The organism is Algoriphagus sp. AGSA1 (assembly GCF_021390545.1).
Taxonomy (GTDB): domain Bacteria; phylum Bacteroidota; class Bacteroidia; order Cytophagales; family Cyclobacteriaceae; genus Algoriphagus.
Map to the genome: position 1 here is coordinate 1 of NZ_JAJUWR010000004.1, position 57671 is coordinate 57671.

Genomic DNA, 57671 nt, shown 5'->3' on the forward strand with positions numbered 1-57671 from the left:
ATTCAATGCAAAAATCAAGGCATTCAGGGCTCAGTTCAGAGGTGTCACCAACATTGAATTCTTCCTGTTCAGACTATCAAATATCTATGCTTAAAATAACCAGCTCCCCAGCTATTCCGGCTGATCCACCAAACCTGCCAGGTTTTCCTGTTGGGAGCAAGAAATACACAGCTGTTTCAACAATACCCGAAGATGCAAACCTGGCAGGTTTTTCTGTTCCAAAAGAAAACCGTGTGTGTACCAAACCTGCCAGGTTTTCCTGTTGGGAGCAAGAAATACACAGCTGTTTTACAAAACCCAAAGACGCAAACCTGGCAGGTTTTTCTGTTCCAAATGAAAACCGTGGGTGCGCTAAACCTGCCAGGTTTTCCTGTTGAGAGCAAGAAATACACAGCTGTTTCAACAATACCCAAAGATGCAAACCTGGCAGGTTTTTCTGTTCCAAATGAAAACCGTGTGTGCGCTAAACCTGCCAGGTTTTCCTGTTGGGAGCAAGAAATATACAACTATTTCAACAATACCCGAAGATGCAAACCTGGCAGGTTTTTCTGTTCCAAATGAAAACCGTGTGTGCGCTAAACCTGCCAGGTTTTCCTGTTGGGAGCGGGAAATAAAGAGCTGTTTTACAGTACCCGAAGACGCAAACCTGGCAGGTTTTTCTGTTCCAAATGAAAACCGTGGGTGCGCTAAACCTGCCAGGTTTTCCTGTTGGGAGCAAGAAATATACAACTATTTCAATAATACCCGAAGACGCAAACCTGGCAGGTTTTTCTGTTCCAAATGAAAACCGTGTGTGCGCTAAACCTGCCAGGTTTTCCTGTTGGGAGCAAGAAATACACAGCTGTTTCAACAATACCCAAAGATGCAAACCTGGCAGGTTTTTCTGTTCCAAAAGAAAACCGTGTGTGTACCAAACCTGCCAGGTTTTCCTGTTGGGAGCAAGAAACACACAGCTGTTTCAACAATACCCGAAGATGCAAACCTGGCAGGTTTTTCTATTACGATTTACAAAGCACATTGATTGATGCAGCTTCTGAAGAAGCAGCATAACGGAAAATCTGAAATCCAAAGTCAAAATTCTGAAATCTGAGATTTAAAAACCTAAGCCCAGACCTACTGAAGACTATTCTGATATCTTCCAGCTACTGGTTGTTAACAAGAAAAACCCTAAACCGCAAAAACACAGCCCATCTAGTTGAGATTCACATCCGAGTTTTGGAACTCGCTTTTATCCAGTTTAATTTTTGAGTTTCTGTAGGCTCTCAATCTTCGGATCTCCAACACCTTAGGCTGAAGAAGTACTCTTTTCTTCAAATATCGAACAGTGACGGCATCAAGCCTGTAGCCCAGAACCATAGAGATCCCCACTATAATAGGCAGGACCAGATTATCTGAGAAATCCTTCAACAAAAACACAAGAATGATAACAGCAAACTGCAATGTCCCCAGTAGTAAGGCCACCTGATTGTGTTTTAGTCCTATTCTCATCAAAAAGTGATGGACATGGGATTTGTCCGGGGTCATAGGCCCCTTTCCTTGGGAAATCCGTCGGGCAAATACCCTCCCCATATCGTAGAGGGGATACATCATCAGTGCCACTCCCGCAGCAAAGGAGGGCTCAAACTTCCAGACATGGCCGGTAGGCAGGGCTAGATTGTATTCCATAAAGGCAAGGATCAATGATCCCAGTGTGAAGCCTAGTGTCAGGGAGCCCGTATCACCCATAAATATTTTAGCCGGATGCCAATTAAAGATCAAAAACGCCATCACAGCACCCAAAAAAGTAAAGCTCAGGATAGAAAAACTATAATACCCCTGATAATAGAACCAAACGCCAAGAAGTGTAAACACCATGGAGGCAATAGTCCCTGCCAGACCATCCAGCCCGTCTATTAAATTAAATGAATTGGTAAGTGCCAGTAGTGTAAAAGCGGAGAATACGTAACTGAAATACAGGTTAAACTCCCCTATTCCCAAAAAGCCATGAAAACCCCTGATCCTGATATCGGCAACCACTACCACAAGGATCACTGCGATGAGTTGGCCGAGGATTTTTCTGGATGCGCTGAGTTCTACCATATCATCCCGAAGACCAACGAAAAACATGATAGTAATCGCTCCCAATAGGTATGGTGTCTGCACACTGGGGAACTCCCATCCCCAGATTGCTGTGGAAATGGCCACAGCTACAAAGAAACCTATGCCGCCCATGGAGGGGATTCTATCCCGGTGGATTTTTCTTCCACCGGGAATATCTGATATCTGATAGCGCTGAAAAACGCTGATCAATACAGGGAAAAACATGATTCCTATCACAAGGGAGGACAAAAGAGCAAAAAAGAATGTCATAAGGGTTGGCATAGTGTTATAGTGTTCAAATGCAATACGAAGCATTAACTAATAACGCTACAACTATAACAGTATTTATTCAATATATGGCAAGATTTATGCCCTGAATTATGAAAATATTTCTAAAAACTTTCAATCCACTGTAAAATGCGAAATTAGATATTTACAAATAAACAGCATTTCTTTTTGAAGAATCATCAAATAATCCGACCTTTACTTATCCCAAAATAGTCTAGTGCGATTTTTATTTAGACAAACCAACCACCACATGACCAACTATTTACGAAGCAAAATTGGGAATTTTGACCTTTATGTCAACCATAGGCAATTTATAGGAGATGGAAATGAATCAATTGTATCCCCAAAAATGAATTGGCTTAACCTTACTATCAAACGATGTATGGATCTTTTTTTCGCAATAGGATTTATGCTGGTAATTGGATGGTGGCTATTTCCTATCATTGCAATTTTAATTAAGATGGATTCTCCCGGACCTGTCTTTTTTAAGCAGGTAAGGGAGGGTGTAAACAACCGCACGTTCAACTGTTACAAGTTCAGATCCATGGTGGTAAACAAAGACGCGGATCTGAAAATGGCAACTAAAGATGATCCCAGAATCACGAGAGTTGGCCGTTTTTTGAGAAAATCCAGTTTAGATGAACTTCCACAGATTTTGAATGTAATTTATGGAAATATGTCTATCGTGGGGCCTAGACCTCATATTCTTGTTCAAAACGAACAACATTCCTTGGAAATAGATGGTTATAGGAATAGACATCTAGTCAAACCGGGAATTACCGGACTAGCACAAGCTCGGGGGTACAGAGGAGAAATCCATGAATTTAACTCAATGTATTTCCGTTATAAGCTTGACATGTATTATATCAAAACTTGGAGTCCTAAGTTAGATTTGAAAATCATATGGATGACCGCCAAGTCCATCACCGGCCACGAAAATGCATATTGATCAGGATATAATTTCTTTTCTGTGATTATCCGCAATGATGCCAGTAACCCTATTCTCTTTGCTTTACTGGACGGAAGACCGAAGTGGCCTTGACGCTGGTGTTTTCCGAATCCTATGATGCTTTTATTGTTTTACTGGCAGAAAAGCGGATATACATATTCTTTTTAAAACCAACGGGGAGGGCAAAAGCTTTCCCCTTCTTTTTTCAATTAAAAAAAATAGCTATTCCGTAGAGATAGGTTATCCCTAGGTTGCACCGGGGGTTAATGAAAACGTGCACTAAACCTGCCAGGTTTTTCTGTTGGGAGCAAGAAATACACAACTGTTTCAACAAGACCCGAAGACGCAAACCTGGCAGGTTTTTCTGTTCCAAATGAAAACCGTGGGTGTACCAAACCTGCCAGGTTTTCCTGTTGGGAGCAAGAAATACACAGCTGTTTCAACAATACCCAAAGGCGCAAACCTGGCAGGTTTTTATGTTCCAAATGAAAACCGTGTATGCGCTAAACCTACCAGGTTTTCCTGTTGGGAGCAAGAAATACACAGCTGTTTCAACAATACCCGAAGACGCAAACCTGGCAGGTTTTTCTGTTCCAAATGAAAACCGTGTGTGCGCTAAACCTGCCAGGTTTTTCTGTTGGGAGCAAGAAATACACAGCTGTTTCAACAAGACCCGAAGACGCAAACCTGGCAGGTTTTTCTGTTCCAAAAGAAAACCGTGTGTGTACCAAACCTGCCAGGTTTTTCTGTTGGGAGCGGGAAATAAAGAGCTGTTTTACAGTACCCGAAGACGCAAACCTGGCAGGTTTTTCTGTTCCAAATGAAAACCGTGTGTGCGCTAAACCTACCAGGTTTTCCTGTTGGGGCAAGAAATACACAGCTGTTTCAACAAGACCCGAAGACGCAAACCTGGCAGGTTTTTCTGTTCCAAATGAAAACCGTGTGTGCGCTAAACCTGCCAGGTTTTCCTGTTGGGAGCAAGAAATACACAGCTGTTTCAACAAAACCCAAGGACACAAACCTGACAGGTTTTTCACAAAAACACACCTTTCATTTACATTTAGGTTAATTATATCTTAAGAGTAGATGTATTTTATTGCAAATTTCACAAAAAATAAAGATTTTTATTAAACCCAAGATAATCGGAACCCACTACGATATTTTTCACTTCTTGAGATTCCAAAACTTATGAGAACAAATTATTTACTCGAAAAATTCACATCCGCTGAACTGTACCTAGAATCCAGTGACCTTTTCAGTGAAAAAAATGAATCAATTGTGTCAGAGGGCTTAAACTGGATCAATTTAACCATCAAGCGTTCTATTGATCTAATTTGCTCAATCCTGTTTATGCTCGTTGTAGGCTGGTGGTTATTTCCAATCATCGCACTGTTGATTAAGCTGGATTCACCCGGTCCTGTGTTCTTTATACAGGAAAGAGAAGGGCTTTACAATTCACGGTTTAAATGCTACAAGTTTAGATCCATGGTAGTCAACGATGAAGCCCATCTAAAGATGGCAACAAGGAATGATCCCAGGGTAACACGGGTTGGCCGCATTCTGAGAAAGACCAGTCTGGATGAACTGCCGCAGATCCTCAATGTAATCTATGGAGATATGTCAATCGTTGGCCCTAGACCTCATATTATAGTTCAAAACGATGCCCATTCCCGGGAAATCGAAGGCTTTAAAAACCGTCATCTAGTAAAACCTGGAATTACAGGTTTAGCCCAGGCAAGGGGCTACAGAGGGGAAACCAGTGCTTCCAATTCCATTTATTTCAGGTATAAGCTTGATATGTATTATATCAAAACCTGGAACCCTCTCTTGGACATAAAAATCATTTGGATGACTGCAAAATCACTCCTGAGCCACGAAAATGCATTTTAAAATCATAGCATCATCTGGAGCCATGCCAGTAGCAATATTTCTTTGTTTCTGGTTAGATGACCAATGATGCCTTCCCTGTAGATAGGGGTGAACTCTAAGCTGCCTGCGTGATAAAACCCGCCAAAGCCATTGACACTGTAGTCTTTTTACCGGTAAAATTCTGACATATATTTAAACCTAAAATAACCAATAAGGGGAAGCACCTGCTTCCCCTTGTTTTTATGATTAAAGTACGCTGAGCCCATTACGGGGCTTTGTTTATTAAATCAGCCCATTTTATCAGTGTCTGGAATAATCATCCTCTACCCGTACAATGTCCTCTTCATTGGAAGGGTTTTCCGGATCTGCGTGTATCCATATTTCAGCTACAATCCCCCAATTATCAAGGCCTACCAAGCGATGACGTTCGCCCTGCTGTAAGGAAACAGACCGACCTATCTCCATTTCCAGTACTTCGCCCTGCTCATCATTTTCACTTCGTACAATTCCAGCTTCCCCTTCTATCAGTTTCCAAAGTTCAGCTCTTCGAAAATGATATTGCCAGGAAAGCCGTGATCCAGGCGCTACCAATAAGAACTTGGGGCTCAATTTCTGGTTCAATTGACTTTCTGAAAGCTCAATCTCCCCGAAAAAACTATGTCTGAAATCCAAAATCTGGTTTTCATCAATGACAAAAAAACCACCCCAGGGCCTATTTTCATCAACTTTGGAAACACGAAACCCTCTTTCGTACAAAAAGTCCCTGACTTTCTGAAATATTTCCTTTTTGCTTAATTCAGATCCAGTATCTATCAATTGCATGGTTGTTAAGATTGTTTGGGTCAAGATACTTTTTTTTACAGAAAACTACATAATTCAGTATATATAAGTCCTTATTATGTAAATAATAAGCAGTTTGAAGACTGCATTATGAGGGGGCCAAGTCAGGAGAACCAGGTAAGTATAAGATACCTGCCAACTACCCACAAAAAAAGGGAAGCATTTGCCTCCCTTTAAAGGGTTTTGCTAATTGATTGTTAAGGTTACTGTCAGCTACATGACCAACTTGCGCTGGCTCAAGCCTGTCAAAAGCTTCTCTTCAAAACTTCCCAGCACTGCATCCTTGGCAAGAAAACGCAATGCGTATTCCCTTGCATTCGCTTTGATCTGTTCCGAATCCGTGCTATGCAGGCACTCGACAATCCCTTCATATAATGCCTCTACAGATCCTGGTTCAATGAGCACTCCCATATGATGTTCATGGACTACATCATAGAGGCTGGTACCTTCCACGGCCGTAATTAAAGCCAGTCCCCCGGCCGACAAAATACCCGTCAACTTGGAAGGCATGACCAAATCTGAGGCCTCTTTCTTTTGCAAGACCAAATGAACATCCGCGACAGCTAATAACCTGGAAAGATCCTCATAGGGCTGTAGCGGAAAAAACCGTACATTATCCAATCCCATCTTCACAGCGGCTTCTTCCAGTCGTTTCTTTGCCCCTCCATTTCCCACGATCACAAATTGAATGTCGGGCTGCTGTCTAAACTTTAACGCAACATCCAGTATTTGTTCCAGTCCCTGCTTTTCCCCCATGTTCCCAGAATACAGGATCACCTTATCCGTCAGGTCCAAGCCAAACCGTGATCTTAGGGATTCCTCCTTGGACAGCGGCGTGATGAAATTTATATCCACCCAGTTTGGAAACAACCATTGTTTTTCTTTGGCTATACCCTTCGAAGCTATCTTCCTTTCCATACCCAAGCTGATGGTACTGACCACGTCACTTTGGTCGAAATAGAATTTCTCAAAGGTAAACATCAAATTAATCAGCGCATTGCTCTTGAGTAGTTCCAGATCGTTTACCACATCCACCTGAAGATCCTGCACATGGCTGATCATCTTGCTCCCACGGAACCATTTTACCAAAAGAGGGTAGATAGTCAGGTGAAAAGGGGGATTCAAACAAATGACGTAATCAAATTTCTTTTTAAACAACAACTTTAACCAAACCGGAAAAATAGTCCCAAAGAATGAAATCTCATGCAGGACTTTTCTCAGCGCACTGGGATCTTGGGGAATGTACAGGGGACAGCGCTCCACGGTGACCCCGTCGATTATTTCCGTTTTCCAAGAATATCTGGGATAACCGTCAGCCAACTCCCATTGGGGATAGTAGGGATGTGCGGTGACCATGGTGACCTGATGGCCTTGACCTGCCAGGTAAGAACACATCTCACCGGTGTATTTCCCTATACCTGTAAGATCGGGAGCGTAATTAATTCCAAAGACTAGTATGCGCATTGGGAGGATTTAGCCACAGAGTTCACTGAGATAGCACAGAGATACACTGAGGAGGGGTTAAAATGTTAAGGGTTAAGGGTTAAGGGTTAAAGGTTAAAGGTTAAAGGTTAAGGGTTAAGGGCTTGTACTGAGTGACGGTTTAACATTTAACGGATTAACTTTTAACAGTATGTGGATAAAAAGTTAAAGGTTAAGGGTTAAAGGTTAAGGGTTTCTACTGAGCAGTGGATTAACGTTTAACACATTAACTTTTAACAGTACATGGGTTAAGGGCTTGTACTGAGCGACGGTTTAACATTTAACGGATTAACTTTTAACAGTAGATGGATTGATGGTTAAGGGTTAAAGGTTAAGGGTTTATACTAAGCGACGGTTTAACATTTAACGGATTAACTTTTAACAGTAGGTGGATTGATGGTTAAAGGTTAAAGGTTAAGGGTTTATACTGAGTGACGGTTTAACATTTAACGGATTAACTTTTAACAGTAGGTGGATAAAGGTTAAAGGTTAAAGGTTAAGGGTTTATACTGAGCAGTGTATTAACGTTTAACACATTAACTTTTAACAGTACATGGGTTAAGGGTTAAAGGTTAAGGGCTTGTACTGAGCGACGGTTTAACATTTAACGGATTAACTTTTAACAGTAGGTGGATAAAGGTTAAAGGTTAAAGGTTAAAGGTTAAAGGTTAAAGGTTAAGGGTTAAGGGTTAATGGTTAATGGTTTATACTGAGCGACGGTTTAACATATAACATACTCTTGAGTTCTCCGTGCCCCTCTGTGTAACTCTGTGAGCCAAACTCCGTGTTCCCAACTCACTTAAATAGGTAGATCAAATTCACCTGGGTGCTGGTGGAGAACACACTTCTATGACTTTGAAAGTCCATTTCCAGTTGGTTCCCAAGATTTTGGGACCAGTAATAGTTTGTAGCGTAAGTAAAGAGCATTCTTCCGGAAAAAACCAAATTTCCCCATTGATGGTCAACTACCGGCCCTGCGGTAAAGTCAATCCAGGGATCATAGCCGTTTTTCGCAAGATCAGCTGTATCATAGAAATCGGCAAATGGCGCACGCCTTTCGAGGTATATACCCAGTTTATTCAGCTTCTCCACTAGGGATACTTCGATCATCTGCACATTGGCGCCCATCCCTGCCCCTACTCCCATGGCCTGATCCCAGTTGGTAAAGCCACCGATGGTTCCGTTGGTATGCCATGGAGTGGTGCTATTTGCCCTGGTGATCCAGTTCACAGACTGAGCCTGCTGGGTCATTTCAGAGCGGATCTGTATCATCTTTTCACCATATACCGGAAATACCTTGTTCAAGCCTAGCAAGTAAGCCCTGGAATGTGCCGGGCTGATAATGAGATCCCGCATATTAAGCGCATGATCCCGTCGCCCAAATTCCCCATAAAACTCCAGTCCGGCTTTAGGGATTACCTGTCTGAAAAAGACCGTAATCTGCTGATCCCTGCCCCTGTCGGATTCACCTATCAAGTCAGATCCTACGGACTGCTTGGTAACCCCCCAGAATACTGGGAACACATCAATAAAATTTTTAGTATCAACCGAATCCCTAAAGGTTTGCACCGTACGGGTGGCCCCTATATGAAGGCCTTTAATCCATTTGGGTTGAATAGAAAAAGTCAATGCATTTAAATAACGATACCTATTCCTATGCTGTCCTCCAACAAGACTATTTAAATTGTCTTGCTGCAGAGGTGCATACTTCTTTGATTTTGGAAAACCAGAAATTAGTTGAAATTCAAAACTGCCAAAGAAGGTCTTCGCAGGTCTATGGGTACCGATAGTAGCATGCAAAAATCCCGGGGCATTATTAGAGAAAGTCAGCGCATTCCATTGCCCGGGACCCCACCAGAGATTCCGGGTGGAGATCCCGGCTTCAAAGGCACCTACTTTCCCTGCGATTTTTGATTGTCCGATCCCAATTCTTGAATAAGAACCGTCACCATAGGTTTCGGGCTGATCCCCACGTCTTAAGCCTTGGTAAAAAACAAAATTAACATTTTCTCCAATTAGCGGTTTATACCCCTCATAAGAGGAATTTTGGGCAATATTGATTTCAGGCTGGAAATCAATCTCAAAGAATTTATGGGTTACATAGGCGCCTGCTGATGCATACACTTGTCCTCCTTTGCCCGGTATCATTCCTTGAGGACTGAACCAGTACGGTCTTTCGGAATTATAAAATGTACTTAAGCGAACTGGGACCAAACCGATTTCTACTTTATTTTCATCAAGAGGCCTACTGAATTTAAGTCCATTACGCTGAACAAAACCGGACTGTATGGTACTGGAATCCGAAAAAGATGGAATAAGCTGCGTTCTTCGCTGATTCTCTTCTATTACAGGATAGCCTGTAGGCAGGCTTTGGGCATTTAGACCTCCTACTGCAGCTATAAGAGAAATAATAAGTATAATACGGCTAAGAGAATTTGGCATTGCTAAAGATAATTTCACTTCCACCTTAATCCAACATTTTTTGCAGGATTACCTCTAATAATTGAGTTATGGGGCACAGACTTAGTCACTACAGAACCAGCAGCCAACACAGTATCAATACCAATAGTGACACCTGGTCCTACAAATACTGAAGCTCCCACCCAAGACCCATCCATTAAATTAATTGGTCCATTTCTATAAGGCATAGCTGGATCACGGAAATCGTGATTTCCACCACATAGAAAAGCCCGTTGGCTCACACAAACATTATTGCCTATGATTAATGGCTCAAAGTTAAGCAGAAAAACTTCCTCCCCTATCCATACATGATTTCCAATTGATAACTTCCAAGGAAAATGAATATTTATTCGTGGTTTAAGAACCACTCCTGCGCCTACCTTAGCACCAAATACTTTCAATAAAAATACTTTAACATTACTGGGAAAAGGAAGCGCACTCAAAAAAAACACCATTTTTGTAAAATACCAGAGGATTTCTATGAGTTTACTTCTGCCCCGGTCTAATCCCGTTGGCCTAAAATCTGTGAGTTTTACTTTTGATTGCATTATAGTTCTTTGAATTATAAGCAAAGTCCTTCCTTGCTAATAAAAATTACGGTAAAAATGTATGCCATTAACATTTTATTGCCTCTTTAACTTTCTGCTATAGCATAATATCTATACCTATTTTCATCGCTAAACATCTTTTACTAAGTATATCACCAAATACTATTTTCGTAAAAAATTCTCAATTGTATATTATATTGAAAGCTAAATATAAAACGATTAATATTCTAGAGGAACAATGCAATCGCTAAACTGCATTACATAATCCATATTAGCACTATTATTAGTGATAAAACTGAAGAAATACCAAGCTAAACGGTTCATTAATAACTCTTTATACTTTCTTGAAAACGGAAACAAGCCACAAAAAATATACTGTTACAATACCTCAAAAAAATCTTTTACTTTGCTTACACCTCTGTCTAATCTAATTGAAGCTAACAAATCGGAAAGTTTTAGTTTTAATCACCTTTTAGTTATTAATCTCCAAACTTTTAAATCATCAAAATAAACTTGAAGTGATTTCTTATTTTTAAACATAAAATCACTTATCTCATCTGAGGTGTATAGCTTCATTGGACTCCAAAAATTATAACTTTGTTGGTTTTTATAATTTAAACTCTGAGTTGCACCTTTTAAATTAAAAATCACTTGCTTTTTCCCACCATCGGGTGTAACTGCCATATAAAACAAGCCATTTCTATTATCGCCTGCCTTAATATGATATTCAAACGTGAGCCACTTGCCATAAGGAATAATAAATTTTTTGTTAGACTTTTCCCACTCGGTTTTAAATATAGCGCCTGTACCTACGCTAGGGCGTTGTTTAGAATAAGTTACCGATTGGGCATCAACCTTAAAGTGAAGTGATTTGTTATCACCTTCAGCCTTTACAGCCCGAAGTGAAACTCTGTAAACGTTTGGGGTATTCCAGTCTTTGGGCGCACTGTTCCACCATTCTGCAAGAATTAGCCACGTAAAAGCATTTTGATATTGTGTTAAATATTCCATATCAGGACTGAAAAAAACACGAACTGTCTGCCTCATTTCTTTGAGGTTTGGAACAGATGAAAAACTTGCCTGCACCCGTTGACGCGCCTCTAAACCTTTAGAAGAAATGTTCATATCCAAAACATTGTTATTCTCATCCAATGGGTCACGAACTACTCTTGCGTAGCGATTTTCTTCATTTCCCTTTGAATACTGAAAACTTAAATATTGAGAGTTGGATAGACCATTACTTTTAATTCTGTTTAGGATCGTACTATTTTCCACACCTTCTTCAAAATCATTCTCATAGATAAGAGTCTTTACCTGAGTCAACGAAGCACAAGCACACAAAATAAAAATCAAGAAAATACTAAAATATTTCATTTTTAAAATTTCACTTTCTTTATTGAAGTTTACTACTCACATTTTCCAGCATAGCATTCTAATAAGTTTTCCTACGTCTTCGAATGCTGCAAATATCTTTCTAATGAATTTTATAGGAACTCCTACTACAACCACAGACGGCTCTACATTTATTATAACAAAAGAACCTGCCGCTACTACACTATCCGAACCAATCGCTAAATTTGAATCTATAAAAATTGCATTACTGCCCCACTACCATCCTCATATTTGTTTCAAACAAATCCAAAATTCCCAAATTTAATGGAGAAGGATAAGGAATAGGATTAAAAAAAAATCATCATAATCATTTAACAAGCTAATTCCTTTACTCCCTAGAATTACAACTTAAACTAATTAAAGGGTTAAAATATGAAAAACAGACACTATATAGATATTATTCTGAGGCATGTTTATCAATACGAATAGGTTTATTTCTAACATTTTTCAAAACAGGTCCATCAAGCATCAATAGATGAACTCTTTCATCTTCTTCTGTAGAAAATCTTTTTCGGATAAATTTAGCTGGCACACCACCGACAATAGAAAATGGCGGTATGTCTTTAGTGACAATAGAACCTGCAGCTATAATACTTCCATCTCCAATTGTAACACTTGCCATAATAATAGAATTAGCTCCAATCCAAACATCTCTTCCTATTGTTGTCCTACGCATCTTGGGTCTTCCAGAAAAAGTTGAAGGAATACCTACGAGATTAAAATTATGATCATCCCCAATTATTTGCACATTCTGCGCCAACATTGTGTACCGTCCGATGGACACGCCAGGGTAAATGAGTCCACCAGGACCTACGTAAGAGTATTCACCAGCTACTAAATCCTTACTTATCTTTGATTTCCCTCCTATGTTAAAAGTTGGATGAACATATTTCAGTCCGTACAAATAGCGTATTTTTAATCGTTTATAAAATCGATAAATATTAGCTAAAGTATCAATATTTTTAAAAACTGTTAGTATTCCCATAGAAATTTAGTCTTTTAAAAGAACAGATTCTATAACACTTTTTTGATAATATGGATTATAATGTGTATCGATAACTGAGAAACAAGCATTCATTATCTCTTTTGTTTTTACAGGATATTTTGTGAGCCAACAACAAACCGTTTCCGAGAGATTTTCTACACTACCATATTCAAATAAATTTCCAGTGACCCCTTTATGTATTGCTTCTACCTCCGGCATTTGAACATCCAAATTATTATGGGAAATTACAGGTACTCCATAGGACATTGCGTGCATAGCGGTAAGTCCCACTTCACCAGGAGTAACACATAAATCAGCATAAAGAAGCGCATTTGCAATTATTTCTTCATCATATATTGCACCTAAAAACTTAACATTTTCATCTAATCCTAATTCTTTAGCTTGTTCAACTAAATTTGACTTTTCCTCTCCTTCTCCAATCAGTAATATATTAAAAGGTAATTTTCCATCTTTCTGCTTTAAAAAATATTGAGCATCAATTAACATATCAATTCGTTTGACGAAATTTAACCTTCCAATAAATACAATAATAGGTATATCAGCAGAAGAGAAATAAGATAATCGATAATCCTTTAATTCCTTTTCATCGACCAGCTTTCGCAGTTTTAAACTTTTCTCATAGTCTAAAGAATTATAAATAACGTGCATTCGAAAGTCTGGCTTAACCTTATATCTTCTTAAAATTGATAAAGCCCTATTACCATAAAGAAAAAAACCAGTAGCCATTTTATAAAAAATATTTAATTTTAACCAGTCCACTTTTGTGGGTTTATCCTTATAAACTCCATGCATCCATAAATAAGCTTTTTTACCCCGCAACCGTACAACTGCGACTGCAAGCCAAGTTGTTATAAAATATGGAGATCCTAAAAAAATATACGAATCAAAATCCGATTTTAATGCTACGGAAATTAAACCAGACTGCCACAGGAATTTTTTATTCACTAACCAATGATTCTTTAAAAATTTCCATCGCAATCCTCCCTTTTCAATGGGTAAACTGGACAAATTACTATCAATTCTTTTTATGGGAATTTCACTCTCAACCCCTGAATACAACGTAAACTCAATTTTTTTGGAATGCATAAGTTCCAAAAAAATTGGCAATCGATACGAAGCAAAATAGTGATATATGATAGCAGTTTGATGCATTTAGTGAATATTTAAAAAACGTTTAAATCAAATTCATAAGGATTAATCCCTCCACGGTTTGTCATCAGATTATATGCAAAATAAAAGGATGCATAAACAAACACACTAAATCTCACCAAAATACGTCTTTTTCCATTAAATTGGTAAACATAGTACACTAATAATAATATTTCTAGCTGAAAACCATATAACACAAAACGACTAATAAGAGGTATCGATGTGTAAAGCAAGTTTGCAATTACTAAATTGAAAAACAAAATATTCTTAAAAAGGGAATATATTGTATCTTTCAAGTGATAAAAAATTAAAATGCAAAAAATATTCTTAGGAAGAATATATAAATATGCATTAAATTGATTAACAACGACATCTGCTTTATAGTCAGAATAATGAGCATATTTTTCAAAAGGCAACAAACTAATTAAATTTGTTATTGCAGAAGTTTGTGAGCTAAACAAACCAAAAAGAAAAGTACTAGCTAATACTGGAATTACAAATTTACGACTTATTCTTACCTTGGCCGCAATGAAAACAATGGGTAAGAGAAATAATGTAGAATAATGCACCACGCAAGCTACAATTCCACAAAATAATGCCTTGATATTTTTTTTACCATAATTAAAAAAACATAGTGCCAATACAATCCAAGCTATTGCAACACTTTGCTTAATGAGACTAAATGACAAAATATAACTGTATAACAAAAAATATATCAACATTGCAAATAATGGATCCGGAGTGTAATTTTTAAACACATAATACATCGGAAATACTGTTAATATGGCAATTACAAGCAACATGCCAGACCAACTATCATATAGCAGCATCATAGCGTAATTCAACACTAACCATCCCACGTCCCACTTAAATAAGTGCCCTATAAAAGTATCAAACCGAAGATCATATTCAAAACCTCTTTTATAACCAATATGATCAATGCCTACACTTTCTGCACGTAAAGCACTTATCAAAATAAGGATAGCAGCGACAATGAAAAGAAAAATTAAAGAGTTGCTTTTACCCTTTAAAAGATAAAACAGTAAAAGTAGAAATAACAAAAATAAATAAATACCCATTACTTACTTTTCAAAAATACTTACTAATCGTCTATTAAAAATAACTTTTTGGTCATGATTTACCTGCCGAAATTTAAATCTGCTTTTATCAATATCGTCATAAAGTATATCTAAATGTTCTTTTGAAATTTCATCATAAATTTGCTCTTGCATTCCAATACTATAAAATATATTTCTGATTTTAAGCGTTTTCAATTGATTAAATTCGAGAGCAATAGGTATGCATTCAAAAGCTTGCCCCAATAATAAAACATGCAAACGATTACTCAACAAAAAAATTTTGTCTTGATAATAGCTTCGATCTTCCCATTTCAAAACATTTTCCCTAAAATGTGTAAAAGGTGTTTTAAATTCGAAAAACAATTGTTGATTGAAATCTTTATCGCGCTCAACTTGATAAAAATAATCTATATCGATTTGCTTCTCAGTAAAATATTGCACGAATCTTTTTACTGATTCCTTAATTTTTTGGTTTGGCCCATCTCCCATATCCCGAAACGAAATTCCCACTCTGTTTCTTTCAACATCTTTTATTTCAACATCCATCATAAAGCACATATCAGGTGAATAATCCACATTTGATACACCAAGTTCTTTAAGTATATTAACATTTTTCTTGCTTCTCACATAAATACCCTGTAATACTCCACTATATAATTTAGCAATCGATTCATCGAATTTTGAAGCTAAAATAAAATCGTTCCCAATAAGAACCGATTTTGCGCCCTTTAGCTTCATTATAAAAAAGATAATATAAAACAGAAAAGCTCTTACTTTCTCATTTAGTGTTACTGAACCACCAAACGGCCCTGGACTCTTAAACACATAATCGAATTTGAATCTACTTGAAAATAGTGACAGGAAAAGTCCTTTTCCTTTTAGACTAATGTTGCTAACTTCTGACAATTCAGTTGAATTAGGATGTTCCAGAAGAACTGATTTAAATGTCTGAGGTACATTCTTAGTATCCAGATACACCTTGCCATATTTAGCCAATTCATCTACAAGACACTTGTTTATCAACAAGTCACCCATATTTTCGTATTGCGTAGCAACTATGTAGAGTATTTTTTTCATTTCTATATTAACTTAGATATAGCATTACTAAATTCAGAATAATTTCTTTCTGCATCAAAATTATCCTTCCAATGTTCCTTTACTTTCATATTATTTATTGATTTCTCTATCAAAACACTGTTCAAAGCATTAACCACATCTTCAATAATAGGGTTTTCCGATAACAGTATGCCAGTCTGCGTTACAACTATTTCACAGCTTCCTCCCACGTTTGTAGCAATTACAGGTATGCCGAACGACTGGGCCTCCATAATAGAAACAGGAATTCCCTCGGAAATACTCAAGTTTATAAATAAATCGGTTGGTTCCGTTGCATAATGCTCATAAATTTGACTATTAGCAACATTCCCTTTAAAATTGACAACCAGGTTTTCAGGCTTTATCGCTTGTGCTTTTTTCTTTATAGTTAGAAGTTCATCTCCATCACCAAAGTGTGTCCATACGATTTTTCTATAAGGAACAGTCTTAGCGAAAGCCACTACCGAATCTAAAATAAAACCAATTCGCTTCATTGGGTGAACACGGGAGACCGAAACAATGGTATGATTATTACCAATCGAATTTTTAGCTATCAATCCCCTATCATACACACCCAATTTGGAAACCTTTATATTGGATTTTTGTGAAGAGTACTTTCTTTCTAAATACTCCTTTCCATTCAATGATATCGAATAAATACAATCAGTTTGTTCTATAGTTTTTTGACGATATACCCAAAAAGGCAGGGTAGATTCCAACCCCTCATATATATCGTAACGATGTGCTCTAGAAATCACTTTAAAGCTCTTTCTCCTTTGTTTTTTAATTTCTGAAAATGCCAATGGTGCCTCATTGAACCAATAAGTATAAACTATACCCGCACTATCTATTTCCTCTAGATTTGAGAAAAAATCGTAATACGCTAAATAGGAAGAGATGTACTTAATTATCAATTTTAAATCACTAACAGTTTTTATTAATTTTAAATGGGAGAATATTGCTTTATATAAGGTAATAGAAAAAACAGTAACTACAGATCTTTTTATTTTATTCTTAAATACATATGCAAAATCATCAACAACTTTCACATTATTAGGCACGTGACGCTTGTAATCGGAAATTTCAGTTGGAAAAATAATTACTTCATCAAATTTCTGTGCAATATAATCTATTTCTGATTCTATAAAAGCTTCTGTCGTATAATAAGGATATCGCCTGGTAATAAAAATGATTTTTTTAGTCATTTCACTTGAGTTTGTAGAAATTAAGTTTACTTTTTAACGACCGTATGGATATAATAAAAGATTGTGCTTCCTTTTCACTTAATTTAAAAAAATGTAAAATATTAGCTAATGTTAGCCAAGAATAAAACCTCAACTTTAACTTCAAGTTTAACTCTTTTGGATTATAATTATTTTTAACAAAGTGTAAAAACTTTTTATAATATCCACTTCTCACCAAAATGATAAAGTTTGTAACCACCGTTCGTTGAAAATCATAATTAGAATTCAATATAACCGATTCAATACCTTCTCTATTTACTCTTTCTAAAATTTGTTCCCTTTGCTCATGTTTCCGGGATAATAACATTCGTAGTACAGAAATTCTACTATTTTTTTCGAAACTTTCCGGTTTAGCAGCCACACCATCTCCACGTTTAAACTGTTTATAATGAAGTGTATGTAAGATTTTACCTTTACCAATTCTCAAAAATCTAAGAAACAAATCCCAGTCCTGTGTATTTGTGAAAATTTTTTCATATCCACCCACTTGTTCATAGGTCGATTTTCTAAACATAGAGGCTCCATGCATTATCCTACAGTTTAATAAAAAATCCTCAATATCCAAATCTCCAGAAAATTCACTTTCTTCAATTTTAGCTAATGTATCCTCATCATACCTTTCAAATCTGGATGCAACAACAACATAATCAGGATTTTCGTCTAAAAACTTGCTCTGCTCTTGTATACGTTCAGGTGAAGAAATATCACCTGAACCGTGAATAGCAATATATTCACCTTGTGCTAAATCTACTGCCTTTCTTATAGTATTTGTAAAACCCATGTTTGCATGGGTTATTACACGTACCCTTGGATCAGTATAACTATTAAATTTCTCTACAGTATTATCGGAAGAGCCATCGTCTACGAGCAACAACTCGAAGTCCTTAAAAGTCTGGTTAAGAAGACTTTCAATAGATTGATCGACACAATATGATCTGTTGTAGTAAACTGTTATAATTGATACTTTTGGCTTCATCGCTTATATCACTCTTTGTTCAACTTCTAATTCTACCTGATGCAAATTGTAAACCCTCTTTTTTACTTCCTCAATAATTTCAAGTATATCGGATCCTGATGCATTATTAAAGTTAATAATAAAGCCACCGTGTTTTTCTGATATTTTTGCTCCGCCTATGGTAAACCCTTTCATCTGTAACTCATCTATCAATGCGCCTACGTAATAACCTGATGGTCGTTTGAAAACGCTTCCAGCATTTGGGAAATCCTTGGGTTGTTTTGCCCAGCGTTGCGCCTTTACTAATTCCATTTTTTCCCTAATCTCTGTTTTTCCCTTTCTCTGCAATTTGAGCCAGGCTTTTAGTACAATTTTATCAGTATTACGTTGAAAAAAACTGTTGCGATATTCAAAAGACATCTCTTCTTTAAATATTTCTTTTATTTGTAGGTCAGCCAAATCCAAATAGCGAACCTTTACCAACACATCTTTGATTTCCTCACCAGAAGCACCTGCATTCATCACTATTGCGCCACCAAGCGAACTTGGGATATCATAAAATATTTCAACCCCACTCAGCCCAACTTCAAGAGCCAATTGTGCCACATCCCACATCATTGCTCCTGCCTCAATTCCTAAAACATCGTCTTCAACTTCAACTTGATTAAAATTCCCATTAAAAAGCAACATGGGTTTCTCGTAATAGTCCTTTGAAAAAATAATATTGTGCCCGCTTCCTAATAATATAAAATCTTTATTCATTGTGAAAAAAGAAACTATATCCTCCTCGCATTCTGGGAAATAAGCAACTTTACAATTCGCTTTTATTTTATATGAGTTATAAGATGTAAGATCTAAATTTTCTGTTATTTTCATTATTTCTTTTTTGGAATAAGCTTATCTAACTTCGAAAAAATAACATTAAAATCACTTTTTCGAATGCCGAACAATTCCTTGGCAGGTACTTTCGTTTCTTTACAATAAAAATAAGCAAACAGAATAGCTGCCACACTGTAGCTTATAGAGGAGGCAAATGAAGCACCATTAGCCCCATAATCTTGGATCCACAGTAAATTAAGTACCACATTTAGAATTAATGCAGGAACCATTGCTTTCATAGAAATCCAAGGTTTTCCTTTTCCTGCTAAATCCATATTCATTACCTTAAAAACAGTCAATAATAAAACACCTGGTAATAAAATTTTTAAAACAGAAATACTATCGCGAAACGCTTCACCATACATAGTAAGTATTACAAAATTAGACAGGAAAAACAAAACCAAAGATGCCCCCCCAACTATAACCAAAGAAATCCGTAATAATTGTGCCACCTTAAGCGAGAACACATAGTCATCTTTTGCAGACGCACTTCGTGAAAAAATGATAGTACTTAATACCATGGGAATTTGCCAAAGATACTGAATTATTCCTGCTCCTTTTGAATAAATACCAAGCTCGTAAGAAGTACTCAACTTATCCAACAAAATAACATCTACCTTATAGTTTAGATTAATTATCAACAATGCTATGGCATAAACAATCCCCAAAGACAACATTGACTTTATGACTTTAAAATCATATTGTAAACTAAATGCTTTCAAAAATTCATTTTTAAAAAGCATAAACATTGCCATAAATAATTGTCCGCCTACTGCAGCAATCAATGCTCCCTGTACTCCTTGGTTGAATAATCCGACCAATATTAAAGAAACAACTAATACTATAAATGGCGGAACCCAATTTACTTTGTTGAATGATTGTAAGTCATTTCTGCCCAAGAAAATCCCAGAATTATAAGTAATAAACAAACTAAACGGTATAGGTAAAAGTGCCAAAATTACCCAAAGGAAATTTTCTCCCGACTTACTAAAATAGGTCATTAGAACAAAACAAACTATTAGCGAAACAATTGTCGTTAAACTCCAAATTTGAGTAATAGCTGTTTTTATTCTATCCTCGGAATAAATCTTTTTTCCTAAAAAATACGCTGTAGATTGCCGAATTCCTAAGGACCCAAACGACATAAACAATGAGGGATAAACAATAAGCCCTGCTATAATACCATTTCCCTCCGGCCCAATAAAGCGAGCAGTCACAATAGAAGTGGCAACACCAAAAAATATAATGGCTACATTTGAGGTGGCAACCCGGGCTAAATCCTTTATAAAAGAACTCATTGACCTTTTATTTTAAATGGGATGCCATATGCCACAGAGTTTGCGGGAACATCTTTGTTAATCAGAGAACTTGCTCCTATAACACTGTATTCTCCTATGGTTAATCCTCCTATAATTTTTGCACCCGCATAAATTTTCACATTGTCTTTAACAATAGGATATTCTAATTTTTCTCCTAGCTTTCCATGGCTTCCAAAAGTTACTTGCTGCCAAATCTTAACATTGTTTCCAATTATCACTCCATCACCAATAACAATACCAATAGCATGCGGAAAACGAACACATTTACCAATCTGCGCTTTATAAGAAATATCACATCCTCTTTTAGAAACAAGTTTATATTTATAATAAAGCGCAATCTGGCGAGAAAGAACAAATCTATTATAAAATAAATACTTACCAATTCTATGGTTTAGTAAAACCCGAAATCCTGCACTATAAAAATAGCAGCGTAGAAAAGTTTTAAACGACTTTTTCGGCAAATCGTCCTTTATAGCTTCTATGGTTTGTTTAAGTGTTATCATTAGTTTATAAGTGCGCCCAGTTGACAGCACGTAGCCAAAGTTGATAGATTGTAACAATTAGTTAGGAACTGATTTGAAGTAGTGTTTTTTTGGTTAAAAATGGCCAAGACCATTAGAATAACTTCTATTTTACTGATCTCACTTTCCTGATTAAGAAAGTATTGTGGCAGTTCATCCAAACGTGTAATAGAGAGGATACATACGTTGGTTTAAATAGAAATCCCTAATTTTTTCAGTTTTTCAAACAAATTTTCATAACCCCGGTGTATTTGCCAAGAATTTTCTATTAAAGTTTCGCCTTCAGCTGTAAGCCCAGCAAGAAGCAATGCTATACCAGCTCTCAAATCTAGCGCATTAACCTCTGCTCCAATCAGAGGATTTCCTCCATTAATTACAAGCAGATCACCTTCTACCGAATAATTCATTCCCATCTTAGCAAGCTCTTCTGCATAGCCATATCTACCAGGAAATCTCAAATCAACTATTTTGGACTCACCTTTGGACATAGCACCATAAACTGCTAAAATCGGTTGCATATCTGAATTGATTCCAGGATAAGGACCTGTGCTTATTTCTAACGGATATGGAGATCCTCCTTTAACTATAACTGAATCAACACCCTTATACCACCTAAAACCACTTTCTTTTAAAAATATTAAAGGAACTTCCAAATGATCTACAGGGAAATTCTCAATTTCAACGTCTCCATTTGTTATTACTGACCCTATTGCCCATGTTAAAGCTTCCATATTGTCAGGTATAACGCTGTGAACAACTCCAGACAACTTTCTTACCCCATCAATCTCAATTCTTTGTTGGCCAAAAACCTTGATTATTGCGCCCATTTTGGATAACATATCTATTAAATCCATTATTTCAGGGCGAATATGTGGATTCCATAGAACAGTACTTCCCTCTGCAAGAGAGGCGGCTATAATGCTATTTTCGGTAGCACCTGTAGATCTCATAGGTAAATGGATACTATTCCCCTTCAATCTACCATCTTTGGCCTTAGCACATAAAAAGTCATCTTCTTCCCAGACTTCAGCCCCTAACCTTTCTAAAAGCATTACGTGCAAATCATACTTACGCTCACCAAGCTTACATCCACCAGGAAGCGGAACCTTTCCTTCACCAAATCTTGCTGTAAGAGCTCCAAGAATAAGCAGTGTATTACGGATAGATCTTTCTTTCCAATCGAGGACTGTTGTAGTATTAGCTTCTGATTCCGAAATTTTCACATAGTCTTCATTCGAATAGTATTCTTTACCTAACACCTTTAGCATCTCCAAATGAACTTGTACATCCAATAAGCCATTCGGAAAATTATACAATTCTACATTCTCATCTGTGAGTATAGATGCTGCTAGAAGTCGCAGTGAGCTGTTTTTTGCCCCACTCACTTTCACTTTGCCTTGCAAAGTTCCTTTTGTAACTTTTAAAATATTATTCATAATTTTTTTTTAAATATTAAAGATCCCATTGTTAATCTATTGTAAAAAGATTGAAGCTAACAGAGAAGATTTACTCAAATCACCTAAACTATCAATTTATAAATTATAAGCTTAACAATTAACTATAAAAAGCGAGATTTAGTTAAAATGAGAGAGAGAGACTACACCTCATTTTGAGAAGAATAACTAAATATAAATTCAAAAAAATTAAGTAAATACTTATGAGTATAATAAGACTATACTCATTTAACTGTCTTTTACTTTATAGTACTCGACATACCATTTTACAAAATTCTCTATACCTTCCTTTAAATGAATTTTTGGTAAGTATGAAAACTTTTCTCTCAAATTATGAGTATCTGCATAAGTAACTTGCACATCTCCTGGTTGAGCCTCAATATACTTCTTAGAAAGTATCTTTCCTGTACTATCTTCAATCTGATGGATAAAATCTCCTAAACCAAGAGGCCTACCCTGACCTATATTACATACTTCCGCACCATCTATTTTTTCACTCTGCCCAAATATTTGAATAATCCCAGCAATAATATCGTCGATATAGGTAAAATCCCTCTTTTGATTTCCCTGATTAAAAACCCTTATTTCTGATCCCTCAAAGGCCGCCTTAGTGAAGATAAATGGAGCCATATCCGGTCTTCCCCATGGCCCATATACAGTGAAAAACCTTAAACCTATTGAGTTAATATTAAATAAATGGTGGTAGGTATAGGCCATTAATTCATTTGATCTCTTCGTAGCGGCATACAGACTGACAGGTTTATTACAATTTTCTTCTTCCGAAAATGGCTGTTTTGATTCCATGCCATACACCGAGGAGCTTGATGCATAGATAAGGTTATCGATAGCTTTATTTCTACAAAATTCTAATACATTCAAAAACCCTTCAATATTGGATTTAATATAGGCCTTGGGGTTTTCCAGACTATACCTTACCCCTGCCTGAGCCGCTAGATGAATAATAGAAGTGATCCCAAAATCATCAGCAAGAAAGCTCCATAAGCTATCATCCTCAATATCTGCCTTAATAAAAGTAAAATCGCCAGCAACTAGTGTCGGAAATGAAGAGTCATTTTGATTTATACCGATTATTCCTAATTCTGCTAATCTTGCTAATTTTAAATTAGGGTCATAATAAGAATTTAAGTTATCAACTCCTACAACGTTATGTCCCTCCTTAATCAGTCTGTTGCAGAGATGAAATCCAATAAATCCTGCAGCTCCGGTAACTAGTATTTGCATGGCTTGTTTAAGAGAAATTAGATTTGACTTTTGGAATACGAGTAATTACTCCGACTGTCTATAGACTTCGTGACCACCCTCAACCAAATGCATATCCTTTTGCATCAATTTGATATCGGAGACCATCATATCCTCCACTAGTCCTGCCAAATCGTATTCCGGCTCCCAGCCCAATTGGTTTTTTGATTTGGTAGGGTCGCCAAGGAGAAGATCAACTTCTGTGGGGCGGAAGTAGGTGGGATCCACGCGGATGATTTCCGAGTTAATAGTTAAATTGTTAAAGGTTATCCCGTTAACTGTTAACTCTGAACCATTAACAGTTATCCCTTTCCCCGTTGCCTCATAGTATTTCTGCTCATCCACAGCGTCTAGTATCCCCACCTCATTGACCCCTTCTCCTTCCCAGCGGATGCTGAAGCCCACATGGGCAAAGGACATCTGGACGAAGTCCCGCACTTTGGTGGTTTTCCCGGTAGCTATGACAAAATCCTCCGCTTTGTCCTGCTGCAAGATCAACCACATGGCTTTTACATAATCCTTGGCATGCCCCCAGTCCCTTAGGGCTTCCAAGTTGCCTAAATACAAGCAGTCTTGCATGCCCAAAGCAATGGCTGCGGTGGCCATGGTAATCTTACGTGTCACAAAGGTCTCGCCTCTTCTTGGAGATTCGTGGTTGAACAAAATCCCGTTGCAAGCAAACATATCATAGGCTTCCCGGTAGTTTTTGGTGATCCAGAAACCGTAGATCTTTGCCGCTCCATAGGGGGACCTAGGGTAGAACGGCGAGCTCTCGTCATAGAAACCTGCCGCGTTTTTGTTTTCCGGCATACCTCCGTACAGTTCTGAAGTAGAGGCTTGGTAAATTCTGGTCTTTTTCTCCAGTCCCAGAATACGGACCGCCTCCAGGATTCTTAGGGTTCCGATACCATCCACATTGGCCACATACTCCGGAGAGTCAAAGGACACCTTCACATGGGACATGGCTCCCAGATTGTAAATCTCATCCGGCTGCACTTCCTGTATAATGCGGATAATATTGGTAGAATCCGTCAGATCACCGTAATGTAACTTGAAATTAACAGACTTCTCGTGCTGATCCTGATAGAGGTGATCTACACGCTGTGTGTTAAAGGATGAGGCCCTACGCTTGATCCCATGAACCATGTAGCCTTTTTCCAGTAAAAGCTCGGCTAAGTAGGAGCCGTCTTGTCCGGTGATACCGGTGATGAGTGCGGTTTTCATGTTTTTTCTTGACACGGAGTCTCACTGAGTTATACCCGGAGTCCCACTGGTTAATTATTTAATATATCTTTTTATGCCCTCCCTTAGGCTTTTGGTATTGAAATTCAACAGCAATCCTACTTTATGACCCGAAAACTTCAAATAAGTTAAAATTTGGGCTGTATGCACTTCGGTTAATTTCTCAACTACTTTAAGTTCGATAATAACCTGATTTTCTACAAGCAAATCGATTCTATAACCACATTCCAGTTTAATCTCTTCATAAATCAATGAAACAGGAACTTCAGAAGCCACCAGTAAACCTTCTTTTTCCAATTCATACTTCAGACAAGCTTGGTATGCAGATTCCAAAAGTCCTGGCCCCAGTTGAGAATGAACCTTAAAAGCACATTTTAATATAAGCTCTGTTAATTTTTCCTTTTCAAGCATATCACTAAAAAAAACTGTGTAACTCAGTGACTTCTCCGTGAAACTCTGTGCAATAAAGTTGCGAGCCTGCGAGCTATTAAATTTTCACTTGCTTAAACGTCTCCTGATTCTCGAGGAACCACTCGTATGTTCTCTTGATCCCTTCTTCCAAGCCCACTTTGGCTTTCCATCCGGCATCAGTCATCTTGGAGACATCCATGAGTTTTCTTGGGGTTCCATCGGGTTTGCCGGCATCCCAGATGATTTCACCGGTATGGCTTACGGTTTGTTGGATGAGCTCTGCCAGTTCTTTGATGGTCAAATCCACCCCAGTTCCTACATTGTACAGATTATCCTGGAATTGGTTTTCCAATGCATAGACTACCGCATCCGCCAAATCCTCAACAAATAAGAATTCGCGCATTGGTGTTCCACTACCCCATAGTGTCACAGGTAAGTGCTCTTTCTCTGCTTCGACTTCGCTCAGCATAGACAAATGTGATTGTTTTGCCTCATGAAACTTGCGGATCATGGCAGGCAGCACATGGGAGGTGTTCAGGTCAAAATTGTCGTAAGGGCCATATAGATTGGTAGGCATCAGGGAGATGTAATCCTTTCCAAATTGTTTTCGGATAGCCTCACAGGCCTTCACTCCCGTGATCTTGGCTATGGCGTACCACTCATTGGTAGGTTCCAAGGGGCCGGTAAGCAAATATTCCTCCTTCAGGGGCTGTGGGGCCAGTTTGGGATAGATGCAGGAGGATCCCAGGAAGATAAACTTCTGTACGTCGGTACTAAGAGAAGTATCTATGAGATTGTTCTGAATCTGCATATTCTCCATCAGGAACTGATAGGGATAGTCATTGTTAGCCAAGATTCCTCCTACCCGGGCCGCGGCGTCTATGACCACATCGGGTTTCTCCTGAGCAAAGAATGCCTCTACAGCTTCCCTGTTTCTTAGGTCTAGCTGGCTGGAGGTTCTTCCTACCAGGTTGGTGTAACCTTTGGCTTCCAAGTCTCTCCAGATGGCGGAGCCTACCATGCCACGGTGGCCAGCGATGTAAATCTTTGCGTTGTTATTTATCATAGACACTACGTTAGAAGAATTAAGGTATTAGAGGGAGAAGGTGGAAGGTGGAAGGTGAAAGGTGGAAGGGAGAAGGTGGAAGGTGAAAGGTGGAAGGTCAAAGCGTTTTTGCGATTGCGTTTATTAAACCTTTGAGCATGGATGCTATTTCAATTCCAGCTTTCTCCAACTTATTCATAACTTCTCTAGAAATCCAATTTCTTTTTCCAAATAATGTGAGAAGCGAAACTGTTTCATACAATGAACCACGTGCTATGTAAAGAAATCTTATGTACTCTTTTTTCGATTCTCTTCCTTTTCCCTCTGCAATGTTTGAAGAAATTGAAACAGCACTTGCCTCAATTTGCTCTATTAACCTATAATGCTTTAAGGATGAATTTAAATTTTCAGCAAGATCTAGTATGACATCGGCAAATTCAATAGACCTCTGCCAAACTTTCAGCTCCTTAAATCCAAAATCACCATTCATAAACTTCTGCCTTTGAGCATACTACTTTCGCCTTCCACCTTTGAGCTTCCTACTTTCACCTACTCCACCAACTCCGGTTTATCCCTTTCCAGCCGCTCAAACACCTTCTTCACATCCTGTGCGTTTTCTTTGTTCAGAACAAGAATAGCGTCGGGGGTTTGGATAAGGAGGGTGTTTTTTAAGCCAAGAAACTCTGTATGCAGGTTGGTTCCTATTACCATATTGCCATTAGAGTCAACCCCATGTCCCATGCTTTTGAAATGATCATAGATAGACTCAAAAGAGCCCATGTCTGACCAGGGAAATTCTGAAGGGACTACTTTTATTTTCTTTGTTCTTTCCATTACCGCATAATCCACTGAAATAGAAGGAATCCGCATGGAGAGCTCAAAATCAAGTTTGCCGTCTTTAGCTGATTCAAAAGCAATCAAAGATGCTGCATACACTTCCGGCTCAAATGCTTTCAGTTCTTTCAGATAGACGCCAGCCTGAAAGCAAAACATGCCTGAGTTCCAGAAGAAATTCCCGCTTTTCACAAATGTCTCAGCAGTTTGAAGGTTAGGTTTTTCCCGAAATCCCTTGACTTCCTCCCCCGCTGCCTCTATGTAGCCAAACCCCGTTTCAGGCCTGGTAGGTTTTAGTCCAAAAGTGACTATATCTCCTTCTTTGGCAAGGTGGATCGCTCTTTTCACCGCATGGTCATAGCCCTCTCCTGCCTGGATCAGGTGATCCGAAGGCGTGACAAACAAAATATCCTCCGCCCGGGCCGCAAATGCGGCGAATGCTATTGCCGCAGCCGTATTCCGCGGACAGGCTTCTATGATCTCCACAAAGTCTTCCACTCCGGCCAAGGTCAGGTCTTTCCGGGACAGTTCATAATTGTCACAGTTGCCCACGACCATGGCCTGGTCGCAAAATCCTTGGTTTCTTCTTACGGTATTTTGGAATAAGGTTTCTCCCTCAAAAATCGGCAGGTACTGCTTGGGTCGGGATTTGCGGGAAAGCGGCCAAAGCCTGGAACCTACACCGCCACAGAGGATAACGTTTATGGTATGCAAGAGAGGGAAAGTTAAGGGTTAAGGGTTAAGGGTTAAGGGTTAAAAGGGTTGAGGTGGAAGGTGAAAGGGATAAAGTTAAGGGTTAAAGGTTAAGGGTTAAAGGTTAAGGGTTGAGGGTTCGTGATTTTTACGGTGCTTTGGATTAACAATTAACAGACTAACTTTTTATAGTAACACCTGTCACTTATATCCTTTGCCTCCACTATTTTTCAGAACTTTAATTAATCCTTGAATTTTGAACTTTAACACATCCGTTAATCTCAATACCTCACCTTGCTCAAGAGTATCAATAAAACCTGCGTCCAGAGCTCTGAAAAATTGAGATCTAACTTTACCATTGGATCCTTTTGCGATGTACAAGAAGTTAATAAATTCTTTATTTCCATCTCTTTCAAATCCCTCAGCAATGTTATCCATAATGGATCCAGCAGCTGAATTAAATTGGACATAAAAGCGATAATCTTTTGAGAATTGCTCCTTTCTAGTTAATATCCGAACCTGTAAACAAAGCTCACGAGCTAATTTCCATATCTCTAGCTCTTCAAAAGAGGTTATACTTGCCAAAGGATTTTGTTGTTTTCACCGTGCGCTGATTAAGGTGAAAGAGTTAAGGATTCTACAGCGTTTAGGATTAACATTTAACAAATTAACTTTTAACAAAAGATGAAGGAAGTTAAAAGGTTAAGGGTTAAAGGTTAAGGGTTAAGGGTTAAGGGTTAAAGGTTCAGTTGTTCACTGTGTATTACATTAACGTTTAACAAATTAACTTTTAACAGTAATGGAGTTAAAGGTGAACTCGTCATTACAGTCGGACTGCAATGACGGGTCATTTATCAGCTACCGATAGCATAGGTGGTGTAACCTAAGGTGCTTAGGTATTTTTTGTCGTAGATATTCCTACCGTCAAAGATTACCTTGTTTTTCAGCAGTTTACCCATCACATCCCAGCTTGGGATTCTGAATTCGGACCACTCGGTCACAAGCAGTAAGGCATCCGCATCCACCAACGCCTCGTAGGCATCCTTGCAGTAGGTCACTTTGTCAAATATATAATGTGCCTTGGCCTCTTCCATGGCGATAGGATCGTATGCTTTTACCGTAGCACCTGCCGCACGCAGCTCATCGATAATCACGCCCGCAGGGGCCTCTCTCATATCGTCCGTGTTCGGCTTGAAGCTAAGTCCCCACATGGCAAAGGTCATCCCAGTGAGGTCATCTCCGAAATGGGCCTTTACTTTATTTGCCAATACATGCTTCTGGTCGTCGTTTACATCCTCTACAGCCTGCAACACCCTCAGATCATAATTGTATTGCTTTGCGGTTTTGATGATCGCTTTCACATCCTTGGGAAAACAGGATCCACCATATCCTACACCAGGGTAGATAAACCGATTGCCTATCCTCGGGTCAGAACCTATCCCCTTTCTCACCATATTGGCATCGGCACCGACCAGCTCGCAAAGATTGGCGATGTCATTCATAAATGAAATCTTGGTAGCCAGCATGGCGTTTGCGGCATATTTGGTCATCTCAGCGGAAGGGATGTCCATGTAGATGATACGGTCCCCGCTGAGTTGGAAAGGCTTGTAGAGACGCTTCATGATCTCTTCGGCGCGCTCATCATCCACGCCGATCACAATTCTGTCCGGCTTCAGGAAATCCTCGACCGCGGCACCTTCTTTCAGAAACTCAGGGTTGGAAGCCACTGCAAAAGGAAGATCAGAATCCCTTCTGCTCAAGGCTCCTTTGATCGCCCCGCGGACTTTCTCACCTGTGGTGACCGGCACGGTGCTTTTGGTAGCCACCACAATGTAATCGGTCATTTTAGCACCAATCTCATCGGCTACAGCCAGTACATATTTCAAATCCGCGGAACCGTCTTCACCCGGAGGCGTTCCCACAGCGATAAAGGCAACGGAAGCCCCCTGAATGGCCTCTCCCAGGTCCGTACTGAACTTGAGGCGACCGCTTTTGTAATTTCTTACCACGATCTCTTCCAGACCCGGTTCGTAGATAGGCATAATGCCCTGCTTTAGGTTCTCGATTTTCCTCTGATCGATGTCCACACAGGTAACTTCGATTCCTACATCGGCAAAACATGCTCCCGACACCAGACCTACATAGCCGGTGCCTACTACTGCGATTTTCATATGATTATAATTTGTAGTGTTAGATTTTTAATAAAAGGGTTATAGGGGAAAGCTCGAAGGTCGAAGAATTGGAGTTAAGAGTTAAGAGTTAAGGGTTAAGGGTTAAGGGTTTTATCACCAGTATCCAGGATTAACATTTAACAATTAACTTTTAACACCCAAGGGTTAAGCTGGAAGCTCAAAGGGATCTCTCCCGCTGGTCGAGATGACGAGGCATCCAGGATTTGATGGGCAGGCACAGCTTCGCCCTTTCAGTCCCATTTGGTCCCTAAAAAGGCAAGGTAATAATCTTCTCATGGAATAGATATCTCTTTCTATCCCTGAGGAAAGTATGTACTGCCTGTTATGTGAATTGTTCTAGCGTATTTCAGCTGTTTTGGTGAAAACTCGAAACGAATTAAAACCGGTTTTTTGGGTATTGGGTCTAAAAAGTGACCAACTATTGTTTTTTTTAAGGCTTTCTTTCACGTTTGAATCCGTAAAGATAAACAAGTGAGTAATTTTTGTACTCATTTTTTGTCCTATTTTTCCGCATAAATTTTATATTATTGAAAATGCTTTTGATCCCTTGGATTATTGCTTACAACCAGAACAATCTGCTGCTGTACCGCTTCCAATGCTTCAGCGTCATAAACAAGCCATAATTGGGTATGCCCAAACACTTCGCCCAGTAAGTATTGTCCTGAACTGTGGACTCCTTTCAGCATGCCGGTGCCTTGGTATGCCGAAGAATCAGAATAGGAGAAAATCTCCGTCAGCAGTTTATCAAAGGACTTACCATAATCATAAGCCCGCTGGAAAACCGCCATAATCTTGCCATCGACATAAAATTCATACCTGCTGTAGTTTAGCTTATTTTGAGTAGTGACCGCTCTTAGCACCTTTATCCCGCGCTTGCCCAGTTTTAATTCAGCAACCACGACGGGGCTCAGTATGCCACCAATAAGAAGCTTATTGCCTGCGATATCCCTGAGCGGCTCATACAATTTAATCTCATGGATTGCGGGTTCCCGGGATTTGAACTGTAGTTCCCGGAGCATTCGGATAGGATCAAACGGAATAGGTTTTCCGTAGAACTTATATTTCACGGCCACTCCCAAGATCCGTATAGACTTACTGTGGTAACCTGTTGCCAGTTTACTCAAATAGTTCAAAATATCCATATGAAAAACATTCCAAATCGGTGGTGAAAAGTAGCTGATTGAAACAAGGTGTTTTTTTTCAACTTATAGTTCCAAGTTATTCTGGGCTCCACTATATCATTTATTGTAGTCGAATTACTTGTATGAAAGTACTTGTAAAACGGGGTATTATTACCTCCTCGTGCTGCCACATATTTATTTTTGTTTTGAATTGTAAATAAAGTGGAAGGAGCCGGGAAGGGTGGAGAAACAAAAGATTGTCGTGTGAGCGGGCAGTAACATGGAGCACTTAACGGTTTAACTGTTGATATGAGGAGATCAAAAGATCCAATTGATAAAGTGTTGAGAGTCAGTGGCTGTTGTTTGAACAACTACTTCCTTCGCCTTAACGCTCTCTTCCACCAGGGAATATGAACTTCCTCGTGGTAGCCATAGGAATTGTTGCCATAACCATACCCATAGCCATAGCCATAACCGTACCCATAGCCATATCCCCTATCTATATGGACATCATTGAGGATGCCGTAGATCTTGGACACCCCGCCCTTTTCCACCAGATTATTGAGAATATGTGCGTTGGTTTTCTTGGAGTATCCCTGGCGGAATACAAAGAAGCTGATATCAGCCATAGGGAAGAATTCCTTGGTCTCCGACACCAGTCCCACAGGCGGGCAGTCGAAAATCACCACATCATAGGTTTGCTTGATCTCCTTTACGATTTGGGCAAACTTTGGCTGAAGTAAAAGTTCTGCGGGGTTGGGCGGGATGGGACCGGAGAGAATCACGTCCAGATCGGTATAATCCGTTGATTTCACAGCCTCCTGCCAAGGCGTGTTGGTACTGAGACAGGTACTCATGCCGATATCATTGGGCAAGTTGAAATCCGCTGCGATCTTCGGTTTCCTCAAGTCCAGCCCTATCAGTATGGTTTTTTTACCCATCAGTGAAAACACCGAAGCCAAATTGATGGAGACGAAAGTCTTTCCCTCCCCGGAGATAGAAGATGTGAGGAGTATTGCCAAGCTATCCCTGCGGGGGCTGAGGTAAGCCATGTCTGCCCGTAAGGAACGAAATGACTCGGTAACCGAAGACCTCGGATTATTCAACACTGGGAGACCGTCTCCCAGGCTCCGCCCAATCATGCCTATCAATGGAACCTTAATCTGTGCCTCCAATTCCTTGGGATCTTCCATAGTAGTATTGAGAAAATCCTTTATGGTGATAAAACCTACCGGGAGAACCAGCCCCAATAATAAGCCTATCAGCATGTTCAGGGATCTTTTTGGAGCTACAGGAGTGTTTCCGGCCTTTGCATAATCCAAAATGGAGTTCTTTGGCATATTGGAAGCCATTGTGATCTGGGCTTCTGCCTTCTTTTCCAAGAGATAGACATAGATGTTTTCATTTATCGTAAACTGTCGCTGTATGCCCAATAGATCCCTTTCTGTTTTGGGCAAGGCACTTATGTCCCCTTCGATTATCCTTATCCGGGTATTGATGTCCGCCAATACATTCCGGGTATTGCCAAGTGCCAGATTGACGTTCTCCTGAAGTTGCTTTTTTGTGTTTTCGATCCGGTTGGAGTTTTCGCGAACTACCGGAGCCTGATCCGAATAGTTTGATTTAAGTCGAATCTGCTCAGCCTGCAACTCCGCCAGGGAATTGACCAATGTATTCAGCAAAGGATCCGTCACTCCTATAATCGAGGGAGCCACCAATTCCCCACCACGGCTGTTATCAAGGTACCCATTCAGCGTCTGGTAGTATTTCATACTTATTTCCGTTTCGCCCTTCTGCTTCTCCAATTCCTGTAAGCGCTCAAAAATCCCAGCCCCCTCCTGAGACAGGTTGAAGATGTTGTTGTCCGACCTGTACTGCTGCAGCCTGTTCTCGGAAAACTCAAGAGAATCGGTGATCCCACTCAATTGCTGATCTATAAAGCGCACGGTGCTTTCCGAAGCCCTGTTTTTCTCATCCAGCTCCCTCTTGAGGTACATCTCCATCAGTTTGTTGATGTAATCTTCTCCCAGTCTTCTCACCGGGGTCTCCACGCTAAGAGCCAGTATAGAGGACTGCTTGTTCAGCGGGGCCACAGCAAGTGCTGCCTTGTACCGTAGGGCAAGACTAGGCGTATCTGATAGCTTAAACAGGATAACATCGCCAGGACCGGCAGAGATGTCTTCGATCCTAAAATCCAGGTTAGTGGCCCGGATCTCCTGTCCAAAATTATAAACTGACTTGGCCAATGCGGGATTTTTCATCCCGGACTTATAAAAGGGATCCGCGGGATTATACACACTGAACCCCTCATCGGCTATACTGAGTTTGAAGGACTCCCCACTGATGACCTCCAGCCTGAACATTCCCCCAACCCATTGGGGCTGATCCCAGTCCACACTTACCCGAATGGGCAGTCTGTCATACAGCTGGGTGACAGACACCAACCCCTCATGGTAATACTCCACGTTCAGGTCCAACTCCGAGATGGTCTCCTCCGCAAGGGAGTAGGACTTCAATACCCCTATTTCGTTCTCGATGTTGCTTTTCTGAAGGCCGAACCCCACCGTCTCAAACAGATCCGTACCCAGACTGGGCTTGTCATCTTCGACTAGCACACTCGCCTCGACTTTATAAATATTGGCAGCATACCTGTTGAACAAAAATGCAGAGGCAAGCCCCGCAAGCATAAAAGCCGCAATGGCCGGCCAATATTGGAGGTAGTTGAACAGCAATACCTTGAGGTCTATCTCATCCTCCTTCCGGACCGTGAACGGATTCTGCCCGGAATTAGACACGTTGGGGGTAGTGGGGTACATAAAATCTTAATTAATTAAATTCAGTATAAGCGCAAGGGCAGTGACCGCCGAAATAATCAATGCAAGTGACTGGGCAGCATTCTCCCCCGCACCCACTTCCCGCACCTTCATGGGTTCGGCATACAACTGGTCATTGGGCTGTATAAAGTAAAAAGGGGATTCCACCACCTGTCTGTCTATCAGATTAATCCTGTGCAATCTTGTCCCTTCCGGATATTGACGAATCAGAAGTATTTCGTCACGCTTGGCTACAGGTGTCAGGTCACCTGCGTTGGCAATTGCCTCAAAAATCGTCATACGGTCCTGAAGAACCACAAATTTGCCGGGTCGCCTGAACTCTCCCAATGCGGCATATCGGATCCCGCCCAGCTTGACTTTGACATAAAGTTCCGAGGTGACATATACTCTCAGGCTTTGCTCGATCAGTATCCTAGCCTCTTCAAGGCTTTTGTCCTTCACGTGCACGTTTCCGACAATCGGGAGCCGTATGTTGCCTTCCTGATCTACCGTATATCCCGTCATATAATAGATATCCCCTCCTGACTGACTGGCCATATTCCCCATCTGGTTCACTCCCGCTGCGGATTTGTTGTTAAATCCGGACTGGATCATATCATCGACAGTCTGTATGTTGACATCGATGATGTCGTTGTACTGGAGCTTGTACTCTGGGACCTCGTAGGTAATAAGCTCGCCTTCATCGATAGGCAAAGCGCCTTTCATATTCTGTAAATAAATAATCTTCTCATTTGAAATACAGCCGAAAGCCATACAACATATCAAAGGATACAGTAAACCTATTTTAAGATTCCTCATGGTTTAAACTACAATAGCCGTTAAAAGTTAAGGACAGTAAATCAGGTTTTGGGCTTATTTAGGAAGAGTATAAGTATTGCTCAAGGTAAATTTGCTTTGATAAATATCCTTAACCAATAAAATAAACTATGACAAAGTGGGGTGATTTTAATCTTATGCCAATAAGAAAACATATAAGGCACATGATTTCAAAATGTAATCATATAATATGCTAGGGAAAGAAATCCCTTCTCAGTGAGAAGGGATTTAATGAGTGAAATAAAACAACTTCTGAGCAAAATAACAATGAGTTTGATTGATGATACATTATATTATCAGATCTGTTTATTTTTTTTAGTTATCAATACCATCCCCATGGCAGGGATCATTCTAGGGCATCAAAATTGAAGGCATTGCTACAGGTAATCACCTTATTCATTGGCAGAAAAACAGCTTTATTAATTTAGTACAGCACATCAGATAATGCCTTCCAGCTTTTGACCAACCATATCTGAAGCGAATCCCCATTATCCAGCAGGCAGGTTTCTCCCAAGTGATTTTGTACTAGAATCCGGTCATTTGAACGGGGTAAGCGTAATTCTGAAATATTGGCCAACTGCTCCACACAATTGATATAGGACAAGGAATCTTCATGGCATTTAAAATATTCGAAAAGCAGGTTTCCATCTTTGTAATAGTCCACTCTTAAAAAGGAAGTGAATAAAGTCTGTCCCGTGAAAAGATGGGTCTCATGCTTAACCCTACCTTGATAAAACCATGCAACGCACTGGACTTTTCCTACCGATGAAAAGAAATACTTTCTGAATCTGGGAATCACCGTAATCGGAAAAGGCTGCATCAATCGTTCTTTAACCTTAAGACTATAAAACGAGGTGATAAAATTTTCAATTACTGTAAAAGGGTCAAAATCAGTCTCCTCCCCAGCATGTATAAATTCAACATCAATGCCATCAAGTTGTTTAACTGAACTAAATGGACGAATGCATAAGAAATCTTTCATGGTTAAATATGAACAATATTATCAAAACGATGGAGTAAATGCATTTTAATGTAAATAAATTGTCAATATTTTTTGTTCTGCACATAGCCACGATCTATAATTACATATCAGATAAGCACCAGCTTCCTAAATACAGCCATAAGCTGCTCAGTTGTTACAGGTTTGTTCATAAATTCACTTATTGAACCTATCCTCATTGCTTTAAGACTATCGTTGGGATCATGGGAGCTTGTTCTCACAATTATTTTATATTTAGAGGTTATTGTTGGGTTTAGTTTTTCAAATTCCCTCAAAAACTCCCAACCATCCATCACAGGCATATCGATATCCAATAATATTATACTTTTTGAATGAATGGAATCATCCTGTGGTTTTGATTTGAGAAATTCAATTCCTTCCATTCCGTTTTTAAACCAACGGATAGGCTTATGGAACTTCATCCTCCTTAATAAATTAGACTCAAGAAGCATGATCGCCTGATCGTCATCAATGATTAAAACTTCAGAAAAATTAAACCCCATAGCAAGATAAAAATCAAAACGTACGATCTATAATATATATCAACTCAGTAAAACCAAAAGAGCATGTAAAGCAGTTCTTGATAAAGAGAACAACAGTATAACACCACAATTCAACCATAATAAATCCACAGCTTGAAAGGAGTGCTTTTTTTCCTTAGTTCCTCCATTGCATCGCCTAATTCAGCATGCCTATTTATAGCGACTAGGAAATCACCTCTATTGGCATCAGGAGGTAGGATATATACATTCAAAGTATAGTGTCCACGAAGGTAGTTTGCAAGCTCATAGGCAGACTCCAGATCATTAAAACTTCCTGCTACCAGGTAATATTGGGGATTATGCACTAAATACTGAGCAGTATCAGGAAAGAGTTCTCTTCCATAACCATTTTCCTGAGAAACACTATTCCTAGAAGAATCGGAAGATAGCGTACCCAGGACCGTAACTTTCGAGGCATGATCAACCAAGCCATACCGCTTGACATCGAATCTAGGATATTCGTAGGGACGATAGTTAAAATCACCTTTAAAGAATACTGCCTCAACCCTGGTATTGATGGTGTACCCGTCCAATTCACAAGTAGCAGGGCAATCCACCAAAGGATAAGATTTGCCATAAGAAACTGAATTGATGCGTTCTGGTTTTATCCCGTTTTCTATAAGATGAGCTACTACTGCTTTAGCATGTCTTTCCGAAACTCTCTGATTAAAGTAGTGGGAATGCCTGGAATCAGCATGATGTTTCAAATCCAAATTAACATCCGGGTTTTCCAGGAGAAATTGGGTCAACACCCCCAGATAAACGTAATCAGATTCCGGGAGCCTCCTGCCTTTATCCAGTACCTTAAAGTGATTGAGTATGACTGTTGAATTAAGGGCAAATGGCTGCAAATGGGTTTCCGCACTGTCTTGTTGATCGCGGGATATAAGACAATCTGCAATATCCTCACATCCCAAACAAAAATGAGGGTTGGCAATAACGGCCCCACTCTTGTCATAAAGATCAGACTCGCCTATTGCTCCATTGTGGAAGAGCTCGACAGCTTCATATGGATTGTTCAATTTAAGTCGTTCCTGAATAATTTTCGGTTTCTTTGCGGTGAACTGATAGTGATCCGTAATAAGTAAAAGGCTTGTGTCATCTCTCGATGCATTAAAATCGATATTCCCATTAGAGGAATCCCCAACCGATGGAATTCTCATCTGGATTGATGGTACTTTATATGAAACAAATAAATTAGTTGAACACTTTGTGCCGGATCCAAACGCATAATCCTGATTTAGTAAAAACCCTTCATCGCTTCCGACAAAAATGGATTGAAAAGAGAATATTATCTCTATGAAGGACAGTATAGCTGAAAACTTATGCATAGGATAAACAATTCAATAAAACCCAACTAATCTGATCCAACGATACCCTATACACAATGGTAAAAACAAACAAAAACATTGATTATTTCTAACTTAAATTCCAGTTAAAATTTATGTTCATCCCAATCTTATTCCAAAATCAATTGGCGAATTGATTTACCTATCCTTGATGGTGTGATGTTCTCTCCTTTCTTGTAAAGGAACAAAATTCCACTTGAAACAAGATTAGTCATTTGGTAGTTAACCTTCTTATTCTAAATATTTGTATCATTTTGTAAATTAAAAGCCCACAAGATAATTTCCCGATCAAAATCCATTATATCAGTAGCTCAGGGCAAGCATTTTCCCGAAAGGAAATTGAATTTTATCCCACGAAAGATCGCTGACAAATCAGTTAATTTAGAATGTATGAGCAGAAAAAACCCCTAAAACCCACTTTATGCCCGTAACTCAACATCTAAGGCGTAGAAAATCAGGGCAAAAAAAATAAAATTTAAATTTAGCACTCTAATTGGAGCAACAAAAAGCAATTTAACCATAAATCCAAGCGTTTAAGCTAACAAAATACAGACCATACACAATTAAATATAAATCAAGTGTAATTATTTGATAATTAAATGTTAATTTTACTTATTATATCTTATAATTGACGTAAAAAAAACAATGTGTTTTTTACTGTTTTCATGATTTACACAATTAACATAAACCCTTTTTAAATTTTTCCTTTACCTTCGAAATCCTATCCGAAAAACAACCAACGCAAGAAGAAAAAGGCATATTTGATGAAAAAAATTCTAATAATAGAAAACGAGGCGGAATTAGCCGAAAACATTGAGGATATCCTAACTCATCTAGGGTATGAAACTTCCAAGGTTCTCACAAACGCTGATGAGGTCCATGAATATTTGAGAAGCAATATTCCTGATTTGATTCTAATGGATATATTACTTGACGGGAAAGTGGACGGCATAGAACTAACCATGCAGATCAGGAAGTCAATTCATGTGCCCATCATATTCATCACCGCTTATTCGGATTTGGATTTTCTTGAACGGGTAGCGAACGTACCAAATGAGGGATACATCCTAAAGCCATTTTCCAAAGAGAGGCTTCAATCGAGTTTATATCTAGCCTTTAGGTCATTTGAAAACAAATCCCTCCCCCTCAAAAAAAGCACCTTACAGGTCAGGGACAGAGGCCACATTGTATCCTTGTCAGAAGATGATATTTTGTTTTTGAAGGCAGATGGGCTGTACACCAGGATTTTCACAAAAGAAAGGCAGTACACTATGCGTGATATACTAAAGGACGTTGTTGGCCGGCTTCCGGACAACAGATTTATTCGGGTCCACAAATCATACATCGTAAATCTTTCTTACGTTTACTCCATAAATTCCAAAGAGTTGATCATAGAAAATCAAGCCATCCCTATCAGAAGGGGATATTTTAAGGAACTGCATACCAAAGTTATTGAATATAAGCAGCAGAAGCCGTGAGGTAAAGGAATGCGAGCCAAATGCCGTACCTCCATATGGGAAGCGGTTAACAAGGACATGCTGAACAACGACAGTAATAGATAAAAAGCTATCATTTTTAATGATTTGCTGTTTTTTTACCGAGAAGGATTTTTTGGGCAGGGCGTATGCCAAAAAACGTCCAGACTGCAGCTTAGAGTGCCTCTTTAGCATTTGATTGATGTCCTTCCCATCCTTGAATGAGTTCCATAAACCCATTTAGATCTGGCATCAACCAAACCTGAGTATGACCAAATACATCGATCAACATTTGAGCGCCTGAGTCCTTATCCCGGATCAGATAGCTTTTATCTGTTTGAATGGTAGCCTCACTCAATTTCGGAACTAAGGCCAACACAGTGGAGGCAAAACTTCTACCGTAATCATATTTTCGGTATAATATCGCAACAACTTTTTCATCGCAATAGAATTCATAGTAGCTTATGCTGTATTGCTCCAATTTTGTCACGTATCTAAAGGCTTTGATCTGATTTTTCCCGAGTTTCATCGTAGCCTTGACCTTTGCAGGAGGAAGGCTAGACGCTGACATTAGTCTGGACAAAACTTCCGTTAACTGTAAAACATCAGAAACTTCTGAAAATCGCTCAGTTGTGACCTTCACCTTAAGGCCGCGGAGCATAGTCAAGGGACTAAAACCCACCAGTTGACCAACATAATCAAATGTGACAGTCTGTCCGTCAACAACCTTATTCACACGCCTATAGCCTGTAAAAACCCTTCTCAAATAATCAATCATAAATCAAACTTAGGTCCACTATCCTTTTTGCTCTTTCTTGGTAAGCTGACCGTATCATTTCGGCACTCTCCCTCTTACACCTCTAGGTTGCATCTTAAATCCAGCCTGATGAAACCTTGTGTCACAAAAAATCACACTCGCTACACTTATAAACCATGCGACCTGCCTTACGCAGGAAAGGATTTCATAACCTGCCCTGACTATTCGGCGTGACCCTTTAAGAGGCAAATCACCAACAGATGAAACGCACGGTGAAGAAGCACAAACTCTTTTTTTTGCCTTCTTAGTTGCACCGGATCAACAGGTTCAAAAGAACTATGTTTTTGATGAAGGACAGCCCATTTATCGATGAAATTGTATTTTTTGAAGCTGTTTGTATATAAACGGAATACAAAATTGAAATCAAAAGCGCAAAGACTGATTAAGAAATATGACTGTCAGCAATGATGTCAGTAGCCCTACTTTCGGGTCTGCAGAAAAACGCCAGCAATAGATCAAATACTATCATTTTGAATGATCAACCCCTTTCTCATCTGTTTGTAATTGTTTTTCAATGGTCAGATGGAATCTCGCATAGTAGATAATCATCCCTTTGTGTGTCGCCTGCGACATGCTCGATTTCATGACACAATAACAGCATAGGGACTAACTTTGGCCAAATTAAAAATGGCGTATCATCAGGATAAAGATTTTTCACTTATTTGAGATAGTCAGTTGGCATAGCTATAAATATTGTGTAATTTGGTAGCACAAACAGAAAACATCGCACCGACCCAATTAACCTGATGTTCCTTTTTTCTTTTAGACAATAGAGCTTTTACCCAATTTTCGGTCAGTCGGGAAATTTCCAATGATTTAGTGTAAAAGTGGACCTGTTGAAACTTTACATCTATTAATCAGGCGAATCGACCAAAGTTCAACTGAAAAGATTGATAAGGAGTGATATTGCGGGTATTTAATCTTAAACCTATAGTAGTTATGAAGAAAAAAATACTTATTGTGGAAGACCATATGATCCATCGTTTCATGCTGAAACGGTTTCTAGAAGTCAGTAATTTTGATGTAGAGGTCGCAAGTAACGGTATAGATGCCATGGAGCAGTTGAACTTGGAGAACATACCTGATGTAATTGTGACTGATTTGAACATGCCCTATATGGACGGGTATCAGTTTCTGAAAATACTTCGGGAAAACAAGGTGACCTCCCAAGTTCCGGTTATAGCTATCTCCGCGCTTGATTTCCTGTCAAACGATGAACTGAACGGATACTTTTTTGATCATTGTATCACAAAACCATTTAAGTTAGAGCATCTACGGAATGAGATAATGCAGGTGATTGAGGATTGACCACCCAACCAAGACTGAGGAAAAGGGATGAATTAGGGCATGCTGAAAAACGCAATAATAGATTAAAAGCTATCATTTTGACTGATTAGCTCATTTTTCATGCGTTCGGTTTTTCAGCAAGTGCAAGCTTTTTGACGAAAAGAGATCTTTATCCATGCACCAAAATTACAATTAAGGCAAGTCACTGGTGGCCATAATCCAGAGGTCTTTTTGCTTTAGTTTTTGCTGAAAATATTCCAATCTAGAAGCTGCCGTTTCATAATCCTCAAATCGCCCTAAAGAAACTCTATATCTCTTTGATTTATTATCGATTGGCAGGACCATCGCATCTTCAGTTAGTTTGGATTTAAGATTAGCAACATGTTTTTCTGCTGCCTGGAGTGTGACAAAACTTCCTGCTATCAGGTAATAGTTCCTTGCCCGATGACTAATCTGGGATGAATCTTCCACACTGTTATCATCAGGCTTCTGGATGATGCTAGTATTTGACTCTTCATGTGTCTGACCTGGAAACAGCTCGGAAATAATTTCAGGTGCTTTAGTATTAACGTCCAATTTATTTCCGTTTTTCAAATCGAGCAAGGGATATTCATAAGGCTTAGCCTTATAACCACCCTGAAAAAACAGAATTTCCGTTCTCCTGTTTAACTGATGATCATCTTCACTGCAATTATCCCCACAATTATTGACCGGAAAAATCTCCCCATAAGACTCGGTAAAAATCCGATCTCTGTCTATACCCAGACTGATCAGGAAATCGACTACAGATTTAGATCTTTTCTCGGAAAGTTTTTGATTATAGGATAGGGATCCCCTGGAATCCGCATGTGACCTAAGCAGTACATTCAGAGATTGATTTTCAATTAGTATTGCAGAAAGTTTGGTGACTGACCCACTTTCCTGAGGTCTAATAGTATATTTGTCAAAATCATAGTAAATATCCCTAAGAACCATGGGCGTATTCAGTCGTAAGCGCTGCAGTTCAATAAAAACAGTATCCACATTTAGGATATTCAGATCTCTGACCTCGTAGTTAAGGTAATCCTGACCAAAAACATTTAGGTTTATTAGCGTATCAGCCCGGGTTACAAAAAAACCAGTGGTACCATTATCCTCTGTAAGAAAATTCTGGTACGTATTAAGACTATGTTTTTGAAGTTCTATGCCGATATTTGGAAGAGGAATATGAGTCTCGGCATCGTCAACCTGTATTATAATCCGTCTGACTTGTTCGTCCGGAAGCTTGTTTATATAATAGATGTCATCCATCCCCATACCTCCTTCGCGATCTGAGGAGAGCACCTGCAACCCATCCAACTCCTCATCAATAAAGAAGAAAAAGTCATCTTTATTTGAATTATAGGGAACTCCCATATTATGAGGCTTGCCATCTATGGTGGTGGACAGGGGAAGGTAATAAATATCCAGACCGCCAAGGCCTCCCAATCCATCGGAGGCAAAGTAAAGGGTATCCCTATGTACAAAGGGGCTTCGTTCTGTACCAAATGTATTAACGGCGTCACCCAGGGTCAAGGGCTCAGTCCAACTGCCATCTTCAAGTAATTCCATCAGGTAAAGGTCCAACTGTCCATTGCCACCAGTATAGTCAGCGGCGAAATATAGTTTTTGATTTTCCGAATCCCAGAATGGGTCAGTAAGAAAATTAGCCGGGGTATCGGTAATTAATTTAGCTATACCTGTGTCCTGATTTTCCCAGGTGATCTGAGGAATAATATCTTCTGATTTTCTATGCTTTGCAGGGCCTTTCCTAGGAGTGTTGGTAATAAACAAGTGGATACTGTCCCTGCTCAGTGGTCCAGCGTGAAGGGGGAAATTGAAATCGGAAGCTGGATGAATATCCTGAAGATCTCTCTTCAAAGAATCATATCTGCCTTCATAAATCCGTAGGAAACCATTTCCAGTCCAACCATATCTCCCTGACTTGTAATTCTTGGATTTAGAACCATTTTGGGGCTCAGAGAACCTATCAGTGACAAAATATTTCTGAGTCCCCAGCGAGGTATATGCAAATTCAGAATAGGTAGTATTGACCTCTTTGAATGGTATGATTTCGGAAGTGGTAGCGGAATTAAGGATGGATTTCGCTTCCCATGCGGATTTGTATAGCATCTGCCATCTGGGCGAAGATGTCTGATTCTGATCCAAGGTTGCCAGGGAGGCCAATGCCTGTTTAGCCTCTTCAAATTTGGAATTCCCTATAAATATCTCTGCCAGGTCATAGTAATTTCCAACCTCCATATCGCCACCCTCCCTATACCATATATACCAAAATTCCGCATCTTTGAATTCTCTCTTTTTCAGATGAGAGGTTGCAAGTCTAAGTGCCAAATAATGGCTAGGGCGTTTTTCAAAAACTTTTTTATAATTCTCTATTGCGGGATCATATTCAAACAATCCGAATTGCTTGTCAGCCTCTCTTTGAATGGATTTGTAGGAAACACAACCACAGAGGGATAAAAGACAGAAGACATATGCTATTAAACTTTTCATTATAGACTATTTAAAAATACCTGGGCGACTTCAGTCTAGATCTAGGGGAAGAGATCATATAGCCCAGCGAAAACTCATGTGAATTGAGTCTGCTCCATTGGCCTGATACGGGAAGATCAAAAGCATACCCAAACCTAAAATTCTTACGTATAAAAATTTCCGCCAGTACTATGAATGCAATTTCTTTCTGAAGGCCTATATCATCCACCCTTTCAAAAAAGTTGAAACTTCTTCTATACCCTAGTCCCAAACCAACTAATTGGTCATACTGTAGAAATAAATTTCCGTCAATGCGCGTCATAGACTTCAGATCATCCAACAGTAAAAGACTAGGTTTAAGGGAAAAATATCCATTAAGATCAATTAATGCCCCTGCTGTAAGGGAATAGGAACGCTTTGGTTTAACAGCCAAATCAACGTTATTTATTTGAAGTATATTTTCGAGCGCATGATCTATAGAAAAGCCCGCATAGAACCTATCTGAATAATACAATAAGCCGAGGTTTAGATCGGGGTATATCACACCTCCGCCAGTGCCGATCAATGAGGGATCTGCAGCTACAGTTGGATCATATTTCTCTGATTTGATCCTATAGTTTACAAAGCCTAATCCGGCGCCAAAACTTAAATATGAATATTCTCCTGTCTGGAGGTGATAGGCAGCATTGAAATACAGTGATTGCGTAGTCTGCAGGCCGAGCTGGTCAGAAGATGCTACTACCCCCAATCCGATATTATGAAGAGGTATGATCCCGTCAGCTGCAACTCCATAAGTAGTCGGCGCACCTTCAAGACCTGCCCATTGTTTTCTAAAGAAAGTCTGAACGAACACATCGTTTTTATAACCAGTATATGCAGGATTGATGTAAATGGGGTTGAACAGGTATTGGCTATACTGTGGAACCTGCTGAGCGGATCCTCGGAATATGACTACCAAAAAAACCAGTGCCGATAGAAAGGATTTTAAACTATTATGAGTGAAAAGAACTTTCAGGAAATGTCCCGGCAGTTGGGTCTTTTTTACTACTATACCCGGACTATGGATCAATAAATCTGGATTAAAAATATATCTGGATTCCATAATGCTCATTTCTTTAAGTGAATAAATCCTGTTTTCTCATAAACCTGGTTGGAATCATCCTTCCATTTAAATGAATAGAAATATGTTCCTTCAACCAGATTACCACCTGTCCATTCATTCTTGTAATTATCAGTGCCAAATACCTCGACTCCCCATCTATTGACTATTACCAGTGAATTGGTTGGGAAAAGATTTATACCTGTAATCTCCCAGGTATCGTTGATCCCATCACCATTAGGTGTAAATACGTTCGGAAAATGAATGGAGAATTGCACATGAATGACAGTACTTTCATTATTGGAATAATCGGAATCCTGTTCATGGGAAGAGACTGAGGCACTATTGGCTATGGATGTACCCTCAGTGGTAGCGAGCACAATCACAGTCAGTTCAACCGCCTCTCCGGGTAGAAGCTTTTCTATTTTCCAGGTAAGCAACCTCTCGGAAGAATTGTAGCTTGCCAGTCCGGTTGAATAAATACTTCTGACATAGTCCAGCTGAACAGGCAGAACATCAATAACTTCAATAGCTGAAGCTTCAACTTCCGAAATATTTGACACAGTGATTTTATAACCAAACTCCCTTCCAACCTCCACTAACGATGCGGACACCTCTTTTAAAACAGCAACATCCACCTCCCTCAACTCAAGAATCTCAGAGGCATCAGTCACATCAGGTGCATTGTCCGCACTAACAGTAACCACATTGACCATTCCTTGAGAAAACTCCACAAGTAGAAAGGACAAAGTAAAACCCAGTTCTTGTCCAACTTCCAATACAGGGATGGTAATTTCCAGTGAGTCAATGTCGTACAGCTCCAGAAATCCAGCCCCATCAAAACCGACAAATTGAAGACCTGTGGGAAAATAATCCTTCATCTTTACATTCCAGATAGGGTGTTCACCCTGATTTAGGATGCTGATGCCATACTCAACAACATCTCCCACATTAAACACATTGCCAATGAGCGATTTATTTACTTGCAACTCGCTTAAAGACGCCCCGAAAATTTCTTCTGTGACTTCAGCGAACCACCTATCGGGTTGTCCTTCGGCAATAGCCCATATCTTGTTAGTCACTTCTCCTCCAATAAGGTTGGTCTGATAGGCCAATTGAACTTCAAACTCCCACTTGATACTTTCTCCTGCTTCCAATTCATCAATTTCCCAAGTCAATACACCTTCTTCATTTGCCGTAGGCAATAAGTCTGATGAGAGAAAATCCAAGTAAGGTTGAAGTGTATCCGTAAGCACTAAATCGTTCAAACTCAATGTTCCAGCATTTTTGAGCTGGATTCCAAATCTGAACTTCCCGCCTATCCTTACTGGAGAACCAATGATGGATTTACTGATTTGCAGCTCAATCTTTTCTTTATCAATTATCTCTACCTCTTCATTGGTATCTGTATCTTCCTCTTCTCCATTTCTATTTAGAACAGCTACGGAATTCCGTATCAGTCCCGGCTCCCTGGAAAGGGATACCCGGGTAACAAGCTCAAAGGAGGCACGTGCCCCAACTCCGAGCCGCTCCAGTTCCCATATCACTTCATGCGTGGCAGACTGGTACGCTCCTCCCTCACTTCCAACGTATTCCAGCTCATCAGGCAGGTCATCTACCAGCCGGAGCAGGGAAGCATCGCTGGGACCAGAATTATCGACACTGATCCTGTAACGCACCGTATCCCCCGGATAAACCGAGGCAGAACTGAGGAGCTCCTTCTCCACGCGAAGGGAAGATTCACGAAGGACCGTGACAGGTTCGGACTCATCCTCCAATTCCCCGTCTGGGCCAGTCAGGTAGGCCGTGTTTCGCAATACCGTTCCCTCTTCGAGGGAAGGAGAGACCAACAGACGAAGTTCAAAAACCCGGCTTTCCCCTCCCCGAAGACTATCCAGGCTCCAGCTGACTTTTCCAGAACCAAGCTCACCCTCTGGTGTGGAGGAAACATAGCTAGTCCCTTCCGGAAGAGGGTCTTCCAAAAGGAGGTTATATGCGATACCACGTCCTCTGTTCTCTACTAAAAGCCGATAAACCAGCTCTCCACCAGCCAGTACCTCTGCAGGGCCCTGAAGTGACTTTTCCAAGAAAAGCTCCGGTACAAGCGGAACCACCTCTACCTCTTCATTGGTATCTGTATCTTCCTCCTCGTCATTTCTATCGAGAACAATCACGGAATTGCGTATCAGTCCCGGCTCCCTGGAAAGGGATACCCGGGTAACAAGCTCAAAGGAGGCACGTGCCCCAACTCCGAGCCGCTCCAGCTCCCATATCACTTCATGCGTGGCAGACTGGTACGCTCCTCCCTCACTTCCAACGTATTCCAGCTCATCAGGCAGGTCATCTACCAGCCGGAGCAGGGAAGCATCGCTGGGACCAGAATTATCGACACTGATCCTGTAACGCACCGTATCCCCCGGATAAACCGAGCCAGAACTGAGGAGCTCCTTCTCCACTCGGAGGGAAGATTCACGAAGGACCGTGACAGGTTCGGACTCATCCTCCAATTCCCCGTCTGGGCCAGTCAGGTAGGCCGTGTTTCGCAATACCGTTCCCTCTTCGAGGGAAGGAGAGACCAACAGCCGAAGTTCAAAAACCCGGCTTTCCCCTCCCCGAAGACTATCCAGGCTCCAGCTGACTTTTCCAGAACCAAGCTCACCCTCTGGCGTGGAGGAAACATAGCTAGTCCCTGCCGGCAGAGGATCATCCAAAAGCAGATCGTATGCCGTAAATAAACCATCATTTCTAATTACAATTGAATAGGACAATTCCTCTCCTGAAATGACTGTAAATGAAGTTGAGTCTATATATGACTTTGTAATAGAAAGTACCGGTGCACAACTTATCAAGCTAACAGTCACAGGAGCTGATTGGATACTTTCGCAATTATATTGATTTACTGTAACGGCATAGTAGGTGACTCCGTCTTTCAAAAGAGTAGTCAACGGAAGGGGGCTTTGCAAGGTCTGGTCCTGGTACCATTTAACTTGAACATTTTCAGTAGCCTTTAGGATTTCCAATGTAGGGGTTAGCTCACTACATAGTTCAATTTCGCTATTACTGAAAACCGGAGGCTGTATTTCTTCCCTTATGTTGAATTCCACTTTTTTGAAATCCGGAGGCAAAAGCATACATGAGGCATCGGTCCCGGCGCTAAGAAAAAATGAATATTCTCCTGGCATATAGTCCTGAAGGATTAGATTACCTTCCGGAGTTAGCTCAATCTTTTCAGTCGAGGTCACTTTGTTTACACCTAAAGCATCATGGTACCAAAGGAATTTAATCTCCTCCTGACTAAACTGACTATCTTTTTGAATACCAGGCTTAAGCACAACAACATCACCATAGCAATATTCTCCCCCACCTTCCACTTCGATGTCTGATAATGTAGGCCTTGCAGTGACTGTTACTCTAACGGGATATCGGGCATAGGATTCGCAATTGGATCTAAAGACCGATACCCAATAAGTGTATTCACCCGGAACGGATAGCTTTGGGGTAGTGTACCCGTTTCCGGAACTTAACTCCACCCCTCCTCTCTCTGTGGAGTACCATCTTAAAAAAGTATTTTCTCCAGGAATTGCTGAGATACGGGTACTCGTCCCCTCGCAGGTAGTAAAGGGATCTAAAGGATAGGTAGGGATGGCAAAAATCATTTCTGCCATATGTACTCTAACATTAGCAAAAAAATCAGGAAGAGCAGTATAACTTTTCACCAACACACTGACATAAGACTCTGAATTATCCTGTAAATCAGCGGGAATGGTAAATTTGTAAACCTCCCCTGCTCTCTTGACATGTACAGCGTCAGTATTTAAAAAATATTCAGAACTTACTTTTCTAGTTCCATTGTATAAGGAAAGACTAATAGATGACAGCTTGTCAAGCTGTTCGTTCCAACCAGGAAAAGACAGGCTAACGCTCACACTGTCTCCTTTATTTCCTACAATGGGAAAAATCAGATTTTGCCCAATATATCCCCCATTGAAGGTGTTTTTTACAGCCCGCAATTCGGAATAGGTTTCCATATTATAATCGACTGCATTGTCGGGTAAATCAACAGTACAGGAGGGACATATATTACTGGAAATGGTATAAGATCCTGCCTCAGTACAATTATCCAAGGGGATTTCCGTATCGTCCACCACCACAGTAAATTCCAGCCTATTACTAATACAGCCAGTAAGAGAATTCTTGGAGGCGACACTGTACTGATAAAACCCTCTGGGAAGCTCCTTGTCCACGGTAAAAACCGATGAAACCTCAATCAATGAACCTACATCATCAAACCAGTGAAACTCAAAAATGTCTGACTGTGCCGGATCGGGATATTCGGCCACAATCTCCACTCCAAAGCCTTGGGGCGAAAAGTAGGACAATCCCCTTGGAAGTAGAGGCTCTGAAATAGAATGAAAACGCACATCGACTTGCTTAGCCTCTCCCACATCTGATCTGCAAGTGTTTTTTCCCTCTACTGATACAAATACCTTCTCAAGAGAGAGGGAATTATCCAAGACCAACTCTGGGCCTTGCGAGATAATGACAGTAAGTTCTTGATCAGCATACCAGGTAAAAACCGGGGAATCGACAGAATTGCTAAAAACTTCCAATAGAACTTCGTCTCCAGCACAAAATACATATTCCGAACTACCCTGAATATCAGACAAAAGGGCGGGGACGCACTCACTGTTTTCCCAAAAAGTGGGGTCAAGCTCCTGGGCTTGAAAATGGGTATCCAAACTTGAAAGACCGATAAGCCAAAAAAAGAAATCGAGGACAAAAACTAACTTCATAAAATTTAGACTTGGATTTCACTCTAAAAAGAATTTGGAATCGAGCCTTGCTGCCCGGTTTCACAAAATCGTTGTTAAAGAATAAAACTAGATATTTAAAGCGTAAAAAAAACCTGTAAACGGTGCATTATAAATGTAAAGCGTAATCATGTAAATGAAATGCAAATAATTATAGAATAATAAAAAACCTAGCTACTTAAATAAGTCAGTATATTAGAATATTTGATTATAAAAAGCATATTTTAAAATACAAAATTCATATTTCAAACCACGTAAAACCTAAGCAAACAATTCAGATAGATGTTCCAAAATAAGGGTTCAAGAATGTGAGGACAGAGACTGAAATTTTCGTAAAACGGATAAATACAGTCAATTATACTACAATAATAATCCAAAAATAATTGGTAATTTACAATTAAAAATTAGCTTAATACATTTTTTAATTTTCTCCTAACTTTTGTCTTGGATCTAAATTTGAGGCACAAATCAAGACATGGGCAGGGCAGAACAGACTTTTTTATTAATAAAACATATATTTACGGCTTGGATGTATTACTTCGGCTTTGGTATTAAATCATATTCTAGCTTACTGGATTTTTTTATTGAAGCTCTGCTGATCGTCTAATTAATCACTGCTATCAACTATGGAAGTTCAAGCTAAAAAAAGAAAGTTACTCCTTATTGATGATGAGCCATTAATGGGAGCACTTCTAAAGAACAAATTCAAATTAAAATACGAGGTAACCTTAAAGCTTAATGGACTGGAAGGCCTGAGCTATATTCTGGATGGCAATGTGCCTGATGTGGTGATATTGGATCTCAATATGCCTGTAATGGGAGGAATTGAATTTATTCAGGAAGTCAGAAAGTTTAACTATCTGCACCACATTGTATTAATAGTTCTCTCCGGGGAGGAATCCGCAGCAAGCAGGATAGATGCATTCAATGCCGGTGCTGATGATTTTCTTATCAAGCCATTCAACATGGCGGAGCTATCGATTAGAATTGAAAGATTTTTCACCAGATACAAATTCGACAAGCTATGAAAGACAAATTAGTCTTCATAAATCCTTTATTATATTTACCTGAGGGTATCATGAAGTCTATTGAATCCGAGTTTGACATTGAAAGCTACAATGATGTACTATCCTTTGTACAAAGTATCAAAACCAATTCCACGGTATCTATTCTGTTCGTATATGGCAGTTTAAAGCAGCCAGAATTCACCAACTTACTTAAAAAGATAGGCAATTATTCTTTTCGAGATGGCTTTCAAGTTGTAGTTGTGAGTAGTGATTTTGATTACGATGATAAAAAAAACGCTGTCAAAAATGGGGTTAGCAGTTTATTCACAACTGATCAGTTTCGCTCTATTGAGGTGGTCGCATCAATACGGCAATTAATATCCCACCCCCCTATGAGACGCTCGTTCTCTCAGGAAGATATAGTCCTGCCCATCGATCAGGAATACACCACCCCCATTGGCAAAAGGCTCTTTGACATTGTAGTCTCAGGATTGGCGCTGGCCATATTGTCACCTCTTTTTTTCACTATAGCGGTTCTGATACGCATAGAATCGAAAGGGCCAATTTTTTATAAGTCAAAGCGGGTAGGTAGAGGCTGGGATATTATATCATTTTATAAATTCAGGACAATGGTAGCTGATGCGGATAAAAAACTGAAGGACCTGGGACATCTGAACCAATATGCCAAAATCAATGGAACCAGTGAAACGAAAGTTTCCGCGTTTCTTTTGGAAAAATGCGATATGTGCAAGCAGTTTAACCAACCTTGCGAAAACCCACTTTACAATGCTATAGGGCAGCAGATATGTGAAACTTCCTACCGTTCCTACCATAAGGATGGTGGGACGGCTTTTTTTAAGCTATCACAGGATCCTAGAATCACTACCTTGGGGAAATTCCTAAGGAACAGTAGTCTGGATGAGTTACCACAACTGATTAATGTATTCAGAGGAGACATGTCCATAGTAGGCAACCGGCCTCTTCCTATATATGAAGCTGAAAAACTGACCACGGACGAGTTTTCCAAAAGGTTTTTTGCCCCTGCCGGAATTACTGGATTATGGCAAGTGACCAAAAGAGGAAAAGCAGGAGGCATGTCAGAAGAAGAGCGCATCGAACTGGACAATCATTACGCAGATAATTATAGTCTGAGGTTGGATCTTAAAATTCTGTTAATGACCATACCTGCATTATTTCAAAAAGAAAACGTATGATAAGATTCATCGGTGTAGCAGTTGTTCTGTTATGCATACAGGCAACCCTGTTGCCGGTACGACTTAAGGCTCAGCAATCCGCAAGTGCAGGCATAGAAGAAGGGATTGAAGGATTTGATTTATTTCAGGATATATCCGAACAGCTGCCTACCTTAGACAGTTTGATACTCATCGCTGTCTCCTATAGTCCCAGTGTAAAAACCGCTGTTTACCAGAGCGAAACAGAAGAGCAACGCCTTGCGTTGCAAAAGAAGTTTTGGACCAACCATGTTTCCCTGTTTGGAAATATGGCTACAGGAAGCCAGGGAGTATATATTGCCGGGGTAAATGAATCGACGGTAAACACCTTGTCTAACGGTTACAGATATGGGCTAAGTGTGAATTTGCCACTATATGAATTTATTTCAAGATCCAATCGGGTGAAACTGTCCCAGTCTGAAATCAAAACATTTGAAAGTAAGGCTGAAGAAATCAAACTCACAGTGGAGCAATTGGTGATCAGAAATTACTTTGATCTTATAGTGGCTCAGAAAGTGATGATAGATCAACATAATTATTTAGAGCAGGCTAACAATAGCGTCCAGCTTGCTGAGCTCAAACTTCGGGATAATCAGGTGAGTTTTACCGAATATACCAGGATTTCAGAAATCCAGTCTATCGCAAGCCAAAAATATTATGAGTCCTATGGGGAATTTATGGTGGCTTTTTATAATCTAGAGAGCTTACTGGGTGCTAAACTTTATGATTTGAAGCTATGATCCAGATAAAGCATCTGATATGGTATCTGAAAAAATACTATCTCCTTTTTCTTATTTTCCCTTTAACAATTGCCGTGGTGGTATTCTTGCTTACTGCAGGATCTCCGAAGATCTATGATTCCCACATGGTGATCTATACCGGCATATCTACCAGGAAAAACGCTGATTTAACAGAATCTTTAAAAATTGATTTTTTCACCTCAAATAATTTAATGGACAACATCATTTCATTGATCAGTTCCAGAAAATCGATAGAAGAAGTAAGCCTTAGATTGCTGTCCCAACACCTTTCCCTAGAGGAACCAGAACTGTCAGTACTGTCCCCGCAAAGTGCCGAGGAGCTGAAGCTCCATATTTCAGACAATCTAAAGTCACAAGTGGCGGTAGTAGGTAATCCTGAGCAGACCCTTAGTAATATCCTCAGCTATATGGAGGATAATTACAATAGTCCCTTTCATTACCTATTGGAGCATCACCCCCACTATGGTGTGGATGAAATCCTTCAAAAGGTGCAAGTAACACGGAAAAAAAACAGCGATATGATAGAAATATCCTACTATCAAGATGATGCGGGGATAGTCTATCATACAGTTAAATTTTTGGGGGAGGTCTATCTTAAACGGTATAGTGAACTTAGATACAATGAAACTGCCAGCAGTGTGGAGTATTTCCAGTCACAATTGGAGGTAGTACTGGCAGAGCTCAATGAATCAGAACAAAAATTGAAAGACTTTATTTCCAAAAACAGAATCATGAATTACTATGAACAAGGAAAAAGTCTTGATCTATATCGCAAAGAGGTAGAAGCGGATCAAAGCAATGCGTATCAGCTGGCCACCGGGGCGGAAGCTGGCCTGATCAAATTGGAAGAACGGCTAAAGGAAAATATTGGGAGATCCGATATCCTTGACAGTATTTCCAGTCTAAGAAAACATGTTTCACAACTACGGGTAAAATTAAATACCCGGGAAGGCAGGGATACCTGGGATGCGGAGCAGATAAAGGATGAGATTTCCAAGGCGAACGAAGCCATAAACCTAAAAGTATCCCGCCTCTATCAACAGGATTTCAGCGTAGATGGGGTGCCTATGAACGACATCCTTCAGGAATGGCTCAAATTATACATAGAGAAAGAAAAGCAATTCACAGCTTCGGATGTAATGCTGAACGATTTAAAAAGAATAGATCAAAGGATAGACACTTTTGCCCCTTTGGGCGCTGAACTAAACCGTTTGGAGCGGGAAGTGTCAATTCATGAAAAAGAATATTTAGCCATTATAACGGGATTGAACCAGGCCAGGATCCAAAAGGAAAACTTCAAGCTTTCCCAATCCCAAGTGGTAGTTGACCCTCCTTATCTGCCCTCAAATGCAAGAAAATCAAAAAGAAAAATATTGGTAATTGCAAGCTTTTTATTCGGTAACATCTTAGTATTAAGTTTTATAACTATACTATTAATCACCGACTCGTCCTTACAAAACCCCAAACGGGCAGAAGAGATCACAGGTCTGACCTTGGCAGGGACTTTCCCCAGCATGGACAAAAGCAAGGATCCCAAGTTGAACAAGGTTGTATTTGAATATTGGTTAAATGAACTTAACCTGAGGAGAAGTCAAAATAAAAACAAGAGCCCCTATCTGATTGGTATGCTGCTCGATGAAGAGAATAAATCCAACTTAGGCCTAATACAGTCCCTTGCCGGTAATCTTGAAAAAGAGCAAGTAAGAACTCAAATTCTTCATCCCGGAGTTATTCCGGCAGGCATACCATACACGGAAACGGCCTATCACCGATCAAATAGCCCAATGGCATTAGGCATTGGACAAAACAGCCTCGCCGAGGGATTTGATATTGTTATAATTATCCACCCCTACTGGAAAGAGCAACATATTTCCTTTGACATTTTGCAAGCCTGTGACTGGAATCTCATGATCATAGATGCGGAAGTAGTCTGGAAACCAAATTATTCAAAATTTGTGGACATGATCCAATCATCTACAAGACTTAAACCGGACATGTTGTTAAGTAACGTTGATTCTATCTTTGTAAAAGAATACACTGGGGCATAAGCCCCCTTTTGATAGTAATACCGGCTAGCGTGTGAACTCTATAAAGCCCTCTTCTACTTTAGGTTTTACAATTATTTCGGCATTGGTGGCTGGAGGGATTGGCTATGCAATTTTCAGATTGGAAATTTTAGTATTGGCGTTTCTCTTGGGTCTGGTAGTACTCCTATTCCTGGTACGTCTGATTTACCTCAAACCTATCATGGGGATTTACCTGACCCTGGCCTATTCCTTTGTGGCCAATGGGCTTATTCGCTACCTGGAACTTCCTTTAGGACTAGGCGTGGATTTTCTTCTATTTGCAAGTCCTCTTATCGCACTGTTCTCCAGGGAAAAGCCTGCTTTCGAAAACCTGAATTCGTCGTTATTCTACATCACCTTATTTTGGCTGGCTTTCACCATCCTGGAGATATTTAATCCTGAGGCTGTCAGTAAAATTGCGTGGTTCTATGCGGTCAGGGCAGTTTCCCTATACCAATTATTCTGCGTTTCCTTTTTGTTGCTTTTTCTAAAGGCAAAAAAACAAGTCTATTTGTTTACGAATCTTACGCTTATATGCTGCATAATAGCAGCTGTTTGGGGATTTAAACAAATATTTCTAGGGCTAGATGAATGGGAAATCAGGTGGTTGGCATCAGGGCCTGTTCGGACACACGTATTGTTTGGTGTCTTAAGGGCATTCTCTTTTCTTTCCGATTCAGGCCAATTTGGAGCAACCATGGGATATGGTGCTATAGTGGCATTCTTACTGGCATTGGGCCCTTTTACTATTAAGAGAAAAATCATACTCCTTGTAATAGGATCAATAAGTCTATATGCCATGGCCTTGAGCGGTACAAGGGGGGCTTTTTTTGTAGTGATTGTAGGCTCCTTTGCTTATTTGGTCGCTACAAGAAATTTTAAGAGTATTATTGTTGGAGCAGTTTTCCTTTGTGGGATACTTTTCTTCTTGAAATTTACGACCATCGGTAACGGCAATTATCAACTAAGAAGGATGAGAACGGCACTGGATCCTAAGGACGCTTCATTGCAGGTACGTTTCGAAAACCAACTAAAACTTAAAAAATACTTATCGACCAGGCCCTTAGGGGGGGGAATAGGGACTTCAGGATCCTGGGGCCAGCGATTCTCCCCTAACACATTATTAGCTGATACCCCCAATGATAGCTGGTATGTGAGAATATGGGCTGAAACGGGAGTAATTGGTCTATCCATCCACCTACTTATGATATTGTTTATACTATATAAGGGATTCGCGGTTATATTCAGCCTTCACGATCCTATATTAAAGCAATATATGATGGCCTTACACTCAGGATTTGCAGGAATTACTGTTGCAGCCTATGGGAACCCCATTATAGGCCAGTTCCCCATTAATATAATCATATACTTTACCTGGGCTGCAATTTTCTTAGCATCGGGCTGGGATAAACAAGCAAAAGCGATACGGAATTAAGGAGAGAGTTATAATCAATCAGACAATTCATCTATACGAATTGCCTTTTCCCATGTTGAGGGCTGTGCGCCTTTTAGCCATCTGAAAAACCCTAAAATTGCACAGAGGTTCATAACGGTAAAATAATAGGGCACAAAAAACCCCTTGATTGATACTTCTTTATACTGCCAACGATACCCCCACCATGCCCATAGGTAGAACATATACTGCATTCCCAAAATCATATACCAATGCAGCTCTTGTGTCTGTATAGCGAGGTAATGGTTGAGGAGAAGCAACACAATCAACAGAAACGGGATAAGGGCCCATCTGAGTACCCTATGGCTAACGTATTGGAAAGTAAGCACAGGGTCGTGAAAAGGGTTGATAGCCTTACGTAGGCGGAACATGCTCTGCCATCCTCCCGCCGCGATCCGGATCTTGCGTTTTACCTCTTCTCCAACATTGGCGCTTGCATATTCAGAGGCTATCGCCTCAGGGACATACTTGACTCGATAGCCAGCCTCGGCAATTTTCATTGACAACATAAAATCATCCAAAATAGTATTGTCGGGCAGGTCCTGAAAAAGCTCCATTCTACAGCTGATCAATTCACCTGCGGCACCCACTAATGTATAGAGAAAACTGTCATATTTTTTGAGGAAAGACTCATATTTCCAATACATCCCTTCTCCTTTTTCACCGGCACCCTGTTGATTACTGGATAAAATTGATTTCTCACCTGAAACCGCTCCTACCCTTCGATCATGGTACGGCTGAACTATCTGTTCAAGTGCCTTTTTATTTAACCTTGTATTTGCATCACAAAACACAAGGATGTTACCTGAAGCCTGTCTTACGGCCCTTTTCATGGCAGCAAGTTTGCCTTTTCGTTCTGCAGAGTACATGGTTTTGACTTCCGGGAATTCCAAAGGAATGGTTTGTGACCCATCTTCCGAACCATCACAGATAAATATGATTTCAAGCAACCCTTCAGGATAGGAAAGTTCTAAGGTATTTAATATTTTCTCACGTAATCCCTTTCCTTCATTATAGCACGGAACAATGAGAGATACAGAAGGAAAATATGTAGATGATTTCACCATTTTGTCTTTTCCCAGGATTTTCACCAACAGGTATATTAGCATACCGTAGCCCAGGTAGGCGTAGAACGCGATCAATAACAAAGCTATAAACCAGACTTCTACCATGAATTGTTTTTTAGAATTGCTTCATAGGTATTG

General features: G+C 39.8%; 49 protein-coding genes (1 of these 49 running past the window's edge). 13 read left to right on the top strand and 36 right to left on the bottom strand.

What is annotated here, in order from left to right; genetic code table 11:
• The first annotated feature begins 86 nt into the window (after positions 1 to 86).
• The 3 genes from LZF95_RS03295 to LZF95_RS03305 are packed head-to-tail and all read left to right on the top strand — an operon-like array spanning position 87 to position 1050.
• Positions 87 to 377 (top strand): hypothetical protein, encoded by a 291-nt coding sequence (locus LZF95_RS03295; RefSeq protein WP_233753561.1) that lies wholly within the window; start codon positions 87 to 89, stop codon positions 375 to 377.
• 38 nt (positions 378 to 415) lie between these two features.
• Positions 416 to 784 (top strand): hypothetical protein, encoded by a 369-nt coding sequence (locus LZF95_RS03300; RefSeq protein WP_233753562.1) that lies wholly within the window; start codon positions 416 to 418, stop codon positions 782 to 784.
• Between the two features lie 5 nt (positions 785 to 789).
• A complete protein-coding gene (locus LZF95_RS03305; RefSeq protein ID WP_233753563.1) occupies positions 790 to 1050 on the top strand; it encodes a hypothetical protein in 261 nt (86 codons plus the stop codon).
• Between the two features lie 141 nt (positions 1051 to 1191).
• Here the strand turns inward: LZF95_RS03305 and LZF95_RS03310 are convergent, their stop codons facing one another.
• A complete protein-coding gene (locus LZF95_RS03310; RefSeq protein ID WP_233753564.1) occupies positions 1192 to 2349 on the bottom strand; it encodes a glycosyltransferase family 4 protein in 1158 nt (385 codons plus the stop codon).
• A 268-nt stretch (positions 2350 to 2617) separates the two neighbouring features.
• Here LZF95_RS03310 and LZF95_RS03315 point away from each other — a divergent pair, with 268 nt between their 5' ends.
• The 3 genes from LZF95_RS03315 (at position 2618) to LZF95_RS03325 (ending at position 5206) form a co-directional block, all read left to right on the top strand.
• Positions 2618 to 3316, top strand: coding sequence for a sugar transferase (locus LZF95_RS03315; RefSeq protein ID WP_233753565.1), 699 nt, complete (start codon positions 2618 to 2620; stop codon positions 3314 to 3316).
• 606 nt (positions 3317 to 3922) lie between these two features.
• A complete protein-coding gene (locus LZF95_RS03320; RefSeq protein WP_233753566.1) occupies positions 3923 to 4396 on the top strand; it encodes a hypothetical protein in 474 nt (157 codons plus the stop codon).
• Between the two features lie 108 nt (positions 4397 to 4504).
• Positions 4505 to 5206: a sugar transferase gene (locus LZF95_RS03325; protein WP_233753567.1), complete on the top strand. Its 702-nt coding sequence runs from the start codon at positions 4505 to 4507 to the stop codon at positions 5204 to 5206.
• 279 nt (positions 5207 to 5485) lie between these two features.
• Here the strand turns inward: LZF95_RS03325 and LZF95_RS03330 are convergent, their stop codons facing one another.
• The 29 genes from LZF95_RS03330 to LZF95_RS03470 form a co-directional block, all read right to left on the bottom strand.
• Positions 5486 to 6007: a phosphoheptose isomerase gene (locus LZF95_RS03330; RefSeq protein ID WP_233753568.1), complete on the bottom strand. Its 522-nt coding sequence runs from the start codon at positions 6005 to 6007 to the stop codon at positions 5486 to 5488.
• Between the two features lie 231 nt (positions 6008 to 6238).
• Positions 6239 to 7489, bottom strand: coding sequence for a WcaI family glycosyltransferase (locus tag LZF95_RS03335; protein ID WP_233753569.1), 1251 nt, complete (start codon positions 7487 to 7489; stop codon positions 6239 to 6241).
• An 813-nt stretch (positions 7490 to 8302) separates the two neighbouring features.
• Positions 8303 to 9949, bottom strand: a complete 1647-nt coding sequence (locus LZF95_RS03340; RefSeq protein ID WP_233753570.1) for a capsule assembly Wzi family protein — start codon at positions 9947 to 9949, stop codon at positions 8303 to 8305.
• Between the two features lie 14 nt (positions 9950 to 9963).
• Positions 9964 to 10515, bottom strand: a complete 552-nt coding sequence (locus tag LZF95_RS03345; protein ID WP_233753571.1) for a WcaF family extracellular polysaccharide biosynthesis acetyltransferase — start codon at positions 10513 to 10515, stop codon at positions 9964 to 9966.
• Positions 10516 to 10980: 465 nt separating this feature from the next.
• Positions 10981 to 11889, bottom strand: coding sequence for a hypothetical protein (locus LZF95_RS03350; protein ID WP_233753572.1), 909 nt, complete (start codon positions 11887 to 11889; stop codon positions 10981 to 10983).
• Between the two features lie 415 nt (positions 11890 to 12304).
• On the bottom strand, positions 12305 to 12892 hold the full coding sequence (locus LZF95_RS03355; RefSeq protein ID WP_233753573.1) for a CatB-related O-acetyltransferase: 588 nt from the start codon (positions 12890 to 12892) through the stop codon (positions 12305 to 12307).
• Positions 12893 to 12898: 6 nt separating this feature from the next.
• A complete protein-coding gene (locus LZF95_RS03360) occupies positions 12899 to 14065 on the bottom strand; it encodes a glycosyltransferase (protein ID WP_233753574.1) in 1167 nt (388 codons plus the stop codon).
• An 11-nt stretch (positions 14066 to 14076) separates the two neighbouring features.
• Positions 14077 to 15141, bottom strand: a complete 1065-nt coding sequence (locus LZF95_RS03365) for an EpsG family protein (RefSeq protein ID WP_233753575.1) — start codon at positions 15139 to 15141, stop codon at positions 14077 to 14079.
• 3 nt (positions 15142 to 15144) lie between these two features.
• The gene (locus LZF95_RS03370; protein WP_233753576.1) at positions 15145 to 16218 is read right to left on the bottom strand and encodes a polysaccharide pyruvyl transferase family protein; all 1074 of its coding nucleotides are present in this window, start codon (positions 16216 to 16218) and stop codon (positions 15145 to 15147) included.
• A gap of 2 nt (positions 16219 to 16220) precedes the next feature.
• Positions 16221 to 17441, bottom strand: coding sequence for a glycosyltransferase (locus LZF95_RS03375; RefSeq protein WP_233753577.1), 1221 nt, complete (start codon positions 17439 to 17441; stop codon positions 16221 to 16223).
• Position 17442: 1 nt separating this feature from the next.
• On the bottom strand, positions 17443 to 18456 hold the full coding sequence (locus tag LZF95_RS03380) for a glycosyltransferase (protein ID WP_233753578.1): 1014 nt from the start codon (positions 18454 to 18456) through the stop codon (positions 17443 to 17445).
• 3 nt (positions 18457 to 18459) lie between these two features.
• The gene (gene murB, locus LZF95_RS03385; RefSeq protein ID WP_233753579.1) at positions 18460 to 19311 is read right to left on the bottom strand and encodes a UDP-N-acetylmuramate dehydrogenase; all 852 of its coding nucleotides are present in this window, start codon (positions 19309 to 19311) and stop codon (positions 18460 to 18462) included.
• Positions 19311 to 20612 (bottom strand): polysaccharide biosynthesis C-terminal domain-containing protein, encoded by a 1302-nt coding sequence (locus LZF95_RS03390; protein WP_233753580.1) that lies wholly within the window; start codon positions 20610 to 20612, stop codon positions 19311 to 19313. The genes murB and LZF95_RS03390 overlap by 1 nt, the downstream gene beginning before the upstream one ends.
• Positions 20609 to 21136, bottom strand: a complete 528-nt coding sequence (locus LZF95_RS03395; protein WP_233753581.1) for a serine O-acetyltransferase — start codon at positions 21134 to 21136, stop codon at positions 20609 to 20611. The genes LZF95_RS03390 and LZF95_RS03395 overlap by 4 nt, the downstream gene beginning before the upstream one ends.
• Positions 21137 to 21345: 209 nt before the next feature.
• Complete coding sequence (gene murA / locus LZF95_RS03400) at positions 21346 to 22590, bottom strand: UDP-N-acetylglucosamine 1-carboxyvinyltransferase (RefSeq protein WP_233753582.1); 1245 nt, start codon at positions 22588 to 22590, stop codon at positions 21346 to 21348.
• Positions 22591 to 22836: 246 nt separating this feature from the next.
• Complete coding sequence (locus tag LZF95_RS03405) at positions 22837 to 23850, bottom strand: NAD-dependent epimerase/dehydratase family protein (RefSeq protein ID WP_233753583.1); 1014 nt, start codon at positions 23848 to 23850, stop codon at positions 22837 to 22839.
• Between the two features lie 45 nt (positions 23851 to 23895).
• Positions 23896 to 25092 (bottom strand): GDP-mannose 4,6-dehydratase, encoded by a 1197-nt coding sequence (gene gmd / locus LZF95_RS03410; RefSeq protein ID WP_233753584.1) that lies wholly within the window; start codon positions 25090 to 25092, stop codon positions 23896 to 23898.
• A 54-nt stretch (positions 25093 to 25146) separates the two neighbouring features.
• Positions 25147 to 25521, bottom strand: a complete 375-nt coding sequence (locus tag LZF95_RS03415; RefSeq protein WP_233753585.1) for a GxxExxY protein — start codon at positions 25519 to 25521, stop codon at positions 25147 to 25149.
• Positions 25522 to 25597: 76 nt separating this feature from the next.
• The gene (locus LZF95_RS03420) at positions 25598 to 26587 is read right to left on the bottom strand and encodes a GDP-L-fucose synthase (protein WP_233753586.1); all 990 of its coding nucleotides are present in this window, start codon (positions 26585 to 26587) and stop codon (positions 25598 to 25600) included.
• A 97-nt stretch (positions 26588 to 26684) separates the two neighbouring features.
• Positions 26685 to 27056, bottom strand: a complete 372-nt coding sequence (locus tag LZF95_RS03425; RefSeq protein WP_233753587.1) for a four helix bundle protein — start codon at positions 27054 to 27056, stop codon at positions 26685 to 26687.
• A gap of 59 nt (positions 27057 to 27115) precedes the next feature.
• On the bottom strand, positions 27116 to 28114 hold the full coding sequence (locus tag LZF95_RS03430) for a mannose-1-phosphate guanylyltransferase (protein WP_233753588.1): 999 nt from the start codon (positions 28112 to 28114) through the stop codon (positions 27116 to 27118).
• A gap of 180 nt (positions 28115 to 28294) precedes the next feature.
• Positions 28295 to 28678: a four helix bundle protein gene (locus tag LZF95_RS03435; protein ID WP_233753589.1), complete on the bottom strand. Its 384-nt coding sequence runs from the start codon at positions 28676 to 28678 to the stop codon at positions 28295 to 28297.
• A 269-nt stretch (positions 28679 to 28947) separates the two neighbouring features.
• Positions 28948 to 30264, bottom strand: a complete 1317-nt coding sequence (locus LZF95_RS03440) for a UDP-glucose/GDP-mannose dehydrogenase family protein (RefSeq protein ID WP_233753590.1) — start codon at positions 30262 to 30264, stop codon at positions 28948 to 28950.
• A 545-nt stretch (positions 30265 to 30809) separates the two neighbouring features.
• Positions 30810 to 31427, bottom strand: a complete 618-nt coding sequence (locus LZF95_RS03445) for a hypothetical protein (RefSeq protein ID WP_233753591.1) — start codon at positions 31425 to 31427, stop codon at positions 30810 to 30812.
• Positions 31428 to 31777: 350 nt separating this feature from the next.
• Positions 31778 to 34222: a polysaccharide biosynthesis tyrosine autokinase gene (locus LZF95_RS03450; RefSeq protein WP_233753592.1), complete on the bottom strand. Its 2445-nt coding sequence runs from the start codon at positions 34220 to 34222 to the stop codon at positions 31778 to 31780.
• A 6-nt stretch (positions 34223 to 34228) separates the two neighbouring features.
• Positions 34229 to 35038, bottom strand: coding sequence for a polysaccharide biosynthesis/export family protein (locus LZF95_RS03455; RefSeq protein ID WP_233753593.1), 810 nt, complete (start codon positions 35036 to 35038; stop codon positions 34229 to 34231).
• Positions 35039 to 35480: 442 nt separating this feature from the next.
• The gene (locus LZF95_RS03460; protein ID WP_233753594.1) at positions 35481 to 36038 is read right to left on the bottom strand and encodes a hypothetical protein; all 558 of its coding nucleotides are present in this window, start codon (positions 36036 to 36038) and stop codon (positions 35481 to 35483) included.
• Positions 36039 to 36145: 107 nt separating this feature from the next.
• The gene (locus tag LZF95_RS03465; RefSeq protein ID WP_233753595.1) at positions 36146 to 36559 is read right to left on the bottom strand and encodes a two-component system response regulator; all 414 of its coding nucleotides are present in this window, start codon (positions 36557 to 36559) and stop codon (positions 36146 to 36148) included.
• A 110-nt stretch (positions 36560 to 36669) separates the two neighbouring features.
• Complete coding sequence (locus tag LZF95_RS03470) at positions 36670 to 37761, bottom strand: OmpA family protein (protein ID WP_233753596.1); 1092 nt, start codon at positions 37759 to 37761, stop codon at positions 36670 to 36672.
• Between the two features lie 950 nt (positions 37762 to 38711).
• Here LZF95_RS03470 and LZF95_RS03475 point away from each other — a divergent pair.
• Positions 38712 to 39425 (top strand): LytTR family DNA-binding domain-containing protein, encoded by a 714-nt coding sequence (locus LZF95_RS03475; RefSeq protein ID WP_233753597.1) that lies wholly within the window; start codon positions 38712 to 38714, stop codon positions 39423 to 39425.
• Between the two features lie 172 nt (positions 39426 to 39597).
• Here the strand turns inward: LZF95_RS03475 and LZF95_RS03480 are convergent, their stop codons facing one another.
• A complete protein-coding gene (locus tag LZF95_RS03480; protein WP_233753598.1) occupies positions 39598 to 40200 on the bottom strand; it encodes a hypothetical protein in 603 nt (200 codons plus the stop codon).
• A 978-nt stretch (positions 40201 to 41178) separates the two neighbouring features.
• Here LZF95_RS03480 and LZF95_RS03485 point away from each other — a divergent pair.
• Positions 41179 to 41547, top strand: coding sequence for a response regulator (locus LZF95_RS03485; protein ID WP_233753599.1), 369 nt, complete (start codon positions 41179 to 41181; stop codon positions 41545 to 41547).
• A gap of 171 nt (positions 41548 to 41718) precedes the next feature.
• Here LZF95_RS03485 and LZF95_RS03490 read toward each other — a convergent pair whose 3' ends face one another.
• The 3 genes from LZF95_RS03490 to LZF95_RS03500 are packed head-to-tail and all read right to left on the bottom strand — an operon-like array spanning position 41719 to position 49929.
• Entirely contained in the window at positions 41719 to 44058 is a 2340-nt protein-coding gene (locus LZF95_RS03490; protein ID WP_233753600.1) for an OmpA family protein, read from the bottom strand.
• Between the two features lie 10 nt (positions 44059 to 44068).
• A complete protein-coding gene (locus LZF95_RS03495) occupies positions 44069 to 45148 on the bottom strand; it encodes a PorP/SprF family type IX secretion system membrane protein (RefSeq protein WP_233753601.1) in 1080 nt (359 codons plus the stop codon).
• On the bottom strand, positions 45145 to 49929 hold the full coding sequence (locus LZF95_RS03500; RefSeq protein WP_233753602.1) for a gliding motility-associated C-terminal domain-containing protein: 4785 nt from the start codon (positions 49927 to 49929) through the stop codon (positions 45145 to 45147). The genes LZF95_RS03495 and LZF95_RS03500 overlap by 4 nt, the downstream gene beginning before the upstream one ends.
• 644 nt (positions 49930 to 50573) lie before the next feature.
• Between LZF95_RS03500 and LZF95_RS03505 the strand changes: the two genes are divergently transcribed.
• Genes LZF95_RS03505 through LZF95_RS03525 form a run of 5 tightly spaced genes read left to right on the top strand, consistent with a single transcriptional unit; the run spans position 50574 to position 56448 of the window.
• The gene (locus LZF95_RS03505; protein WP_233753603.1) at positions 50574 to 50975 is read left to right on the top strand and encodes a two-component system response regulator; all 402 of its coding nucleotides are present in this window, start codon (positions 50574 to 50576) and stop codon (positions 50973 to 50975) included.
• Positions 50972 to 52168: a sugar transferase gene (locus LZF95_RS03510; protein WP_306422260.1), complete on the top strand. Its 1197-nt coding sequence runs from the start codon at positions 50972 to 50974 to the stop codon at positions 52166 to 52168. Before LZF95_RS03505 ends, LZF95_RS03510 begins: the two co-directional genes overlap by 4 nt.
• The gene (locus LZF95_RS03515) at positions 52165 to 52926 is read left to right on the top strand and encodes a TolC family protein (RefSeq protein WP_233753604.1); all 762 of its coding nucleotides are present in this window, start codon (positions 52165 to 52167) and stop codon (positions 52924 to 52926) included. The genes LZF95_RS03510 and LZF95_RS03515 overlap by 4 nt, the downstream gene beginning before the upstream one ends.
• A complete protein-coding gene (locus tag LZF95_RS03520; RefSeq protein WP_233753605.1) occupies positions 52923 to 54995 on the top strand; it encodes a hypothetical protein in 2073 nt (690 codons plus the stop codon). Before LZF95_RS03515 ends, LZF95_RS03520 begins: the two co-directional genes overlap by 4 nt.
• Before the next feature lie 31 nt (positions 54996 to 55026).
• Positions 55027 to 56448 carry an O-antigen ligase family protein gene (locus tag LZF95_RS03525; RefSeq protein ID WP_233753606.1) on the top strand — a complete coding sequence of 474 codons (1422 nt, stop codon included), beginning with the start codon at positions 55027 to 55029 and terminating at the stop codon, positions 56446 to 56448.
• Positions 56449 to 56462: 14 nt separating this feature from the next.
• Here the strand turns inward: LZF95_RS03525 and LZF95_RS03530 are convergent, their stop codons facing one another.
• Both LZF95_RS03530 and LZF95_RS03535 read right to left on the bottom strand, forming a co-directional pair.
• Complete coding sequence (locus tag LZF95_RS03530; protein WP_233753607.1) at positions 56463 to 57638, bottom strand: glycosyltransferase family 2 protein; 1176 nt, start codon at positions 57636 to 57638, stop codon at positions 56463 to 56465.
• Positions 57632 to 57671 carry the 3' end of a glycosyltransferase gene (locus LZF95_RS03535; protein WP_233753608.1) on the bottom strand. It continues 1226 nt past the right edge of the window, so 40 of the gene's 1266 nt are visible here — the last part of the coding sequence; its start codon lies beyond the right edge, outside the window; it ends in the stop codon at positions 57632 to 57634. The genes LZF95_RS03530 and LZF95_RS03535 overlap by 7 nt, the downstream gene beginning before the upstream one ends.

Bases quoted from the DNA above. Each gene is read 5' to 3' on its own strand.
- LZF95_RS03295 (WP_233753561.1), top strand. From the start codon at position 87: ATGCTTAAAATAACCAGCTCCCCAGCTATTCCGGCTGATCCACCAAAC.
- LZF95_RS03300 (WP_233753562.1), top strand. From the start codon at position 416: ATGCAAACCTGGCAGGTTTTTCTGTTCCAAATGAAAACCGTGTGTGCG.
- LZF95_RS03310 (WP_233753564.1), bottom strand. From the start codon at position 2,349: ATGACATTCTTTTTTGCTCTTTTGTCCTCCCTTGTGATAGGAATCATG.
- LZF95_RS03315 (WP_233753565.1), top strand. From the start codon at position 2,618: ATGACCAACTATTTACGAAGCAAAATTGGGAATTTTGACCTTTATGTC.
- LZF95_RS03325 (WP_233753567.1), top strand. From the start codon at position 4,505: ATGAGAACAAATTATTTACTCGAAAAATTCACATCCGCTGAACTGTAC.
- LZF95_RS03330 (WP_233753568.1), bottom strand. From the start codon at position 6,007: ATGCAATTGATAGATACTGGATCTGAATTAAGCAAAAAGGAAATATTT.
- LZF95_RS03335 (WP_233753569.1), bottom strand. From the start codon at position 7,489: ATGCGCATACTAGTCTTTGGAATTAATTACGCTCCCGATCTTACAGGT.
- LZF95_RS03340 (WP_233753570.1), bottom strand. From the start codon at position 9,949: ATGCCAAATTCTCTTAGCCGTATTATACTTATTATTTCTCTTATAGCT.
- LZF95_RS03345 (WP_233753571.1), bottom strand. From the start codon at position 10,515: ATGCAATCAAAAGTAAAACTCACAGATTTTAGGCCAACGGGATTAGAC.
- LZF95_RS03350 (WP_233753572.1), bottom strand. From the start codon at position 11,889: ATGAAATATTTTAGTATTTTCTTGATTTTTATTTTGTGTGCTTGTGCT.
- LZF95_RS03355 (WP_233753573.1), bottom strand. From the start codon at position 12,892: ATGGGAATACTAACAGTTTTTAAAAATATTGATACTTTAGCTAATATT.
- LZF95_RS03360 (WP_233753574.1), bottom strand. From the start codon at position 14,065: ATGCATCAAACTGCTATCATATATCACTATTTTGCTTCGTATCGATTG.
- LZF95_RS03365 (WP_233753575.1), bottom strand. From the start codon at position 15,141: ATGGGTATTTATTTATTTTTGTTATTTCTACTTTTACTGTTTTATCTT.
- LZF95_RS03370 (WP_233753576.1), bottom strand. From the start codon at position 16,218: ATGAAAAAAATACTCTACATAGTTGCTACGCAATACGAAAATATGGGT.
- LZF95_RS03375 (WP_233753577.1), bottom strand. From the start codon at position 17,441: ATGACTAAAAAAATCATTTTTATTACCAGGCGATATCCTTATTATACG.
- LZF95_RS03380 (WP_233753578.1), bottom strand. From the start codon at position 18,456: ATGAAGCCAAAAGTATCAATTATAACAGTTTACTACAACAGATCATAT.
- murB (WP_233753579.1), bottom strand. From the start codon at position 19,311: ATGAAAATAACAGAAAATTTAGATCTTACATCTTATAACTCATATAAA.
- LZF95_RS03390 (WP_233753580.1), bottom strand. From the start codon at position 20,612: ATGAGTTCTTTTATAAAGGATTTAGCCCGGGTTGCCACCTCAAATGTA.
- LZF95_RS03395 (WP_233753581.1), bottom strand. From the start codon at position 21,136: ATGATAACACTTAAACAAACCATAGAAGCTATAAAGGACGATTTGCCG.
- murA (WP_233753582.1), bottom strand. From the start codon at position 22,590: ATGAATAATATTTTAAAAGTTACAAAAGGAACTTTGCAAGGCAAAGTG.
- LZF95_RS03405 (WP_233753583.1), bottom strand. From the start codon at position 23,850: ATGCAAATACTAGTTACCGGAGCTGCAGGATTTATTGGATTTCATCTC.
- gmd (WP_233753584.1), bottom strand. From the start codon at position 25,092: ATGAAAACCGCACTCATCACCGGTATCACCGGACAAGACGGCTCCTAC.
- LZF95_RS03415 (WP_233753585.1), bottom strand. From the start codon at position 25,521: ATGCTTGAAAAGGAAAAATTAACAGAGCTTATATTAAAATGTGCTTTT.
- LZF95_RS03420 (WP_233753586.1), bottom strand. From the start codon at position 26,587: ATGATAAATAACAACGCAAAGATTTACATCGCTGGCCACCGTGGCATG.
- LZF95_RS03425 (WP_233753587.1), bottom strand. From the start codon at position 27,056: ATGAATGGTGATTTTGGATTTAAGGAGCTGAAAGTTTGGCAGAGGTCT.
- LZF95_RS03440 (WP_233753590.1), bottom strand. From the start codon at position 30,264: ATGAAAATCGCAGTAGTAGGCACCGGCTATGTAGGTCTGGTGTCGGGA.
- LZF95_RS03445 (WP_233753591.1), bottom strand. From the start codon at position 31,427: ATGGATATTTTGAACTATTTGAGTAAACTGGCAACAGGTTACCACAGT.
- LZF95_RS03450 (WP_233753592.1), bottom strand. From the start codon at position 34,222: ATGTACCCCACTACCCCCAACGTGTCTAATTCCGGGCAGAATCCGTTC.
- LZF95_RS03455 (WP_233753593.1), bottom strand. From the start codon at position 35,038: ATGAGGAATCTTAAAATAGGTTTACTGTATCCTTTGATATGTTGTATG.
- LZF95_RS03460 (WP_233753594.1), bottom strand. From the start codon at position 36,038: ATGAAAGATTTCTTATGCATTCGTCCATTTAGTTCAGTTAAACAACTT.
- LZF95_RS03465 (WP_233753595.1), bottom strand. From the start codon at position 36,559: ATGGGGTTTAATTTTTCTGAAGTTTTAATCATTGATGACGATCAGGCG.
- LZF95_RS03470 (WP_233753596.1), bottom strand. From the start codon at position 37,761: ATGAGAATTCCATCGGTTGGGGATTCCTCTAATGGGAATATCGATTTT.
- LZF95_RS03475 (WP_233753597.1), top strand. From the start codon at position 38,712: ATGAAAAAAATTCTAATAATAGAAAACGAGGCGGAATTAGCCGAAAAC.
- LZF95_RS03480 (WP_233753598.1), bottom strand. From the start codon at position 40,200: ATGATTGATTATTTGAGAAGGGTTTTTACAGGCTATAGGCGTGTGAAT.
- LZF95_RS03485 (WP_233753599.1), top strand. From the start codon at position 41,179: ATGAAGAAAAAAATACTTATTGTGGAAGACCATATGATCCATCGTTTC.
- LZF95_RS03490 (WP_233753600.1), bottom strand. From the start codon at position 44,058: ATGAAAAGTTTAATAGCATATGTCTTCTGTCTTTTATCCCTCTGTGGT.
- LZF95_RS03495 (WP_233753601.1), bottom strand. From the start codon at position 45,148: ATGAGCATTATGGAATCCAGATATATTTTTAATCCAGATTTATTGATC.
- LZF95_RS03500 (WP_233753602.1), bottom strand. From the start codon at position 49,929: ATGAAGTTAGTTTTTGTCCTCGATTTCTTTTTTTGGCTTATCGGTCTT.
- LZF95_RS03505 (WP_233753603.1), top strand. From the start codon at position 50,574: ATGGAAGTTCAAGCTAAAAAAAGAAAGTTACTCCTTATTGATGATGAG.
- LZF95_RS03510 (WP_306422260.1), top strand. From the start codon at position 50,972: ATGAAAGACAAATTAGTCTTCATAAATCCTTTATTATATTTACCTGAG.
- LZF95_RS03515 (WP_233753604.1), top strand. From the start codon at position 52,165: ATGATAAGATTCATCGGTGTAGCAGTTGTTCTGTTATGCATACAGGCA.
- LZF95_RS03520 (WP_233753605.1), top strand. From the start codon at position 52,923: ATGATCCAGATAAAGCATCTGATATGGTATCTGAAAAAATACTATCTC.
- LZF95_RS03530 (WP_233753607.1), bottom strand. From the start codon at position 57,638: ATGGTAGAAGTCTGGTTTATAGCTTTGTTATTGATCGCGTTCTACGCC.